Here is a 54,267-nt window from a genome sequence, read left to right as displayed (position 1 = left end):
CTGGTCGACCTGCGCCGCTATCAGGACCTGGGCCGGCCCGGCTTTCTCTCGGATGCCATGCCGGGCGTTGCTGGCGGCGGACTGATCGCGGCAAGCCGGAGCGCCGGGCTGCCCGTGCCCGCGCTGGACGAGACGGTGCATCCTGGAGTCTGCGATCTTCGGCCCCGCTGCGGCGAAAGCTTCGCGGCCTTCCGCGGCCTGTGGGGCGGCGGCATCGAGGCCTATGCAAGGGGAAAGGCAGGTGCCGCGCTCGACGCCGAGCAACGGCGGTTCATCGACTTCGTGAAGGACCAGGCGATCCACGCGAAGTCCGGCGTGTTTCTGGGCAACTGGGAAAACTACACCGACCTGGCCGGGCGCCAGCCGGTGGCGGGCCAAGCGTTGGCCAGCGTTCACGGCGTTGCCGCCGGATTCAAGGTGAACCGCATTCTGGAGACGCACGGCTTCGACGATCGCACGCGCGTGGTCTTCTTCGATTACAGCGATATCGCCCTCGACGTGCGGCGGATGATGGTGGAGACGTGGGACGGTCGCGACTTCCCGGCCTTTGCCGAGCGCATCGCCGAGCGGTTCCCCGACGCCTATTTCCAGATCAAGGGCGCGCGCCGGCCCGGCACCCTGGACCGCGACCTGATTCGCGAGGGCTGGACGCGGGAGCTGGACATCTGGGGCGGTGCCGAGGCGTTCCGCGACAACTGGCGGGCCTGCCGCGCGCTGCCTCATCAGTACGTGCAGTGCGACCTCTACGGACAGTCGCAGCCGCTGCTGTCCACACTAAGCCCCGAACCCAACTCGGTATTGTGGTGGAGCAACGCCTTCCACTCGCTGAACGCCGTCTGGCACTACGAGCGCGAAGCGCGGGAGCGCATCTACCATCGCTGGCTGGCCGATGTCGCCGCCATAAATCCGCACATCACGCTTTACGGCACGGACGTCGACAACCTGGGTATCGGCGGCACGCGCGTGCGCGACCACCTTGGCACGGCTGGCGGCGTCGAAAGCCTTGCCGCCGCCGGGACATAGCCGTCATGGCCGTGGCCCTGGAGGAGGCCCCGACGTCATCGCTGGACCGGGCGGCGGCGGAGGTATTGGCGCGGCAGGCGGACGGGCCGTATTACCTGCTGGATCTCGACCGGATCCGCGCCAACCACGCCGCGCTGATGGGGGCGTTGCAGGACTGCTATCCGGGAACGGAGTTCGCCTACTCCGTCAAGACCAACTACACGCCCCGTATCCTGGCGCTGGTTCTGGAACTGGGCGGCACCGCCGAAGTGGTCTCGGAGATGGAATACCGTATCGCCCGGCGGGTCGGCTTTCCGGCCGAGCGCATCATGGTGAACGGCCCGCTGCACGCGGAGGCTTTCCTGCGAGAGCTGCTGGCCGAGGGCGTGCGGATCAACCTGGACGGCTGGTACACGCTGGCCGCCGTCGAGCGGTTCCTGCAAGACCATCCGGCGCGGCGCGTGCGGGTGGGGCTACGTTTGAACACGCCCTTGCCGGGGGTGGCGTGGTCGCGCTTCGGCTTCGCGACCGACGAGGCAAGCATGCAGGCGCTCGCCGGCTGGTTCCGCGAGCACCCGGACTGCGAGCTTGCGGGACTGCACGGCCACTGCCCGCTGGCCCCGGCGACGGTGGAGGCTTACCGCGCCAGGATCGACGCGCTCATTGGCGCGGCGCGAAAATGGTTTCCTCACACACCGCTGTCCTACCTCGACGTCGGTGGGGGTTTCCGTAAGCCGCCGGAGGGGCCGCCCTTCCCGGAACTGGCGCAAACATTGGCCGACGCGGTCGAAGTTGCCTTTCCCGCCGGCGCCCCCCCGTCGCTGGTGGTCGAGCCGGGCACGGCCATCGTGGCTGACGCCATCGACTTCGTGTGCCGGGTCCACGACGTGAAGCAGGTGGGCGGGCGGACGCTGGCGCTCATCGACGGCAGCGTACATGACGTCAACACGATGATGTGGCGCAGCGAGTTCGATGTCCGCGTGCTGCGCGGCGACGAGGCGGAGGAGGCGAGCGGTCCCGCGCGCTTCGACGTGGCCGGCAACACCTGCATGGAGCGCAAGGACATCGTCTGCCAGGACGTGCCGGGGCCGGTGCGGCCGGGCGACATGCTGCTGTTCAAGGGCGTCGGCTCGTACTCCAACACGCTGAAGCCGCCGTTCATCCATCCGTGCCCGGCCGTCATCGCGCAAGAGGGCGGAGACTATGCCGTCGTCAAGCGGCGGGAGGCGGTGGACGACATCCTGGCCACTTACACGAGCGAGAGGGTGGAGCCGCCACGATGAGCGAAACCGGCGACGGCGCGATGACAACGGTGGTCCACGCGGGCGAGGAGGACAACGCCTCCGCCGTCGCGCTGTGGACGGCGAACGCGAAAGACGGCCTTTATACCCGCCACGCCAACCCCACCGTCGCGGCCTTCGAGGCGAAGATGCAGGCGCTGGAGGGCGGGGCGGCGGCGGTCGCGATGGCCAGCGGCATGGCGGCGGTCAGCCAGACGCTGCTGTCCCTGCTGCGCCAGGGTGACCGGCTGGTGGTGCCCGCGAAGGTGTTCGTCGGCGTGCGCACCCTGCTGTCCGATTTCCTGCCGCACTATGGCATCGACGTCGCGCCGGTGGACATGAACGACCGCGACGCGCTGCGGAGCGCGCTGGAGGCGCCGGGCGTGGCGGCGGTCTATTGCGAGACCATCTCCAACCCCTGGGCGGAGGCGGTGGACGTGCCGGGCATCGTCGCCGTCGCCCGCGAGGCCGGCGTGCCCGTCATCGTCGACAACACCCTGGCCACGCCCCACCTGTTCCGGCCTATCGAGGCGGGTGCCGACATCGTGCTGCACAGCGCCAGCAAGTACATCGGCGGCCACGGCGACGCCATCGGCGGCGTCGTGGTGACGCGCGAGGCCGGGGCGGCGGAGCCGATCCGCACCGCGCGGCGCATCCTGGGCGGGATTCTCAGCCCCGCCAACGCCTACCTGCTGCAACGCGGGCTGAAGACGCTGTCGATGCGCATGGAGCGCCACTGCGCCAACGCCGAGGCGGTCGCGGCCTTCCTGGCCGGGCATCCCAAGGTGCGGCGGGTCAACTATCCGGGCCTGGAAAGCGCACCGGACCACGCAACGGCCGCAAGCTTCCTGCCGCGTTTTGGCGGACTGTTGAGCTTTGAGCTGCACGAGCAGTTTGACCACCGGCGGCTGGTCGATGCGCTGACCATGTGCAAGTCGCGCTACAGCTTCGGCGAGCCGGGGACGGTGGCGCTGATCCAGGACTGGATCCGTCTCATCCGGCTTTCCGTCGGGCTGGAGGACGCGGCGGACATCGTCGCCGACCTGTCGCGGGCCCTGGACGACGCATAGGCCCGCCGCGTCCGTCCCTGCCGGCTACTCCTCGTCCCGGGCGATCCGCCGGACGTTGCCGAGCGCGAGGGCGGCAACGAACAACAGGCCGATGACGAGCCATACCGTCCCGAAGTAGACGATGAAGGCGTGGACTGTCTGGGTCATTTTGGTCTCCCCTGTTATTCGCCGGCCGTGGCCGGAGCTTCCTGGCCGCCGACGGCGCGATGGTGGGGCTTCCAGTTCAGAAGCCGGCCGAACTCGAACTGCTCCTTGCGCAGCAGCGGCAGGACCACCATCAGAATGATCGGCGCGCCCAGCGAGATCGCGTTGCCGACGAACCAATTGATGTCCTCGTCGGGAATCGAGAACCAGGCGATCAGCCCGCCGCCCAGGCCGGCGGCGATGGAAATCACGGCCGCCTCGGGCGACGCCCGCCGCCAGAACAGGCCGAACACCAGCGCGGCGACGGGCGCGGCGAAGAGGATGCCGCTGAAGATGTCGATCTGCAGCAGCGATTGCCCTTCCAGGCCCAGCGCGACTGCCATGCCGGCGAAGCCGTAGACGATGGTGACGACGCGCCCGAAGCGGAGCTGGAGGCGCTCGTTTGGCTTGCCCTTGTTCCAGTAGCGCTCATAGACGTCGACGGTGAACAGCGACTGCGCCCCGGCAAGCGAGGTGTCCGCCGTCGATGTCGCGGCCATGAACACCATCACCGAGAACAGGATTCCGGCGACCGGGCCCAGCACGTTGCTCATGACGTAAGGCGCCACGTCGCTGGTCGATTCAAGCTCCGCGCCCGCGCCGAAGCCCATGGCAAGGCCGGTGCCGCCGACGACCAGGCCGAACATCAGCGGGATCGGGAACCACGCGACGATGCCGCCGATGATGTAGGCCCAGCGCAGCCTTTTCTGGTCGATGGCGGCGACCGCCCGCTGGTAATAGCCCTGCTCCAGCAGCACCTGCCCGGTCGCGATCACCACCGCGGCAAGGCCGTATCGCAGCCCGCTGCTGGAGAACCAGTCCATCGCCTCGGCGTTGTGGTTCGGGTCCTTCGGGTCGCTGGCGACGCGCTCCAGGCCCTGGTACAGGAACTCCGCGCCGCCGACCTTCGCCAGCAGCCAGGGAATCAGGAAGACGCAGGCGATGGCGACGACGGCGAACTGGAACAGGTCGGTCACGATCGACCCGCGAAAGCCGCCCAGCGCGACGTAGGAGACCACCAGCGCCGTGGTCATCACGACCGCGACCTTGTAGTCCACGCCGAAGGTCGTCTTGAACAGGATGCCCGCGCCGACAAGCTGCTCGGTATAGACGTAGAAGCCGACGCCGATGCCGAACACCAGGAACAGCACGTGGACGCCGGTGCCGTAACGCTCGCGGATGAACTCGGCGAAGGTGCTGGCCTTCGGCATCAGACGGCGCAGGCGCAGCGCCACGGGGATGAACACCAGGAACGGCACGATGGCGCCCCAGGCATAGTGGAAGCCGCCGGACGCGCCGAACCACATGCCGGCCTCGGACGCGCCGATCAGCGTCGTCGTCCAGATCCACGACGCCATGATCGACGCCGAGATGATGCCAAGGCCCATGCGCCGGCCGCCGGTGACGAAGTCGTCGACGGACTTCACCGTATGGCGGCGGTAGGCCCAGTAGGCGGACCCGAAGATAAGAACGGCCATGACCAGAAAGAAGACATAGCCGGCGACAGGGTTATTCATAACCGCGCCCCTTGTTTAACGCGTGTCAGTGATGGGTTTTGGAATCGCGTTCCGAGGATCCTTGCCGAACCAGCAGGACCGTCACAGCTTAAAGTTGTAACTCTTCGATCAATTTCTAATAAGACTTGAGCCTTGTTGCAAGTACGAAGTATGATTCGAGTTTCGTCTCGCATCGGTTGAACGCACTACAACCGCTGCTTGGTACGTGCTAGCCTCGCCGCCGCGCCGCGGCTGTCGCGCGGCGGCGTTGGCGGGGGAGGTACCGGGGAGAGCGATGCGGATGTCCGAGCTTGAGAGAATCCGGGAGATTGCGGCGGAGGCCGGGACCGATTCGCAGCCCGGCGCGCTGCGCGAGGTGCTGAAGATCGCGGCGATGCGGCGCAAGCGCGAGATCGACTGCGAGATCCACGAACGCTTCGCCGGCGTGGTGCAGCACGGCCCCTTTGCCGGCCTGCGGCTGCCCTACCAGGTGGTCTGGGGCTGCGGCGATTTCTCCAGCGAGATTCTGGGCGTCTACGAGGAAGAGCTGCACGGCAAGGTCGAGGCCGTCGTCGCGCGCGGCTATGCGACCGTCATCGACGTCGGCTGCGCCGAGGGCTATTACGCCGTCGGCCTGGCGCGGCGGATGCCGGAAGCGCGGGTGATCGCCTTCGACGTCAATCCCGAGGCGCGGCGCGTGTGCGGCTGGACGGCGCGCGAGAACGGCGTCGAGGACCGGCTGGACATCCGCGGCGCCTGCGACCGGGCGGCGCTCACCGACGCCATCCGCGAGGGGCGGGAACGCGGCGAGGTGTTCCTGCTGGTGGACTGCGAGGGGGCGGAGAAGGACCTGCTCGACCCCGACGCGATGCCCGAGCTCAAGGATTGCGACCTTATCATCGAGTGTCACGACCTGCTGGACCGCGCCATCTCGCCGACGCTGCGCCAGCGCTTCGCGCCAAGCCACGAGGTCGCGACGGTGATCGAGGGGCCGCGCGACCCCAACCGCTTCGATTTCCTGCAGGCCTATAGCAGCCTGGACCGCGCCATCGCGCTCTGCGAGTTCCGGGGAGAGATGATGCAGTGGCTGGTGTGCAGGCGCCGTCATGCCTGAGGGCCAGGGGCACGTGGCCGCGCGGGAAAACGGCCCCGTTAGCATCGGGGAGGTGCCCTGGACGCGCGCGGAGATGGTCGCCGAGCTGGAGGACTTCGCCCGCCTCTACGAGCGCCGGCCGATCCGCGACAACCGGGGCGGCATGACCACGCCGCACCTGTTCATGACGTGGTTCGCGCTGCGCCGCCTGAAGCCGAAGGCCATCGTCGAGAGCGGCCTGTGGCAGGGGCAGGGCACCTGGCTGTTCGAGCAGGCGTGCCCGGACGCCGAGCTTTACTGCCTCGACCCGGACATGAGCCGCCTGAAGTACCGCTCGCCGCGCGCGACCTATTCCACGGCGGACTTCGCCACGCACGACTGGCGCCACCTGCCGCGCGAGGACACGGTCTTCTTCTTCGACGACCACCAGAACGCCTATGAACGCCTGAAAACCCTCAAGTGGATGGGCTTCCGCCAGCACATCTTCTTCGAGGACAACTACCCGCCCCTGCGCGGCGACTGCTATTCCCTCAAGAAAGCCTTCATGCACGCCGGCTTCGGCCACGCAGAACTCACCCTCGGCCGCCCGCCAAGCCTCGGCCAGCGGGTGCGACAGGCGGCGCTACGTGCGTTGGGCGTCCCAACCCTGGACCGCGTCACCCCCAACGCCACCGACGCCACCTACCTCCACCAAAACCTCGCCACCTATTACGAGTTCCCCCCGATCTACAAACACGCCCGCACACGCTGGGGCGACGCGTGGGAGGACACGAACTATCCGACGGCGGACCCGCTGCTGTCGGAGGTTGAGACGGCGGCGCAGAGGGTGTATTGGGAGGAGGCGGGGGCGTATACGTGGTTGTGTTATGTGAGGTTGGGGTGAGATGATAACTTGGGTTGCGGCCAGATGGCTATTAGGAATGATTAACGCATATAAAACCCAAGCATAGCGTTTTTGCTATTGCCAGGCTGAGGAAATCCACATGGCGGACGAAGAGTCTCCCAAGAAAGAGCGACGCGAGTTGAGGAGTGAAGATATTGAGTTCACTTCAACGCCTGTGGATGCGGAAACTATTTTTGTTGATGGAATCCAAGGGTTCATATCCAGTTCCGGGGTTGTAAAAATTACTTTTTATGAGGACCGGTTGGATACTAAAGAAAATACTGTTAAACGAAAACATGTAATAACACTTGCGATGTCGAATCCAAGATTTAAGGAAATTTCTAGTCATATGGGGGTTATTTCTGAAGGATTAGACGATGACGCCTCTTCCGAGTGATGATGGACCAGAATTCTACGTCGTCTCAGGTGGACAATCAGAGACGAAGGGCCTACGTTATCAAGCAGAGGCAAAAGCCAGTGGCGGGGGCGGCGGCGGAATGAGCGTAGATATGCGCGATTATGTAGATGCCAAAACTGACTCGGTGCGTTCAGAGTTAGAGGCTGATGTCACGCGTTTGGAATCAAAAATAGATAATCTTCCGTCAAAAACCTTATGGATGATTGCTGGAGGTGTTGTGGCGACCGTTACACTGGTCGTAGCAGTCTTTGCTTACGGCGGTGATAGGTTTGAAGGTGGCTTTGAATCCGGGAGTACATTCGCCACCCAGGTTGAGCAGAACCGAAGTGCACTGGAGAATATGAGGGAGAATATTTCTGGACTTCGGGGCGATGTAAAGAAGGTTCTCCAAGCTATAGAGAGGCAAGGGGACTCAGGGACGACTGTGCCTCAGAGCAGCGAGACGCAGTAACGGATTTTGGATGCGATAGAGAGATCTGTCGCAGGTAATGCTTGGTTCGTATTGAGCAGGCACTGACAGTTCCTATTTAGGAAGCTGCGAATTCGGTCTCCGTAGAAAGCCAAGACAGCATATGTGAGCTTGAAGGTGAGTAGCTGAAATCCGAGAACTACCTAAAAAAGTTCTGAGTACCTGTTCACCAAACCCGTCCCATCACCCCCGGCACGCCACTCACCCCCGCATCCCGGTCCGTCAACGCCAACTGCGCCAGTATCCTCTCCCCCACGCCGTTCGCACCCTCCGCCTTCCGCGCGTCCTCCAGCATCTGCCGCCAGACGTCGATGTACTTGAAGTACCGCGCGTCGTAGGCGGCGAGGTCGGCGGGGGCGTAGTCGTTCCAGGGTTTGATGGTGCCGGCGAAGTGGATCAGGCGGGCGTCGGGGTAGGGGACGTCCTCGGCGTAGCGGATGTAGTCCTCTAGCAGGACGCGGTAGTTGTAGGCGCCGCTGACGGTGGTGTAGCGGCCCCGGACGTGGGTGTTGAGGACGGCCTGGTCGGTGAACACGCGCTCGCCCGTGAAGTCGTGCGCGGCCATGGTCTCCAGGAGAGCCGTGTAGGTGGCCTCGCCCAGCCACGGCGGCGAGAGCGCCATCACGCCGGAGCTGAACGTCCGGCCGGGGCTGCTGCCGTCATGCTGGCGGCCATAGCGGGTCTCGCTGGCGATGGCGCCATAGCCGTTGGCGCGCAACAGCGGCGTCAGCCTGTCCTCGTAGGTATAGCCGTCGTCGCTGGCCAGGAACGGCTCGTCGCGGCTGAACAGCGCCGAGACGTCGCCCGCGCAGTAGATGTCGCTGTCGCAGAACAGCACGCGGTCGTAGTGGGAAAGGCGGAACGCCTCCAGCGACAGGAAGCGCAGGTGCTTGGCGCTGAGCGCCGGGTGCCGCGCCTGCAAGTCGGCCGAGACCTCCACAAGGCGCGGGTCCGGCGCCTCGAACCGCACCGGATGGAGGCGGGACAGCCGCGCCCGCGTCTGCTGCGAGAGGGCGTCCGCGAACACCACCACGTCGCCCGAGAACCACGGGTTGTAGCGCAGGAAACTGTGCAGCAGTACCTCGGTCCCGGTGGCGAAGGTCTCGTCGCTGACGGTGGCAAGGCACAGGCGCGGCGGCATGGCGGCTCCGTCGTGTCGATGGCTCAGGCGAGGGGCGGGGCGGCGCCCGCGTCCGTGTCCGCGTCAGGGCGGGCGTAGCCGGCGACATGGGCGCGCAGCCGCCGGTCGAAGCTCTCCGCCAGCGCGTCCAGCGCCCGGGCGCGCGCGTCCATGCGCCAGTTGAAGGGGTTCAGCATGCCGAATCCCGCCGGCGTCCGGTTGGCGTCGAGGACGTAGAGCCGTCCGTCCGCCCGCGCGCGCAGCACGTCCAGGTCGCCGACGTCCAGGCTCATCCGCGCCGCGAAGTCGAGCAGCCGCCGCCGCTCCTCCACGTCGAAGACCGTCTCCGGCTCGATGGGCTGCGGCGGCAGGCGCCGCCGGGCCTTCAGCGGGCCGTCGCCGGGCAGGTCGGTGCCGACGCGGTAGACGATGGGGATCTCGCCCAGGACGACGGGCACGCGGTACTCGATCTGCACGCCGTCCACCGTGGCGTCGATCAGCTTCTGGTAGACGAACGTGTCGTCCGGCTCCTCGATCGGGCACTTCACGACGGTGTCGAGGCGGCGCGCATTCTCGTTCGCCTTGCGGATGCAAAGGCCCTCATAGGTGCGCGGGTCCACCAGGCTGTCATAGCCGAAGATGGCGCGGAACTCCGCCTCCACGCGGGTCTTGCCGATGTCCAGGCAGTGCAGGTTCAACACCGGCGCCCGCGCGGCCACGGATTCCAGCATCGCCGGCGCCTGGATCACCGTCGCGTCGCGCCACAGCATCGCGGCGTCGAAGGCATCCTCCACCCGGCGCGTCGCGGTATAGCCAAGCCGGTGCATGATCGCCGACAGCGCGTACATCTCCCGGTCGGGGTAATCGGGGGCGAAGAGAATACGCACCGGCCTCGTGCTCCGACTCGTGGACGGGAGGGGTCGAAACGGGAATCTCGTCCACGCGCGCGCGAGAAGTCAACTCTGACGTGTGGGACGTTCAGGGACACCGCGTTTTCACAACAAACAGCAGGGTTCCCCGGATCGCGCATCGCGAGCCTGTGGATAACTTTGTGAGCAAATTCCCGGGCAAACCGTTTTGGCGAATTTCGCAACGACTTCACAATTCCAAGTAGTTTCATAAAATTCGTTGTAAATCATGGACTTACCGGATGCCGCCCTCCGGCTGGCGGCGAAAATCCGCGATTCCTCAGGTGCTTACATCGTTGTGGAATGTATTAACGACCGGGGCCGTGAGATTGCGCTTTCGCGGCCTCCGGCGTCTCCAGCAAGCGGTGGACCGCCTTCGCCACCGCATCCACCGGGATCGCGGCAACCTCGTCGTCACCGCCATGGTCCTGCGCCGTCAGCACGGTGAGCCGTGGCGTCATCGGCGCGAACTTCTCGGGCGCCGTGGGTCCAAAGAGGGAGACCATCGGCGTTCCCGCGGCGGCCAGCATGTGCCCGGCCCCGCAATCGCCCGCCACGGCCACGCCCAGGCGCCGGCCCAGCGCGATGGTCAGGGCCGGCGTCACCCGCCCCGCGCGCGCGTCCTGTAGCGGCAGCAGGGCATCGGGCAGGGCCTCGCGCACCTGCGGCACCCAATCCGCTTCGTCCGGGCCAAGCAGGACCACGGGCGTCAGCTCCTGTTCACGAAGACGGCGGGCCAGCGCGATGTGGTTCTCCAGCGGCCAGCACTTGGCCCGCCAGCCCGCGCCGGGCACGAGGCCGGCATAGCGTGGGGCCGCGCCGGGCAGCAGCGTGGCCGCCGCGGCCACGGCCTCGCCGGGGGGGTGCAGGGGCGCCTCTGGCCGCGCGGGCTTGCCGCTTGCCGCTTCGACAAGCTGCAACAGCCGCTTTGCCAGTGCCGGCAGACGCTTGTCGCCGCCGGGCGGCTTGCGGTCCGACAGGCGGAAGCCGGCGCAGGCGGAGACGAAGGTGCCGTGCGGGATGCGCCGCAGGACCAGCGTGGTCAGCAGCCGCGTCTGCGTGTCGATGACGAGGTCGAAGCGCCGTCCTTGCAGCGGCGAGCCGGCAAGCGGACGGTGCAAAAGCTCGGCTGCCTTGCGGCCTATGCCGGCGTCGTCCACCACCTCGTCGATCAGTCCCTCGGCCAGCGGCGCCAGCGGCCCGGCGAAGGCGCTTGGCCCCTTGCCGGCCAGCCAGGTGACGCGCGCCTCGGGAAAGGCGGCGCGCAGGGCCCGCAGGAACGGCAGCTTCATCAGGCCGTCGCCGACGAGGTCCAGGCCGACGTAGACCAGCACCTCGCGCGGCGCCGCCTCCGCACGCACGGGCGCGCTACTCCGCGGCCTTGCGCGCGCGGCCCATCGTCCGCAGGCGCTCCAGCAGGGCGGCGTGGGACTTCATGCCGTTCTCAAGGCACTTCAGCTCGAACTTCTCGTTCGGGCTGTGCATCCGGTCGTCGTCCAGGCCGAAGCCCATCAGCAGCGTATCCACGCCCAGGATGTCGTGGAACATGCCGACCACCGGGATCGACCCGCCGGAGCCGATCAGCACCGCCTTGCGCCCGTAGACGTCTTCCAGCGCGTCCATTGCCGCCTGCAGATAGGGCGAGTCCGTCGGCACGCAGAACGCGGGGGAGCCCTTGTCCACCGTCAGCTCCCAGGTGCAGCCGGCGGGCATCCGCTCGGCGATGAAGGCGCGGAAGGCTTCCGCCAGGCGGCGCGGGTCCTGTTCCGGCACCAGGCGGAACGAGATCTTGGCCGACGCCTTGGCCGGGATCACGGTCTTCGCGCCCGCGCCCGTGTAGCCGCCGATGGCGCCGTTGATGTCGCAGGTCGGCCGCGACCAGACCTTCTCAAGCAGCGAGCGGCCGGCCTCGCCGCTCGGGGTGTCGAGACCGACGCCGGCGAGGAACGCCTGCTCGTCCGCGCTCAGCGCGTCCCACTGCCGGCGCGTTTCGGCCTCCGGCTCCACGACGTCGTCGTAGAAGCCGGGAATCGCCACGCGTCCGTGTTCGTCGTGCAGGCCGCCCAGAACCTTCGTCAGCGCGTTCAGCGGGTTCGGCACCGCGCCGCCGTAGAGGCCGGAATGCAGGTCGTGGCTGGGGCCCCGCACCGTCAACTCGGTGTAGAGCAGGCCGCGCAGGCGCGTCGTGATCGCGGGTGTCTCCAGATCCCAGCTTCCGGTGTCGGAGACGACGCAGACGTCGGCGCCAAGCTCCTGGCTGTTCGCCTTCAGGAAGGGGATCAGGCTGGGGCTGCCGCACTCCTCCTCGCCCTCGAAAAAGGCGGTGATGCGGATCGGCAGCGACCCGTGCACCGCCTTCCAGGCGCGGAAGGCCTCCAGGAACGTCATCACCTGGCCTTTGTCGTCCACCGCGCCGCGCGCCACCATGCGCCGGCCGCGCGGCCCCTCGACGATGCTGGGCTCGAAGGGGCCGCTGTCCCACTCGTCCAGCGGGTCGGGCGGCTGCACGTCGTAGTGGCCGTAGTAGAGGACGTGCGGCACGTCGCCGCCCGGATCGGTCTCGCCGGGGCCGGGATAGTGGCCGACGACCATCGGGTGCCCGTCGGTGTCGCGCACGCTGGCGTCGAAACCAAGCTCGGCAAGCTGTCCCTTCACCCATTCCGCCGCCTCGCGCGTCTTGTCGTTGAAGGCGGGATCGGTGCTGACGCTGGGAATCCGCAGGAAATCGGACCAGCGCTTCACCGCCGAATCGAAGTCGGAATCGATGCGGGCAAGGATGGCGTCGAGGTCGGACATGGCGGATGGTTCCTTGTGGTCGGGTCGGGACTGAGCCGCTAGCCTGCCATAAGCTGCGCGCGGGGCAAGTACCGCAATCGGCATGGCAGCGTCGCGAAGGGCTGGCATCGGCGTGCACGTTTGACGCATGCTGTCGCGCTGTTGCGGCGTCGAAGTGCGCCGCCGGGACAAGAACGGGGAGGTACGAACCATGATGAAACGGATGTGCGGGGCGCTCGCGACGGCGGCGCTGGCCGTCGCGGCGCTGGCCGGCCCGGCCGAGGCGGCCGAGGAAGAGAGCGTGACCCTGCAGATGCAGTCGGTCTATCCGGGCTCGTTCCCGATCGTCGGCGAGACCGGCAAGTCGCTGGGCGAGCGGGTGAAGCTGCTCTCCGGCGGCACGCTGGACATCGAGTTCCACGAGCCGGGCGCCATCGTCCCGGCGGGCGAGGCGTGGGACGCCGTCTCCATCGGCGGCGTCGACGCGGCCTGGTATTCCCCCGGATTCGCGCAAGGCGTCATCCCCTCCGCGGCGATGTTCACCGCCGTTCCCTTCGGGCCCAGGGCGCCGGAGTACCTGGCCTGGTACTACTATGGCGGCGGCAAGGACCTGTGGCGCGAGATCGCCGGCAAGCACAACATCGTTTCGATCCTCTGCACCACGCTTCCGCCCGAGGCCTCGGGCTGGTTCCGCGAGGAGATCACCTCGGTCGATCAGCTCAAGGGCATGAAGATGCGCATCTTCGGCTTGGGCGCGCGGGTGATGGAGAAGCTGGGCGCGCAGGCGCAGACGCTGCCGGTGGGCGATACCGTGCCGGCGCTGGAGCTTGGCACCATCGACGCGGCCGAGGTGTCGATGCCCTCGCTCGACCTTGGCCTGGGGATGCAGCAGTACGCCGACCACTACTACTTCCCCGGCTGGCACCAGCAGACCAGCCTGTTCTCGCTGATCGTCAACAAGGACGTCTGGGACGGCCTGTCGGAGCGCCAGCAGGCCATCGTCAACGAGGTCTGCCGGGCCAGCGTGACCGACTCCATCGCGCGCGGCGAGGCGACGCAGTTCGACGCCATGCAGACCCTGAAGGAAAAGGGTGTGACGCTGCACCGGTGGCCTGACGAAATCCTCGACGCCTATCGCCAGGCCTGGAGCGAGGTCGCGGCGGAGATGGCGGAGAACGACGCGGATTTCGCGCGCGTGTGGGAATCGTACAAGACCTTCCGCAAGAACTACCAGATCTGGGAAAGCATGGGCTATCTCGACTGAGGCCCATCGACACCGCATGATGTAGTCTCGAAGCGGCGAGCCGGTTGTGCCGCCTCTCCTCTTCAAGGGGGAGGCGGCGCGCCGCAATGCTGCTGCATATCCCCCCGGTGAGACGTTAAGGACGAGAACATGCCAAGCCTGACCGTTCGCCGCGAATCCTGGCCGATTCGCGGCAAGTTCACCATTTCGCGCGGCAGCCGGACGGCGGCCGAGGTCGTCGTCGCGGAACTATCCGACGGCGAACTGCGCGGACGCGGGGAGTGCGTGCCCTATGCCCGTTATGGCGAGAGCGTGGACAGCGTGGTCGAGGCTATCGAGGGCGTTCGCGGCGACCTTGCGAACGGCCTGGACCGCGAGGCCCTGCAAGGGCGTCTGCCGGCCGGCGCGGCGCGCAACGCGCTGGACTGCGCCTTCTGGGACCTGGAGGCGAAGCGCGCCGGCAAGCGGGTGTGGGACCTGATCGGCCTCGACGCGCCGGAGCCGGTGGCGACCGCCTTCACCCTGTCGCTGGACGATCCGCCGCAGATGGCGCTACAAGCGAAGCAGAACGCCGAGCGGCCGCTGTTGAAGCTGAAGCTCGCCGGGCCGGAAGACCTGGACCGCGTAGCGGCGGTGCGCACAAACGCGCCGCGCGCCCGCATCATCGTCGATGCCAACGAGGGCTGGGACGCCGCGACCTACAAGGCCCTGGCCCCGCAGTTCAAGGACTTGGGCGTCGAGATGATCGAACAGCCGCTGCCCGCCGCCGACGACGAGGGGCTGGCCGGCATGGAGCGCCCGGTGCCGGTGTGCGCCGACGAATCCTGCCACGACACCGCGACGCTGACGGCGCTGGCGGGCAAGTACGACATGGTGAACATCAAGCTGGACAAGACCGGCGGCCTGAGCGAAGCGCTGCGTCTCAAGCAAGAGGCGGAGGCGCGGGGTTACGCCATCATGGTGGGCTGCATGCTGGGCACCTCGCTGGCGATGGCGCCGGCGATGGTGGTGGCGCAGGGCGTGGAGGTCGTCGACCTGGACGGCCCGCTCCTCCTGGCCGAGGATCGCCAGCCCGGCCTGCGCTTCGAAGGCAGCCTGATCCACCCACCACAGGCGGAGCTTTGGGGATGAGCCACACGCAGACCTTCGTCACCCATCTGGAATGTTCGGCCACCGGCAAGCGCTACGAGGCCGACCGCGTGCACGGCCTGTCGGAGGCCGGCAAGCCGCTTCTGGTTCGCTATGACCTCGACGCATTGGCGAAGGCCGTGTCGAAGGAGACGCTGGCCACGCGGCAGGAGGGCGGGTTCTGGCGCTATGCCGAATTCCTGCCGGTGCGCCGGGCGGAGAACCGGGTGGCGCTGGGCGAGGTGATGACGCCCCTGGTGCCGCTGCCGCGCTTCGGCGCAAAGCTCTCGGCCAAGGACGAGGGGCGGCTGCCCACGGGCTCGTTCAAGGCGCGGGGGCTGGCGCTCGCCGTGGCGATGGCGAAGGAGCTGGGCCTGCGGCACCTGGCGATGCCCACCAACGGCAACGCGGGGGCGGCACTGGCGGCCTATGCCTCGCGCGCGGGCATCCGCACGACCGTGTTCTGTCCGGCCGATACGCCCGAAATCAACGTGCGCGAGATCGCCCTGCAAGGGGCCGACGTCTATCGCGTCAACGGCCTCATCAACGACTGCGGCAAGATCGTCGGCCAGGGCAAGGACAAGGTCGGCTGGTTCGACACCTCGACTTTGAAAGAGCCGTACCGGATCGAGGGCAAGAAGACGATGGGCATCGAGTTGGCCGAGCAGCTTGGCTGGCGCCTGCCCAAGGCGATCTTCTATCCCACCGGCGGCGGGACCGGGCTGATTGGCATGTGGAAGGCGTTTCACGAGCTGCGCGCCATCGGCTGGCTGACCGGCGAGATGCCGAAGATGATCGCGGTGCAGGCAAGCGGCTGCGCCCCCATCGTCAAGGCTTGGCAGGATGGCGTCGACCACGCGGAGCTTTGGCAGGATGCGCATACCGTCGCGGCCGGCATCCGTGTGCCGGCGGCCATCGGTGACTTCCTGATCCTGGACGCCGTGCGCCAATCCGGGGGGTGGGCCACGGCGGTGCCGGACGAGGCCATCGTCGACGCGCGCGACCGTGTCGCCCGCGAGGAAGGGATGCTGCTGTGTCCCGAGGGTGCGGCCACCTTTGCCGCGTGGGAGAAGGCGGTGGCGGACGGCCTGCTGTCGGCGGACGACGAGGCGGTGCTGTTCAACTGCGCGACCGGCCTGAAATACCCGATGCCCGACAAGGCCGGCTCGGTGGACAAGGACGGCACCGTCGATTTCGCGGCGATGGCTTAGCAAGGTGCTTCGGAGCGTGCTCGTGATCGATCGGTACGATAAATAGTCCACCGATGGGTTGAACGCGCCTGTATCCTGGTGTCACACTTCGGCTGGGCGGCGTATCGGTATCGTGTTCCCGCCACGCGCTGGCGTGGGACGCGGGAGGATATGGGATGCGCTGGCTTGCTTCGCCGGCCTTGGTCTTTCTCCTGATCGTCGGCGCGACCTCCGCGGTGTTTGCGGCCGAATTGTCGGGCTGGGTGTTGCAGTCCAACGGGAACCCGATGGCGAATGCGTCGCTGCAGCTTGTCAGGCAGGACGGCGGCGAGACCTTCACCGGCACGACGGACAACCAGGGACGCTACAGCTTCGAGCACATCCCGCCGGGCCGCTACGTGCTGCGCGCGGGCGGGGCCGAGCGGCAGGTCTACGTCGAGCCCGGCTTCAACAGCGCGAACCTCCGCCAATGACCCGGTTGCCCGCCATGGGTGCCGGACGATGCCTGAAGGTACGGGCGCCGCGATGAGCGACGATTTCGACCGCGCGGGCGAGGTAGGCGGGTCGCGCGAGGGCGGGCGCGGGCCGAAGGACGTCTGGGATAAGATCCGCGCCACGGGCACGGCGCTGGTGGCCCTGGTGGTTGGCGTTACCGGCTACATGTTCAATTCCTGGCAGTCGGAGCTGAACCGCGATAGCGCCGAGATGCGCTTTTACACCGATCTCCTGGCGCAGCGCGAGCAGGCCGACAGCGATATCCGCGCCAAGATGTTCAACACGCTTTTCAACGCCTACTTCGGCGGCCAACTGGCGGCCGGTTCCGATGAAGAGGCCGCGGCGGCGGGCGAGGACGCGTCGGCGGCGCCGGCGCGAACGACACTGACGACGGTACGGGATATCCACAACCGGATCATGTTCCTCGACCTCTTGGCGCGGAACTTCGAGGGCATCGACATCCGGCCGCTGTTCGAGGACCTGAACCAGTATCTCACCGACATCTGGAAGGGCGCGCGCGCCGACGTCTCCATCGGCCGCGCCGAGGCCTTCCGGGAGCGGGAGATTCTGCGCCGAGCCGCGCGTGGCGTGGTCGACCGGCAGACCGCCTATCTACAGGGTCTGGAGGGCACACGGGTCGAGAGCGTGCGCATCGAGCAGCATCCTTGCGATGCCAAGCCGAAGGTGGTGGAGTGGGGCGATAACGCCGGCAAACTGGGGCTTTACGTCAAGCCCGATCACATGGCCGATGGCGTCGTCTCCGTCGTCCTTCGCCCGGATCGGCAGGCCTACGAAGCGGCCTTCGACGTAACCTTCTTCGACATGCCGATCATCGAGAATTTCCAGCTTCCCGACGGGCGGCGGATGGCGGTCACGCTGGAGAAATATTTCTCGCCAAGCGAATACGGCGATTACGGTCACCTGCTGCCCGACGCCCGCCTGCGCGAGGACTACGAATTCATCGACAGCAGTGAGCTTTGCCGCTCCGCCGTGCTGCGGTTCATCCGCTTCTCGGACATCTATATCGGGCCGCGCGACCGCCCGTTGATCGAGGAACTGATCACGTCCACGCTGGACAGCACGGCGGACACGGCGGACACGGCGGCCGAGTGATCGCCCCGCACCCCTTGCCCATGCGCCGGCAGGGGTTACTTACTAGGGCGCTTGCGTTTTGCCAGTCAGAACAGGATCCCGGTCATGGCCGATCAGCGAACCCACGCCCGTCACGGCGACAAGGTGGTCTACCAGACCGACTTTCCCGCCGACCACCCCGAGATCGGGCCGGAAAAGATCGGCGTGCTGCTGCTCAACCTCGGCACGCCGGAGGGGACCGACTACTGGTCGATGCGGCGTTACCTGAAGGAGTTTCTCTCCGACCGCCGGGTGATCGAGGCCAATCCCGTGTTCTGGCAGCTTCTCCTCAACACCGTGATCCTGACAAAGCGGCCTAAGTCGTCCGGACAGGCCTACGCGTCGATCTGGAACGAGGAGAAGAACGAGTCGCCGCTGAAGACCATCACGCGCGACCAGGCCGACGGCGTGCAGACCATCCTGCATCAGCGCTTCGGCGAGGGCATTATCGTCGACTGGGCGATGCGCTATGGCTACCCGCGCACCGAGGACGCGGTGAACGACCTGATGAGCAAGGGCTGCCGGCGCATCCTGCTGGTGGCGCTCTACCCGCAGTATGCCGCCGCTACGACGGCGACGGCCTACGACCATGCGTTCCGCGCGCTGATGAAGATGCGCTGGCAGCCCTCGATCCGCACCGTGCCGCCGTATCACGACGAGCCGCAATACATCGACGCGGTGGTGCGCTCCATCCATGACCACCTGGCGGATCTGAGCTGGGAGCCGGAGGTGCTGCTGACCTCGTTCCACGGCCTGCCCAAGCGCTACCTGATGGCGGGCGACCCCTATCACTGCCAGTGCGCGAAAAGCTCGCGTCTGATCCGCGACGCGCTCGGCTGGCCGAAAGAGCGGGTGAAGCTGTGCTTCCAGTCGCGCTTCGGCCGGGAGGAATGGCTGAAGCCCTACACCGACGAAACCATCGCCGAGCTGGCGCGCCAGGGCGTGAAGAACCTCGCCATCGTCTCGCCCGGATTTGCCGCCGACTGCGTGGAGACGCTGGAAGAGCTGAACATGCAGGGCCGCGAGACGTTCCTGGAGAACGGCGGCGAGAATTTCACCTTCATCCCCTGCCTGAACGCCCGCGAGGACAGCGTAGGACTGATCGCCGACCTGGTGACGCGGGAGCTTGGCGGCTGGGTGGAGCCGCGGGCGCTCGCCGCCGGCAACGCGCGGCGCGCGGCGGGGTGAGGACGCCCGCGGTCCTTCGCCGTCAGTGCAGCGTCTTCAGCGCTTCCGTAAAGCGCATGTCGGACGGGGTGATGATTTCCGTGCTGGCAACCTTGACCGAATGCAGCCGGCCGTCCAGGCTGCTCTCCCAGAAATCGAGGAATTGCTGCAGCACCGGAAAGCGCGGTGCCATGTCGTAGTCCTGCCAGACGTAGGTCTGCAAGAGTGCCGGGTGGTCCGGCATGTGGTAGAGGATTTCCGCCGTCGTCAGGCGGTAGTCGCGAAGCTGTTTTTCGAAGTCCGCCATCTTCGATTACCTCTGAATCGCGTTTCCCTGCCTCCTGCCTGGATCGGGCCTTGGGACAACCCGTCGAGGACCATGTTGCCCCGTTGCGTGCTGCCTGCCAAGAAAAATTCAACGAATTCAGAATGTTAGCAGCCACTTGTGGCGGCTGCTGCCAGGGCGGGCGGGGCGGCACGCAAAAATTGCATGTTGGGGTCTTGACGGCCGTGCAGTCGCTGCATAGCTGATTAGCACTCACCGGGGACGAGTGCTAACAGGTCGCTCCCAGGGGAACGCAAAGGACTAAACGCACCACGCAATTTGCATTCGGAGGATCCAAAATGAAGTTCCGTCCGTTGCACGACCGCGTTCTGATCCAGCGGGTCGAGCAGGAAGAGAAGTCGTCCGGTGGCATCATCATCCCGGACACCGCCAAGGACAAGCCGATGGAAGGCAAGGTGATTGCCGTCGGCGCCGGGACGAAGAGCGAGGACGGCACCGTCACGCCGCTCGACGTCAAAGAGGGGGACCGGGTGCTGATCGGCAAGTTCTCGGGCACCGAGATCAAGTTGGACGGCGAGGAGTACACCATCCTTCGCGAGTCCGACATCCTGGGCGTCATCGGCGACAGCGGCTCCGCCGCCAAGGCCGCGTAATTTCGCACAGCACCAACCGTGTTGGATTGGGAGTGAATAGAACATGGCTGCCAAGGACGTGAAATTTGGCGCCGACGCGCGCGAGCGGATGCTGCGCGGCGTCGATACGCTGGCGAATGCCGTCAAGGTGACCCTCGGCCCCAAGGGCCGCAACGTCGTGCTGGACAAGTCCTTCGGCGCGCCGCGCACCACGAAGGACGGCGTGACGGTCGCCAAGGAGATCGAGCTGGTCGACAAGTTCGAGAACATGGGCGCGCAGATGGTGCGCGAGGTGGCCTCGAAGACCAACGATCTGGCCGGCGACGGCACCACCACCGCCACCGTGCTGGCCCAGGCCATCGTCCGCGAGGGCGCGAAGGCCGTGGCCGCCGGCATGAACCCGATGGACCTCAAGCGCGGTATCGAGCACGCGGTCGAGAAGGTCGTCGCGGACCTGCAGGGCCAGGCCAAGACCATCTCCGGTTCCGAGGAGATCACCCAGGTCGGCACCATCTCCGCCAATGGCGATGCCGAGATCGGCGAGATGCTGGCCCAGGCCATGCAGAAGGTCGGCAACGAGGGCGTCATCACGGTCGAGGAGGCGAAGAGCCTGGAGACCGAGTTGGACGTGGTCGAGGGCATGCAGTTCGACCGCGGCTACCTCTCGCCGTACTTCGTGACCAACTCCGAGCGGATGGTCTGCGAGCTTGAGGATCCCTACATCCTCCTGCACGAGAAGAAGCTCTCCAACCTGCAGGCGATGCTGCCGGTGCTGGAAAGCGTCGTGCAGTCCAGCAAGCCGCTCGTCATCATCGCCGAGGACGTCGAGGGCGAGGCGCTGGCCACGCTCGTCGTCAACCGGCTGCGCGGCGGCCTGAAGGTCGCGGCCGTCAAGGCGCCGGGCTTCGGCGACCGCCGCAAGGCGATGCTGGAGGACATGGCGATCCTGACCGGCGGTCAGGTCGTCAGCGAGGACCTCGGCATCAAGCTGGAGAACGTCACCCTCGACATGCTTGGCCGCGCCAAGCGCATCTCGATCACCAAGGACGACACCACCATCGTTGACGGTGCCGGCAAGAAGAAGGAGATCGAGGACCGCGTCGCGCAGATCAAGGCGCAGATCGAGGAGACGAACTCCGACTACGACAAGGAGAAGCTGCAAGAGCGCATGGCCCGTCTGGCGGGCGGCGTTGCGGTGATCCGCGTCGGCGGCGCCACCGAGATCGAGGTGAAGGAGCGCAAGGACCGCGTCGACGACGCGATGCACGCGACCCGCGCGGCCGTCGAGGAGGGCATTGTCGCCGGCGGCGGCGTGGCCCTGCTGCTGGCCTCCAAGGCGCTCGAGAAGGTGACGCTGGCGAACCACGACCAGCAGGTTGGCGTGGACCTCGTCCGCCGCGCCCTGCAGGCGCCGGTGCGCCAGATCGCCGAGAACGCCGGCGTGGACGGCTCCATCGTGGTCGGCAAGCTGCTTGAGAGCAACGATCCGGCCTGGGGCTACGACGCCTACGAGAGCAAGTACTGCGACATGTTCAAGGCGGGCATCATCGACCCGACCAAGGTCGTTCGTACCGCACTGCAGGACGCGTCCTCGGTTGCCGGCCTGCTCATCACCACCGAGGCCATGGTCGCCGAGAAGCCGGAGAAGAAGTCCGGCGAAGGTGCCGCGGCCGGTGGCATGGGCGACTACGGCGGCTTTTAAGCCGAGACTTGGCCTACGACATCAGGGGCCGCGGGGTTTCCCGCGGCCCCTTTTGTTTGTGCTTGGCAATCCCATTGCGGCCTCTCACGTCCCACATCATGTATCGAATCCGGCCGCCGCGTGCCGCCGGGTCGGCTCAAAGGCGTCGGGCGGAGGAATGGCGGAACTGATCGAGGTGCGCCGCTGCGGTTCGCGGGATGAGGCCCGGCAGCACGGCCTGGTGCTGACGGCCGTGGGGATCGAGAGCTATCTCGTGCCCCAGGAAACCGGCGTCGCACTGTACGTTGCCGAGACGGATGCCGATCGGGCACAAGAGCAGCTTGCGCTGTATGAGCGGGAGAACGCGGCCGAGTCTCCGTCGTGGCGCCCGTCCGGGCTGGGTGGGCACGGCCTGGAAGCGGCGATGGCATACGCCGCCGTGCTGACGTTCTTTTTTGCCGCGCAGGGGCGGGGAGCCTTCGGCATTGACTGGGTTGCCGCCGGCGCGGCGCAGGCGGGGCAGATCCTGGACGGCGCGTGGTGGCGGACGCTGACCGCACTTAGTCTGCACGGCGATCTGGCGCACCTGGTGGCGAATCTGGCATTCGGCATGGTCTACGCGATGCTGCTGGCCGGACTCGTCGGCTCGGGCGTCACGTGGTTTTGCATCGTGCTGGCCGGCGGCCTCGGCAACGGTCTCAACGCCGCGCTGCAGACGGCCACCCACACCTCGATCGGCGCTTCGACATCGGTCTTTGCCGCGCTTGGCCTGCTCGCCGGGTTCGTCCAGTGCGCGCGCCCCGCTCCCTGGCGGCCCGGCCTGCGCCGATGGGCGCCGATTGCGGGGGGCGTGATGCTGTTGGCCTTTCTCGGCTTCGGCGGGGAGCGCACTGACATCGGCGCGCACATCGCCGGGTTCGTCGTTGGTGGCGGGATGGGCGTGGCGCTGGCGTTCGGCGGCCAGCGCCGGCTGCGAAGCTCAAGGGTGCAGTGGGTGTGCGGCGCGCTTGCGTGCGGGCTGTTTGCACTGGCATGGGGCGCGGCGGTGAGCGGTTAGGGGAGGGAAAGTTGGTTCTGTTAAAGCGGGAAGATTCTATAGATCATCTACAGCCTGCAGCGTCAGGCTGGATTGCGAATCAACCTTTGTATTCGGTCGAGGAGCCGTCGACTTCAAGCCGTCAATATGCTCGCCCAAGTCTGGATTTATGTTGTGCCACATCGGGTCCAAAATAAAATCAACACCTTCGCGGCGAGCCAGTTTCGCGGCGGGTACAAAGTCGCTATCCCCGGATACGAGTACGATTTGGTTTACTTGGCTCTTAAGTGACAGTGAGGCGATATCCAGGCCGATTTTCATGTCCACGACCTTTTGCCGGGCGTAGAAGGTCACATCGTGCTCACTCAGATCCGCGAGGCCAAGCTTGCCGGACAATAGGGGCTTCAATCTCTGCTTCTTGATTTGCCAGCCAGCATTCTCCTCGTCACGGCGACCCAGCCGAAGTGCTGTCTTTCGGAGTTGTCGAACATGGTCGTGGAGGTTCTGCCGAAACACAGCTTCTGGGGATTTCGATAAATCAATGCTCCGTTTCGAAATCGGATTGTGAACCTTTTTTGTAAGGGGCGGGCAATCATAAAAAAATATTCTATAAAGTTGAGCGACAGCGACACCGTTACCTTGCTTTAAATGTTGCGTTGCCATTGTGTGCGCTGTGCGGGCCACGATTGCCGGGTCGTTTGCATCCTTGTCAGGGTAGACTTTCGAAAATCGACGGAGAAAAAAGCCGCCATCGATCAAAATCGCCGTTGTCCGCATTAGAGCCCTCGGAAATAAGAAAAGCCTTCCGGGCTCGGCATCCCCGATAGCGAATAGGGCATGCGTACTGCCGGAAGGCTCGACTCAAAATATCTTGCGGTAGGCGATGATTCAAGGGGCTATCTTGTCATGTGCACCGGAATCGGCGAACCGTGTCCGGCCACGCCTTCACCAAATCGCCTTGCCCGATCCCGGCAGGCCATAGGCCGCCCACTTCCGGTCCACCTTGGCCACCGTCTCGTCGTCCATGTGGATCTTCTCGCCCCAGTCGCGCTTCGTTTCCGGCGGCCACTTGTTGGTCGCGTCCAGGCCGATCTTGCTGCCCAGGCCGCTTTCGGGGCTGGCGAAATCCAGATAGTCGATGGGCGTGCCTTCCACCATCGTCGTGTCGCGGGCCGGGTCCATGCGGGTGGAGATGGCCCAGACCACGTCCTTCCAGTCGCGCGCGTCGATGTCGTCGTCCACGACGATGACCCACTTCGTGTACATGAACTGCCGCAGATAACTCCACACCGCCATCATGATGCGTTTGGCATGGCCGGGGTAGGCCTTGCGGATCGACACGACGGCGACGCGGTAGCTGCATCCCTCCGGCGGCAGCCAGAAGTCGACGATTTCGGGGAATTGCTGCTGCAACAGCGGGATGAACACCTCGTTCAGCGCCTCGCCCAGGACGCTCGGCTCGTCGGGCGGGCGGCCGGTGAAGGTGGAGAGATAGATCGGATCGCGCCGGCGGGTGATCGCGGTGATGTTGAAGGTCGGGAACGACTCCACTGCATTATAGTACCCGGTATGGTCGCCGTACGGCCCCTCGTCGCCGTAGTCGTCCAGGCTGACATAGCCTTCCAGAACGATCTCCGCCTCGGCCGGCACCTTCAGCGGCACGGTCTTGCAATCCACCAGCTCTACCCGCTTGCCGCGCAGCAGTCCGGCGAACTGGTATTCCGACAGCGTGTCCGGCACCGGCGTCACGGCAGCCAGGATAGTGCCGGGGTCGGCACCGATGACGGCGGCGGCGGGCAGCGGCTCGTGCTTGCCGGCCTGCTTCCAGCGGGCATGGTGCTGCGCGCCGCCGCGGTGCTTCAGCCAGCGCATCAGCGTCCGGTCCTTTCCGGTCACCTGCATGCGGTAGATGCCGAGGTTGAAGTTGTCCTCGCGCCGGCCCTTGTCCGGCCCCTTCGTCACCACCAGCGGCCAGGTGATCAGCGGCGCCGGCTCGCCCGGCCAGCAGGTCTGCACCGGAAGCTGCGACAGGTCGACGTCCTCGCCCTGCAGCACGACCTCCTGGCACGGCGCGCGGGAAACGCCGCGTGGGCGCATGCTCATGACCGTGCGCAGCAGCGGCAGCTTGTCCCAGGCGTCGCGCAGTCCGCCCGGCGGCTCCGGCTGACGCAGGAAGGCCAGCGTCTCGCCCACCTCGCGAAGCTGGGCGGGGGTGCGGTCCATGCCCCAGGCGACGCGCTCCACCGTGCCGAAAAGGTTGGCAAGCACAGGCATATCCCAGCGCCGGCCGTCCTCCGCCCGCACGTTCTCGAACAGCACCGCCGGCCCGCCCTCGGCCAGAAGACGGGTCTGGATCTCCGTCATCTCCAATTCGGGCGAGACCGCCTCCCGCACGCGGGTCAAGGCGTTGCGGCTTTCCAGCATCTCGATGAAGTGGCGCAGGGAGGAAAAGGGCATGATCCGGATCGCATCGAAAGGGTGATTCGCGGCCGGGACGATGCGCCAGACGGCGACCACTGGCAAGCCTTCCGACGAAATCGGACGGGCAAGCGACGGTTATGGGATAGTCACGGCCATGCGTTGTTAAGAAAACTGCAATGCAGAAAGCGCAAGGTTCGTTGAAAGGTACGTGCACGACGCCTACCTTGCGGATTATAATCGCCTTTTTGAGGCGAACAGGGACGAGGCTTGGTCGTTATGCAACAATTCTGGGTCGTCGGTGGCGAATACAGGGACACCCGTTTTCGCAGTACCGTCCACGGCGACGAAGAGTGGTTCGGGCCGTACCCCACTTACGAAGAAGCGCGTGAGGAGTGGGCGCGGCACGCGTGGCAGACTGTGGACGACGCGCACACCCGCTACCGCATCGAACGAATCGACCCTGAGGAGCCGCCTCGCTGCACGGACTGAGTGCAGGGGCCGGCCCGATCTGGTGGTGTAGCGCAGAAAGCTGTCCGCAGGGCTTCAGGCGGCACGCATACCTTTATTACCCTCATGAGTGTTTCTCCGAGCATCCCCTGGGCCATGCCCGCCGAAAGATCGGCGCGGCTGCAAATCGCCAAGACCTATCCCTACGACGCGCCCGCGGCCTCGTATCTGTTTCGCGATGGAGGCGTGCATCCGATCGCCGACGCCGACTTCCGCGGCCGCGCGGCGGTGATCGGCCACGGCTCCAACCGCGCACCGCAGCAACTTGCCCGCAAGTTCTCGCACTTGAGCGGCCGCGACAGCGAGATCCCCGTCACCTACGTCTGGCTACACGACTACGACGTCGTCTATTCCGCCCACGTCACCGCCTATGGCGCGGTCGCCTCGACATTGCAGGCCACGCCAGGATGCCGTGTCCGCGTCGCGCTCACCTGGCTGGACCAGGTGCAGCTTCAGCGCATGCACGAAACGGAGGGGAACTACAGCTACGGCTCGCTGGCGGGCGCCCGGCTGGAGGCGGAGGCCGGACCCGACGTGCGCGGCGGCGAGGTGACCATGTACCTCTCCGACCACGGCTGCCTTTCGGATGGCGGCACACCCGTCGCCCTGGCGGCGGTGCCGGCGGAGGGCCGCCCGCACCGTGCGCTGTGGCAGACGGAGATGCATGCGGAGATCCACCGTCGGACGGCGTCCGACCTCCACCTCGACGACTTCATCCTGGCGGCGGTCGAGAATCCTGCGGCTCGCCGGACACGCATCGGCCAACTACGCGCCGATGCCATCGCCGCAAACGTTCCCCATTTCCAGCCGCTGTAGATTGCGGCCATGTAAAGCTTATCGGACCTGACCGCGGATTTCTCCGGCCGGGTTCGCGGCGGTGTGCACGTTGACATAGGCTCCGCCATTGCGCAGAGCAGCGACCAGCTTGTCGAATTCCCCTGGGTTCAGGTTCTGGCCGATGGGGCCGATGATGTCACCCGGCAGGATTGTGCCGCTGACCGTTCCCGAGGTCGGGCCCGGACAGGCGGGTGCGGGGTCGCTGACCATCGGTTCGTTTTCACGGTTGGTGCACAGGAAGGTAATGATACCCCCGATGGTGCCGGCCGTTCCAAGGTGGATGTGCGCCTGCTGCACCACGTCGGTCAGGTCCTGGTAGCTGAGTTCGTAGTCGATGCGATCCGCGTTGGGCCGGATCATCGCCCGGAAGCTGCCAGAGGCAAGCGTGGCAATAGTCGGTACCTCGGCGAAGCTGGTCAGGTCGGTACGAACCTGTTCCGCCCAGGCACCGGACGCGACAAACAGCCATCCGGCCGCGGCGGCCAGAGCGAGTTTACGTCGCACCATCGCAAGTCTCCCATGATTTGGATTTCTCGATTACTGGGTACGAGGCGCGATAATATAATAGTTTTGTCCGATATAGGGGAGTTTTATGAATAAATGTCCCCTTCAGGGTAATGCTTAACCCTTTCGATCCTGATTTCTGACAGACTCGAACTGACCCCAGGCAAAAATACGCCCGCGGTAATTGAGCCGGGTTACTCGGATCCGGACGACGATTGTCCGAACTCCTCGATGGCAAGCTCGCGCAGCGCCTTCACCGTATCCTTATCCACGGCTTTACGCTGGTTCCTGAGCTTGCGCTTCTCCTTCATCGTGGTGTTCATTTCCGGCGCGTCGATGTTGGTAAGGCCGGGCAGGTCCACCTGACGGTTGGCGCCACCGTTGGTCGGGTCGGCCCCTGCCGGCGGGCGTACGTCCCCGGCCTCGGCGGCGATGGGCGCGGCGATCAGCAGTGCGGCGAGCGTGGCGAGAGGTGTCCGCATCTCGGGCCTCCGTGTCGGGCGCTTAACGACGTCGGGGGATTATAGCGCCTCAAACACGGGCCAGGAATACGTCCACTACCCGCAGACCCGCCAGACCGTGGCGTTGCGAAGGTCACTGTCCTCCAGCTCGCGGGTCGTCGGCACGGTGTAACGGTCCAGTTTTTCCAGCCCGCTCGAAGGCAGGTGGTTGCGTTTCGGGTCGCCTAGCAGCACGACCGTTCCAGAACGCGCGAGCGACTTCAGCCAAGCCTCCACCAGGCTGGCCATCGGCTGCTCATAGCAGACGTCGCCGGCCAGCACGACGTCCCAGCCGACGTCAGTCACACCGATGACATCCTCGCGCTTCAGTTCCACAGTGACATCGTTCGCCGCGGCATTGAGGCCGACGGCAGCGCAGGCGATGGCGTCGATCTCGCTGGCTTCCACATGGCACGCGCCGGCCAGCGCGGCGGCGACCCCGGCCACGCCGCTACCGGCGGCGAAATCCAGGATGCGCTTGCCGCGCACCGTTTCCGGCCGGTCCAGCAGGTAGCGGGCCAGGGCCTGCCCGCCAGCCCAGGCGAAGGCCCAATAGGGCGGCGGCACACCCTTCGCCGCCAGCTCTTCCTCGGTTGCCTGCCACAGCGGCATCATCTCGCTGGCGAGATACAGACGCAGCTCCGGCAGCAGGCGCGGGACCTGGAGCAGGGTGTTGGCGCGGATGAAGGCGGCCGGGTCGTCGGGGGCGCGCGCCGGAACCGCGTCACCGGCGCTCACCCGGTTGCCCCGGCGATCAGGATGCCCAGGAACAGCAGCGCGCCGATGAAGCGGTTCGACTTGAACTTGGCCAGACAGTCCCGGTGGTCGTTGATGTCGAGCGTCAGGGCCTGCCAGGCGAAGTGCACGGCGACCGCGCCGACGCCCAGCAGATAGGTCCAGTGCACGGGCGTGATCGCGCCCGCCGCCGTCCAGCAGCCGACCGCCACGATGTAGAACGCGACCAGGGCCGGCTGCGTCTTGTCGCCCAGCTTCAGGGCCGAGGACTTCACGCCGATCAGCGCGTCGTCCTCCTTGTCCTGGTGCGCATAGATCGTGTCGTAACCCAGTGTCCAGGCGATGCCGCCGATATACAGCCAAAGGGCCGGCCAGCCCAGTTCCCCGGTCGCCGCCGCCCAGCCGACGAGCGCACCCCAGTTGAAGGTCAGCCCGAGCCACGCCTGTGGCCAGTAGGTGATCCGCTTCATGAAGGGGTAGGCCGCCACCAGCAGCAGTGCCGCAAGGCCGACGATGATGGCCGTGGTGCCAAGCTGCACCAGCACCGCCAGCCCGATCAGGCACAGCCCGACCAGCAGCATCCAGGCCTGGCGCACGCTCACGGCCCCGCTGGCAATTGGGCGGGTCGCGGTGCGCGCCACCTTCGTGTCTATGTTCCGGTCGACGATGTCGTTGTAGGTGCAGCCGGCGCCGCGCATGGCCACCGCGCCGATCAGGAACAACACAAGCAGGTAAGGTGACGGCAACTCGCTCGCCGCTGCCGCGGCCAGCCCGGCACCGAACCAGCACGGCCACATCAAGAGCCACCAGCCGATGGGCCGGTCCAGGCGGGCGAGGCGCAGGAACGGTCGCGTGCCGGGCGCGGCATAGCGGTCGATCCAGCTTCCGGTGGGGATGTCGCTGCGCCCGGGGCGCGCGGTTTCGGGATTCGCGTTCATGGACGCGATCCTGCCGCTCCGCGGCCGCGATCTCAAGATGCCGCCGGCCTGCTACCTCTGATGAATGTAGGCGCCGGGCGCATCGGCCAGCGGCGGATAGCCGGCCTTGGCGTTGCCCATCCCAGGCGGCTGCACCTTGCGCCCGGAATGCTTCGAGAGCCAGCGCTGCCACTCCGGCCACCAGCTTCCCTCGTGGTTGCTCGCCACCGCCAGCCAGGTGTCCGGATCACGGTACGGGTCGGTCGCCCGTGTCGTCTGCACCCGGTAGTGGCGGCGCGGATGGCCGGGCTCGCTGACGATGCCGGCATTGTGGCCGCCGCTGGTAAGTGCGAAGGTCACGTCGGTATCGCTTAGCAGGTGGATCTTGTAGACCGACCGCCACGGCGCGATGTGGTCCTTCTCGGTGCCGACGGAGAAGATCGGCACGCGAATGTCGGTCAGCGCCACCGGCCGGCTCTGCACTTCGTAACGTCCGTGCGCAAGGTCGTTGTTCAGGAAGAGGTGCCGCAGATATTCCGAGTGCATGCGGTAGGGCATGCGGGTCGCGTCGGCGTTCCACGCCATCAAGTCGAACATCTTGCTGCGTTCGCCCAGCATGTACTCGCCGATCACGCGCGACCAGATCAGGTCGTTGGAGCGCAGCATCTGGAAGGCGCCGGCCATCTGCTTCGTATCCAGATAGCCCTGCGACCACATGATGTCTTCGAGGTAGGTGACTTCGCTTTCGTCGATGAAAAGCTGTAGTTCGCCCGGTTCCTCGAAATCCACCTGCGTCGCAAGGAACGTCAGGCTGGCGAAGGCGTCGTCTTCGTCGCGCGCCATGCGTGCCGCCTCGATCGCCAGCAGCGTCCCGCCAATGCAATAGCCGACGGCGTGGATATTGCGCTCCGGCACGATCTCCTGCACGACGCCGCGCACGTACTCGATCCCATTGCGGCGGTAATCCTCCATCGACAGATCGCGGTCCTCTGCGCCGGGGTTGCGCCAGGAGACGCAGAACACCGTGTGCCCCTGGTCGCGAAGCCAGCGGATCAGCGAGTTCTCCGGCGAGAGATCGAGGATATAGTACTTCATGATCCATGCCGGGATAATCAGCACTGGCTCGGGATGCACCGTCTCCGTCGTCGGCTCGTACTGGATCAACTCCACCAGCTTGTTTCGGTAGACGACCTTACCCTTTGTGACGGCGACGTCGCGGCCCGGCTGGAAGTTCTCCGCGCCGACGGGCGGCTGGCCGGTGGTTTGGCGTTCGACGTCCTCCAGGAAGTGCTGCCAGCCGCGGACGAAGTTGTTGCCGCCCTCGCGCAGCGTCGTCTCGATGACCTGCGGGTTCGTCCAGGGGAAGTTCGCGGGCGCCAGCGTATCCAGCATCTGGCGGGTGGCGAACTGCACCCGGTGCTCATGCGCGTCGGAGACGCCGCGCACGTCCGTGGTGGCATTCCACCACCACTGCTGGTTCAGCAGAAAGCCCTGGTAGAACAGGTTGAAAGGCCATTGGCACCAGCACGCCTCGTCGAAGCGGTGGTCGTTGGGCAGCGGCTCGATGCAGGGCGCGGTGCGGGGATTGGCGGCGTACTCGACCGTATACATGCCAAGGCGTGTCGCCTTGCGCAGCGCCTTGACGCCGAGTTCCACCTGCTTGCCCGGCGAGCTGGCCAGGTGCATGGCCCAATCCGCGAAGGCCTGCCCGATGGAGGCGGGCGAAAGGTTCGCGGTGATCCGCCCCATGTTGGCATGAGCCAGCCGGTCGATCGTTTCCGTGCCCAGCGGCATGGGGATGATCGAGCGCGGGCCCGCTTCCTCGTCCCGATGGTCGGGCTGCGGCGCCGGTGCCCGCGCGGAGGGCGGCGGCCGGTGATGCCGGCGGTGCGTGGCGGGCCGCGTCTTGTGGCGGTGCGTCTCGTCCTTGCGCGCGCTCTTTTTCGCCGCGGCGTCGGACGGTGGAGTCTGCGAACCTTCGGCCATGCCTGACCTCCTCGTTGCCGGTGCTCCGACAGGTGAGGCTCTATTTATGTGCAACGCAGCATGACAGCATTGATCCTGCGCAAACGCGCTGGACGCACGGTCGATTGTCACGGCAACTTCATGGACGGCCCGCCGGCTTGACCCCGCTTTGGGCCGCCGGGATCATGACGCGGCTGGAAGAGGGGGAAGCGTACTGTGAACGTCTATCACATCTGGTGCGAGTTGAAGGAAGGGGCGCGCGACAGCGAATTCGCGGACGCCGTGCATGCCTATCTGGGCGGCCTGAAGGCGGAGGGCGCCATCACCGGCTATCGCCTGACGCGGCGCAAGCTGGGCCTTGGCCACCCAAGCCTGCCGGAATGGCATATCACCATCGATTTCGAGGACATGGCCCAGATGGACCGCGCGTTCGCGCAGGTCAGCACCCGCGCCGACCCGGTCGAGGGGTTGCACCACGCGGTCAACTCCCGCGTGGGACACGTCTTTTTCGCGCTCTACCGCGATTTCCCGGACCCCGGGCGGGTATACGGAGAGGAGAGGTTCTGAAAGGCACGGTCAGGACGCACGAGTCCAACAGGGCATCCGCCATGCCCGCGGATGCCCTGGTATGCGAACCCGACCTCCCGTACGGATGTCGCCCTTAGGACTGGCCGCCGAGGTTGCCGAGACTGCCGAAGCGCTTGTTGAACTTCGCCATCTGGCCGCCGGAGCTGCTGACCCGGTGCACGCCGGTCCAGGCCGAATGCGTCTTCGGGTCGATCTCCAGACGCAGGGAGGCGCCCGCCTGGCCATAGGTCGAGCGGGTCTTGAACTCCGTGCCGTCGGTCATCACGACGTTGATTTCGTGGTAGTCGGGGTGGATATCCTTTTTCATGGCCTATTCTGCTCCTTCCGCTTGGCGCGGTTTATAGGCAACGCGCGCTTCTGACGCAAGGCCGGCGGTTGTTTGCGCCGCACGCTTGGGCTAGGTGTGTGGCCAGCATGAAACGGGTGAACCTGAAGCGCGCCGCGCCGGGAGCGACTGGGCGATGATGCGGGAAAAATCGACGGCCGAGGGATCGGCGCCGATCGACCGGCCGGCAAGCCGCGAAATCAAGGGACTGCGCCACCTGTGGAGCTACGTGAAGCCGTACAAGCTTCAGGTGGCGGGCGCGCTGTTGGCGCTGACGGTCGCAGCGGGAACCGTGCTGGCGCTGGGCTTCGGCTTGCGCACGCTGGTCGACCAGGGTTTCGCCAAGGGCAACGCCGCGCTTCTCGATCAGGCGGTCTTCGCGCTTTTCGCAGTGGTGGCGATCATGGCGGCGGCCAGCTTCGGGCGCTACTACCTGGTGTCGTGGCTTGGCGAGCGGGTGGTGGCCGACGTCCGTCGCGACGTGTTCGAGCACGTGGTCTCGCTATCACCCGGCTTCTTTGAGACGACGCGCACGGGCGAAGTGCTGTCGCGGCTGACGACCGACACCACGCTGTTGCAAGTGGTGGTCGGCACCTCGGTCCCCATTGCGCTGCGCAACGCGTTGATGGTGGCGGGCGGTACGGTGCTGCTGGTGGTGACGTCGCCGAAGCTGACCGGCCTTGTTTTCCTGGTCGTGCCGTTGGTGCTGCTGCCGATCATCGTCTTCGGCCGGCGGGTGCGGCGGCTGAGCCGGGCCAGCCAGGACCGCGTCGCCGACGTCGGCGTCTATATCGACGAATCGCTGTCCAACATCCGAACCGTTCAGGCGTTCAACCATCAGCCGATCGACCGGGCGCGTTTCCGCGAGCGGGTGGAGGGCGCCTTCGACGTCGCGATCGACCGCACGCGGGCGCGGGCCTCGCTGACGGCGATGGTGATCGTGCTGGTTTTCGGCGCCATCTCCATCGTGCTGTGGACGGGCGGGCACGATGTCCTGGCCGGGCGCATCACGGCGGGCGAGCTTTCCGCCTTCGTCTTCTATGCTGTCGTGGTGGCGGGCTCCGTCGGCTCGCTGTCGGAAGTGGTGGGCGACCTGCAGCGCGCGGCCGGTGCGACGGAAAGGCTGATCGACCTGCTGTCCACCAGGCCGGAGATCGCGGCACCCGCGAAGCCCGAGCCGCTGCCGGAACCGCCACGCGGCGATGTGGCGTTCGAGAACGTGGTCTTCCATTATCCCTCGCGGCGGGAGCAGGCGGCCCTGAATGGCTTCGACCTGAACGTGGCCTCGGGCGAGAAGGTGGCGCTGGTCGGGCCTTCGGGTGCGGGCAAGACGACGGTGTTCCAGCTTCTGCTGCGCTTCTACGACCCGGCGGAGGGGCGGCTCCGCCTCGACGGCGTCGACCTGCGCGCGGCCGACCCGCACGAGCTTCGCGCCCGTATCGGCCTGGTCCCGCAGGAGCCGGTCATCTTCTCCGCCGACGCCTGGGAGAACATTCGCTATGGCCGGCCCGAGGCGAGCGACGAGGAGGTGATCGCCGCGGCGGAGGCGGCCCACGCCAGGGCGTTCCTTGAGGAACTGCCCGAGGGCATGGCCACCTTCCTGGGCGAGCGCGGCGTGCGGCTGTCGGGTGGGCAGCGCCAGCGGATCGCGATTGCGCGGGCGATCCTGAAGGATCCGGCGGTGCTGTTGCTGGACGAGGCGACCTCCTCGCTGGACGCCGAAAGCGAAAAAATGGTCCAGCAGGCGCTTGATGAGTTGATGCGCGGGCGCACGACGATCATTATCGCGCACCGTCTGGCCACGGTCCTGAAGGCGGATCGGATCGTCACGATGGACCGCGGCCGAATCGTCGAAACCGGAACGCATCAAGAGCTATTGGAGCAACGCGGTCTCTATGCACGACTTGCCGCCCTGCAGTTCGACGAGGCACAGGCGCTGGGCGACGCCAATGGGCGGGCATCCCGAATGGCGGCACAATGACGTATGAATTCCGGCCATCCGGCCGCGATCCGCACTATAGTGGCGATTGTGCGCGGCCTGTGTCATTGTCGCGCCGGTAGGAATGGACATGCAGAACGCGTGCGAACAGACGCTCGCCGCGCCCCGCGCCCAGGGCGCCAGCGACCGCAGGGACGATCTCAACGCCCTGCTGAAGCGCGCCGGCGGCGGCGACAAGGAAGCGTTTCGCGAGTTGTATCGCGAGACGGCGCCGCGCCTGTATTCGTTGTGTCTGGGCATGCTGCGCGATCATGCGCTGGCCGAGGAGGCGCTGCAGGAGGGCTTCCTGGATGCCTGGCGCGGCGCCCGGACCTTCCGGCCCGAGCGCGGCCATGCGCTTGGCTGGCTGAGCACCGTCACGCGCAACCGCGCCATCCAGATCCTCAAGCGCCGCGCCCGGGCGGGAGAGGCCGCGGCGCAGGGCGACCCGCTGCTGGACGAGCAGGGCGAGACCATCGACCCGCTGGCCCGGCTGTCGGAGCTGGAAAGCGGCCGTGCGCTGGAGTTGTGTCTTGGAAGGTTGAGTGAACACGAACGCAATGTAATCTTAATGGCGTTCTATGAAGGTTTGTCGCACGCTGGAATTGCGCAGCGCGTCGAGCGGCCCGTAGGAACGGTGAAGAGCTGGATCCGCCGAGGCCTAGGAAGAATGCGGAGATGCCTCGATGAAGCGTCCTAGTCCGGAACAGCGCGAGATCCTGGCGGGCGAATATGCCATCGGTACGCTGGGCGGGCCGGCGCGGCAGCGTTACGAGCGGCTGCGTGTCGAGGATGCCACGTACTGCTACCCGGTCGACGACTGGGAAAATCGTCTGGCCCCGCTCGTGGAGGTGCTGCCGGCACGCCAGCCCCCGGCCTCCGTCTGGGCCGGCATCGAGGGCCGGCTTGACGAGTCCGGGGCCGGCGCCGCGAAAGGCGATCGTACATGGCGGCTGCTGGCCGCGGTCGCCGTCGGCCTTCTCGTTTTGCTGGCGCTTGCCAGTATTCTTTTCTAGCTGCGCTGCATCCAAACCGCTTCCCCCGTCCTAATGGTTGTTGAAGGCCGTGTGGGCACGGCCGTATCCGATACAATCGAGGGAGGAAGTGATGGCCGCGAAAACCAAATTGAGTGCGATGCTGGCGACCGGCGCCCTGATGCTGGCGGGCTGCAGCGGCGTGCAGGCGGGCGGCGACGGCGCCGAGGTGTCGATGGCGCCTCCGGGCGGCGATTACCAGGCGGTGAGCGAACTGACCCCGCTGCCGGACTTCATTCCGGGCATGGGCACGCTCTACGTCGATCCGGCCACCCTGCCGGCGGGCCCGTTCCTGGCCTACGACCGCGAGGGCGGGCTGGTCAGCACGACCTACATGGTTCCGCTCGACTCGCTGAACAATCAGGAAGCGCTCAGCGGTCTCGACGCGGCGCCGCAGTCGGTCGACCACGTCGACATGGTCTACAACGCCGGGCATCCGGGCGTGGACGAGCCGCACTACCACATCGTTCTGTGGCACGTCTCCGCTGACGAGGCGGCCGGCCTGAAATGATCGTCACGCGACGATTCGCGTTGGTGGCCGGGGCATCCGCCCTGGCCACCGCCGCGATGACCCCTTACTTGCGGGCAACGGCGTCCGGCGTCGTCGCCGACATCAGGATGCGCAGCGACGAGTTGGGCTCGCGGGTGTTCTTCGATCCCATTGGCCTGCACATTCCGGTGGGCTCCAAGGTCCGCTGGATCTGCGAGGCCAGCCTGCATACGGCGACGGCCTATCATCCCTCCAACGGGAATCGCGCGCGGCGCATTCCGAAGGGGGCGAAGCCGTGGGATTCAGGCTACCTGTCGCCGGGCGACGAGTTCGCCGTGACGCTGACCCAGCCGGGTGTCTACGACTTCTTCTGCCAGCCGCATGAGCGCGCCGGCATGGTCGGACGCATCGTGGTGGGCAACGTCGATGTCGACGCGGCGACGGATGGTTATGGCGAACGGGCGGTTTCGGCCGCGGCCTTGCAGGCTTTCCCGAGCGTTGGCGATATCGTCGCGCAGGGCGCCGTCAGTCCCGTCGCCGGGAACGGTTAAGCGGTCACTGGCGAGACGGGCACGATCCGCCTTAGAAACCGCATAATACCGTTAAACTGGAAACGCTTTCCGATGTCCCCTGCTTCGGAAAGCGTTTTTGTATCCGCAACACCGAATGGCCAGCGGGCGTTGCGCCGGGCTACTGCGTCGTCAACTTGAACTCGATACGGCGGTTGCGGCGATAGGCGATCTCGTCCTCGCCCCCGTCGAGGGGCTGGTACTCGCCGAAGCCGGTTGCCGCCAGACGCCGTGCCGGGACGTTCTCGTCGATCAGGAACTTCACCACCTCGACGGCGCGGGCCGTGGAAAGCTCCCAGTTTGATGGAAAGCGCGCGGTGTCGATGGGCCGCCGGTCGGTGTGCCCATCGACGCGGAGGATCCAGTCGATGTCGTTCGGGATATCCGCCATGATATCTTTAAGCGTGCCGGCAAGCTGGCGGATCGTGCGCTCGCCCTGCGGCCCCAGGTTGGCTGAACCGCTGGCGAAGAGCACCTCCGACTGGAAGACGAAGCGGTCGCCGACGACGCGGATGTCCCGGCGGTCGCCCAGAAGCTGTCGCAGTCGGCCGAAGAACTCCGAGCGGTAGCGCGCCAGCTCCTGCACCTTGTTGGCCAGCGCGACGTTCAGCCGCTCACCCAGGTTGGCGATCTTGACCTGCTGCGCCTCGTTGGTTGCCTCGGCGGCTTCCAGCGCGGCGTTCAACTTCGCCACCTGTCGGCGCAGCGAGGCAAGCTGGCGGTTCAGCAGGTCGATTTTCGCTTCCTGCTCGTCGGTGAGCTTCTGCTGCGCGCGGAGTTTCGACGACGTCTGGGAGAGTTCGCTTTCGAGGTCCTGCGCGCGATCCTCCTGCGAGGAAAGCTGGTTACGCAGGCTGATGATGGTTTCCTGTCGGCTTTCCGCCGTCGTTTCCAGGTCGTAGAGCTGGTCCTGCAACGTGGCGACCTGCTGCTGGCGTTCCTGGGCGGTCTGGCGGGCCTGCTGAAGTCGCTCGTCAAGCTGCGCCAGTTCGTCTTTGCGTTCCTCCGCCAGCTTCCGCGCCGCGGCGAGACGGGTTTCCAGGCGGGCAACCTCGCTGCGCAACTCTTCCCGCAGGCTTTTCAGGATCGATAGCTGGTCGAGCTGCGAGCGGATGGTCTCCTTGTCCGCGTCGATTGTCTCGTAGGCTTGCCTCAGTTCCGCCGCCTCGTCGCTCGCGTTCTCGCGCGCCGCCTGCAGCTTCTGGCGCAGGCTGTCACGCTCGTCAGCCAGGGCGGCAAGGCGGGACTGAAGGTTGTCGCGCTCCTCGATGGAGGACTGCAGTTCGCTGGAAAGCTGCGCCACGTTCAGGCGAAGATCCGCGTTGGCGTCCCGCTCCAGGCTCAACAAGTCGGACAGCTCGCCCACGCGCTGTTCAAGCTGTGCCAGCGCTTCGTCGCGGCCGGTGAGGGCGGCGGACAGGAAGAACTGCGCGATCACGAAGACCATAAGGACGAAGACGACCACCAGCAGCAGGCTGGCAAGCCCGTCGACGAATCCCGGCCAGATGTTGACGGAACGCTGGTTACGCTGGCGGCCAAGAGTAAACATGGCCTAGTGGCGCTCCTGCTCGCCTTCCTCCGCGATCGCGGCGATAGTGCGAGCAAGCAGGCGGATCTCGCTGCGTAGCTCGCGCACCACCTGATCGCGGCCGCTGGCGGCGTCGTTGACCAGCCGCTCCAGATGAATGTCCAGGTTGCGGATGTGGTCTCGGGTGCTGTCGTCCATGCCGCCGTTCGGTTGCGCCTCTCCGGCGTCTGCGATGCGTGCCAGGATCGGCTTGAGTTGCGACTGGGTCTCGGCCAGCTTCATCAGCACCGACTGCTCGGTGCGCATCTGGTCGGTCAGGGTCGAGACACGCTCGGTCAACTGCGTCAGGTTGCGGTTGATTTGATGTCGGTCTTCCTCGCCACCGGTGATGGTCCGCTGCAGCGTGTCCAGACTGTCCGCGGTCTGCTCCAGCAGGGCCTGGATGTAGGCCGGCACGGATTCGCCGCCCTCCACGGAGGTCCCGCCGCTGGACAGCTTGGTGATCCCCGACAGCCACTCTTCCAGCTCGTTGACGAAGCGGTTGTGCGCCTGTCCGGCCTGAAGTTCCAGGAAGCCCAGCACAAGCGATCCTGCAAGGCCGAACAGCGAGGACGAAAAGGCCGTGCCCATGCCCTGCAACGGCTTCTGCAGGCTGTTCTTCAACTCGCCGAACAGGGCCGCCGGGTCGCCGCCCGATGCGCTGAGTTCCGAGATCGCGCCGGCGACGGAGTTCACGGTTTCCAGGAGGCCCCAGAAGGTGCCCAACAGGCCCAGGAAGATCAGCAAGCCGATGAGGTAGCGCGAGATATCGTGCGATTCGCTGATCCGGCTCTGGATACCGTCCAGCAGCGAGCGCATCGACAGCGCGGAGAGCGTGAGCCGCCCCTTGCGCTCACCCACCATCGTCGCCAGGGGGCCCAGCAGGCGCGGCGGATGACCCTCCTTCAGCGCGCCGGGAAACACCAGGCCGCCGCTGCTTTCCTGGCGCAGGCGGTCCAGCCACGCCACTTCGGGGCGCAGCATCACTACCTGACGGAAGATGTAGAGGATACCCAGCAGAAGGACGCCGAGAATCAGTCCGTTGAACACTGGGTTGGCGACGAAGGCGTCTTGAAGCTGTGGCAGCAAAACGCCGCACGCTGCCGCGACGATCACCAGGAAGACGATCATCCGGATCAGATAACGGCTCGGCCGGCTCATATCGGGTGGTTCAACCCCGTCTCAAGCGTGGAATTGGCGGCACCATTGCCGCAGACTGCGGCGAAACTGTGACAGCGCCCCGGACATATTCTCGTGTGTGCCGCCGGTTGCCGCAACATATCAGCGCCGCGCCGGCTTGATGTCCAGCCGGTTCAGCGGCCCACTCTCCGCCGTGCTGCCCAACGCGCGCACGTCCATGCGCGTCGAGCGCACTCCCTGGTCGATCAGGTACGAGCGTACGGCAAGCGCGCGGGAAAGCGAAAGGCGCCGTGCGCGGCTCTCCCTGTCCTCGCTGGCTTCGGCGTAGGCGACGAGCTGGATGCGTTGCTGAGGCTCGGCCTTAAGCCGCTTCGCCAGGGCCGCCAGCGTGTCCTTCGTGGTATCCGACAAGTCCGCCGCCTTGTTCGGGAACATCAGTCGTATCCGGTCGGGCAGCCCTTCCGACGTGGGCGGCAGCGAGGCGACCTGCGTGCGCGTCGGCTCGGTTGCGCTTTCGGAGGCGGGCTCGGGCGCTGGGTCTTTGGCGGTGGCCCCGGTCTTCCCAGGCTGAGCCGGTTTTGACGACGGGGCAGGGGCCGGTTGCGGGTCGGCCACGGCCTGCAAGGCTTTATCGCTTTCCGCCGGTGCATCGCTGCTCTGCTCGGGTGCCGAGGGTTCCTCGGGCGGCTGCGTGGTCGCTGCCGCCATTTGATTCTCGTCCGCCTTGTCGGCCGTCTTATCAGGTGCCGGGGAGGTCGCCTCGACCTCGGGCTTACGCGCCGGCCTGGCCGGCTCGGCACCGGATTCGGTTTGCGTCGTGGCTCCGCTCTTCGGGGGCGTCGTCGGTTTTGGCGGTGTCGTGGGTTCCGCAGCGGCAGGCTGGGCATCGGCCATTTTCGTCGGCGCGGCCGGCTTTTGCGGGCTTGGCGCGAGCGTTGCAGGTGGCTCGCCCGGCTGGGAATCGGCTATGGCCGGCTCTTCCTTCGGCGGCGTCAGCTTCGGCTTCGCGACGGATTGGGGTGCATCGACCAGTAGATGGCTGTGCGGCGGCGATTTCGGCGGATAGAGAAGAACAGCGCCGCCGGGCCCCTCGATCGGCTGGCCGAAGCCGACGGCCTTGCCCGATGCCGCGCCGTTGCCGCCGTTTCGCACACGGGCCGGGCGCGTGCCGCCGATCGCATCCAGGTTCACGGTTACGGCCTCGCCAGCCCCGATGATGCTCGTCTCGCTTGGTCCCGACCCGCCAATGTATGTCGTTTGCGCAACAGCCGGCGCCGCCGTCAGCGCCAGTGCGCCGAACAGAAACACCAAGCCGCGCGCGCGGCAATGAAAGTCTTTTCCACCTAGCCACATAATCCCTTGCGCCCGTGCAATATTCCCCGCTTCCCCCAGGCAATACACTACGTGGCAGCGTCCGGGCTTACAACCGATTAACGGTTCGATCCGAATGTGTCAGGCCGACCGGGCCTGTTTCCCGGCGCTGTTGAGCAGCCGCTGCAATGGCACTTCAAGCTCGGTATTGGTGGCCAGGATGCTGGGGCTGTCGGGGTGGATGGGCTTGCCCTCGATCTCGCCGACGAATCCTCCGGCCTCGCGCACCAACAGGATGCCGGCGGCGATGTCCCACGGCTGCAGGTCGCGCTCCCAGTAACCGTCGAACCGGCCGGCCGCGACGTAGGCCAAGTCGAGCGACGCCGCCCCCATGCGGCGGATGCCCGAGGTGCGCGCCATCACCGCGTCGACCTCGGCCAGGAAGGGGGCGCGATGGCCATGGCCCAGGAAAGGCGCGCCGGTGGCGATCAGCGCCGATTCCAGGCGGTCGCGCGACGACACGCGGATGCGGCGGTCGTTAAGATAGGCGCCGACGCCCTTCTCGGCGAAGAACATCTCCTCCTTCACCGGATCGTAGATCACCGCCGCGATCACCTGGCCGCGCTGCTCCAGCGCGATGGAGATCGCGAAGTGCGGGATGCCGTGCAGGAAGTTGGTGGTGCCGTCCAGCGGATCGACGATGAAGCGCCGCTCCTCCGGGTCGGTCCCGGCCTCGCCGCCCGACTCCTCCATCAGCAGGCCGAACTCGGGACGCGCGCGGGTCAGTTCGTCGCGCACGACCTTCTCTGCCCGGCGGTCCGCGGTGGAGACGAAGTCCGCCGGTCCCTTGCGCGACACCTGGAGATTCTCGACTTCGCCGAAGTCGCGCTTGAGCGCCCTGGCAGCCTTGTCGGCGGCGCGGACCATGACGTTGATGATGGCTGAGCGGGTTGCCATGCGCTTACCCAGGCCTCCTGGCGCGAAATGCTGACAAATGTTGACGCATGTTGACACATGCGGACGCAACAAGCCTCCGCGCCGGCATGCGCGAAGGCGATTATCCGGTGCGGCCTGCCGAATGCTCCTCAGCGCGGAGCGGTCAGGCGTTCACCTTTTCGACGTAGCTGCCGTCCTCGGTCTTCACGACGACGCGCTGGCCGCTTTCCACATGCGGCGGCACCATGATGCGCACGCCGTTCTCCAGCACCGCCGGCTTGTACGAGGACGAGGCCGTCTGTCCCTTCACCACCGGGTCCGCATGCTCGATATCCAACGTCACGGTCTCGGGAAGGGTGACGCCCAGCGGCGTCTCTTCGTAGAACTCGATCTCGACTTGCATGCCCTCGGTCAGGAAACGTGCCGGCTCGCCGATCAACTCGCCGTCGACGGTGATCTGCTCGAAGGTTTCCGTATCCATGAAGGCGTAATGCTCGCCGTCCTGGTACAGGAACTGATAGGGCCGCTGCTCCAGGCGCACCCGCTCCAGCGATTCCGAGGCGCGGAAACGCTCGTTCGTCTTGGAGCCGTCGAAGAGGTCGCGCAGCTCAGCCTGCATGAAGGCGCCGCCCTTGCCGGGCTTGACGTGCTCGGTCTTCATCACGCGCCACACGCGGCCCTTGTGTTCGATCACATAGCCGGGGCGCAGTTCGTTTCCGTCGATCTTCGGCATTGTCGTGCTGTTCGGATTTTCCGGTGTCGGATCTCGGCGATTGTCGCCATGAAAACGGCCGGCGGAAACCGCCGGCATCGGTTGGCGGGGAAGCTAACAGCTTCCCCGCGTCCTGGCAACTGCGGCGCGCTCAGTCCCGCTGTACCGCCTGTAGCTGGCGCGTCGCCTTGGCCACCGCGACTGCCGGGCCTTCCGAGTGGTCCCACACGGCCGACCCAAGCGCGACGAAGTCGGCCCCCGCCTCGGCCAGCGGCCCGACGTCGGCCAGCGCCACGTCGCCCATGGCCACGCAGGGCAGCTCCATCATGACCTGCCACCAGCCAAGGATCTCGGGATTGGCGGCGGCGCCGGGCTCATCCTCGCGCCCGGCAAAGGCGACATAGTCGGCACCCGCCTCGCCAGCCAGCATCGCGGCATGGCGCGAGTTGCCGCAGCACGCACCCACAATGCCCTCATCGCCCAGCCGCTTGCGGGTAGCTTTCACGTTGCCGCCGGGGCCCAGGTGAACGCCATCGGCCTGGAGTGTTTCGGCCAGGGCGGCGTCATCCTGCACCAGCACCGCAACACCCGTTTCCTGCGCCGCGCGGACGAGCGGGGCGGAAGCGCCGGTCGCGCCGCGCAGCAGGAGGCAGGCAACGTCACCGGCTTGCAGGGCCTCGCGCAGCGTACGCTCCGCAATGTCCGCCCAGGCGACCAGATAGAGGCGAGGCGAGTCGACTTGTTCGCTCATGCCGGGGGCATAGCCCAGGCGCGGACACGGATCAACGCCGAGACAACCAGCGGCGGCAGGATTCCAGCGGGTCTGCCGCGTCCAGCAGATCGTGCGCTGCCGGCCTATCGCGCCGGAAGATGGTGCCGTGCGCCTGTGCCAGCGCCGCCAGCTTGTCGGCAACGTCCGCGCGGCCGGTGAAGATGACACCCGGCACACCGGCGCGAAAGGCTGCCAGCGCGTCGCCCGGCCGCTCCCCACAGTCGAGCAGCATCGTCGCGCGAACATCCGGGTGCGCCGCCCGTGCCGCCGCGACGGCCTCGCGGAACCAGCCGGCACCCAGGTAGGCGGCCGCAGCCGGGGCGGTCAGGAGCGTTAGCTCGATGCTGGTTTCCTGCGCCGCCGTCAGGGCGGCGTTCAGATGCTCTATGGAATGGAAGACGACGGCGGCATTTGGCATGCGCAAGTCTTAGCGCGAACCGCCCCGACAAGAAAGGCGGAGCACGCCGGCTCCGCCTTCCCCCTGTCGTCGCGTCGCGAAATGGCGTCGCCTAGATGGTCTTCCCGACCGCGACGGCGGCGTCGCACATGCGATTCGAGAAGCCCCACTCGTTGTCGTACCAACTCATCACCCGGACCAGCTTGTCGTCGATGACCTGGGTCTCGCTGATGTCGATGGTGGAAGAGTTGCTGTTGTGGTTGAAGTCGCTGGACACGAGCGGCTCGTTGGAGATGCCGAGGATGCCGTTCATCCGGTTGGACTTCGCCGCCGCCAGCAGCGCTTCGTTCACCTTCTCGACGGTGGTGGCGTTGCGGGCGTCGAACTTGAAGTCGATGAGCGAGACGTTCAGCGTCGGCACGCGGATCGCCGTCCCGTCCAGCTTGCCGGCCAGCTCGGGCAGCACCAGGCCGACAGCGCGCGCCGCGCCGGTCGAGGTCGGGATGATGTTGTGCGCCGCCGCGCGCGCCCGGCGCGGATCCTTGTGCATGGTGTCGACCAGCCGCTGGTCGCCGGTGAAGGCATGCACCGTGGTCATGAACCCGCGCTCGATGCCGATCGCCTCGTGCAACACCTTGGCCATCGGAGCCAGGCAGTTGGTGGTGCAGGACGCATTCGAGACCACCTCGTGGCCAGCCTCCAGCTTGTCCTCGTTGACGCCCATCACGATAGTGATATCCGCGCCCTTCGCCGGGGCGGAAACCAGCACCTTCTTGGCCCCCGCCTGCAGATGCTTCGCGGCCGCGTCGCGGCTGGCGAAGTGGCCGGAGCACTCCAGTGCCACGTCTACATCGAGGTCCTTCCACGGCAGCTTCGCCGGGTCGGGCTCGCTGAAGCACTTGATCGGGCCGTTGCCGAGGTCGAGTGCGCCGTTGGTGGCGTTTACCGTGCCCGGAAAGGCCCCGTGCGCCGAGTCGTGCTTGAGAAGGAAGGCGTTGGTCTCGATATCCGCCAGGTCGTTGATGGCAACGAATTCGATATCCTTGCGGCCCTGCTCGTAAGCGGCACGCAGCACCATACGGCCAATACGGCCGAAGCCGTTGATCGCGACGCGAATCGTCATTTGCTCCTATCCCGTTCTAGTGGTCGCGCCCTGGGTCAGGCGGCGTAACGGCCCAGCGCCGCGGCACTCGTCGCCTTGGCGCGCTCATAGAATGCCTTGCGGGCACTCTCTGCATTGTCGTCGTTGCCGCTCCAAGCCTTGAGCGCCGCCTGCTGCAGCGCGCGGCCGTAGGAGAAGCTGAGTGCCCAGGGCGCTCCCTCGGCATCCTTGATCTTGTTCATCGCGTCGAGATTGACGGTCGCCTGCTCGTCGCTCTGCCCACCGGAGAGAAATACCACGCCCGGCACCGCCGCCGGCACGACTCGCTTGAAGCAGCGGATGGTCTCGCGCGCGACTTCGTTCGCGTCCGCCTGACGCGGGCAGTCCTTGCCGGAGAGCACCATATTCGGCTTCAGCAGGATGCCTTCCAGTACGATCTGCTGCTCGGCCAGCTCGGCGAAGACCTCGCGCAGCACCGCCTCGGTCGCCTCGCGGCAGGCGTCGATGTCGTGGCTGCCGTCCATCAGGACCTCGGGCTCGACCACCGGGGTGATGTTCGCTTCCTGCGCCAGCGCGGCATAGCGGGCCAGCGCATGGGCGTTGGCGCGGATGCACTGCCGGCTGGGTAGGCCCCCGCCGATGGAATAAACGCCGCGCCACTTGGCGAAGCGCGCGCCCAGCTCGTAATACGCCTTGAAGCGCTCGCGCAGGCCGTCGAGGCCTTCGGTCACCTTCTCGCCGCCGCCCGGCGCCAGCGGCTTGGCGCCATTGTCCACCTTGATGCCGGGGATCATGCCGGCCTTCTCGATCGTCTCCACCAGCGGCGAACCGTCCGGGCCGTCCTGCCGGATGGTCTCGTCGTACAGGATCACCCCGCTGATGAACTGGGAGACGTCCGGTGTGGTGAACAGGATATGGCGATAGTCGCGGCGCGTACGCTCGGTCGACTCCACATTGATCTGGTCGAAGCGCTTCTTGATCGTGCCCGTGCTTTCGTCCGCGGCCAGCAGACCCTTGCCGTCGGCTACGATGCTCTGCGCAGTTTCGGCAAGCTGTTCGACGTTCATCGCCGTTGCCCCTTCAATCCTAAACGAACCCCGCCCGGTCGAGGGCATTACCCCGACCGGCGCCGATTTACAACAGGATCAGAGCCAGTTCTTCACCTTTGTGACCACCGCCTCGGGAGTGATCTGGAAGTGCTCGTAAAGATCCTCGTATGGCGCGGACGCGCCGAAGCCCTGCATGCCGACGAAGACGCCGTCCAGCGTGGTCCACCGCTCCCAGCCGAAGCCGGAGGCGGCCTCGATGGCCACGCGCAGCGCGCTGGGGCCCAGCACCTCGTCGCGGTAGTGCGCGGGCTGGTCCAGGAACAGGTCCCAGCAGGGCACCGACACCACCGCCGCGGAGATACCGTCCTCCGCCAGCAGTTCGCGCGCGCGGACCGCGATCTCGACCTCCGAGCCGGAGGCAAGCAGCGTCACCTGCCGGTGCCGCTCGGCCGGCACCAGGATATAGGCGCCGAACGCGCAATAGTTCTCGGCCACGCCTTCGGCGCGCAGCGTCGGCAGCTTTTGCCGCGTCAGCGCCAGCACCGACGGACGGTCGCCGGAGCGCAGGGCAAGCTCCCAGCACTCCGCCGTTTCGATGGTATCGCACGGCCGATAGACGCGAAGCCGTGGCATCGCCCGAAGCGAGGCCAGATGCTCCACCGGCTGGTGCGTGGGGCCGTCCTCGCCCAGGCCAATGGAATCGTGCGTCATGACATAGACGACTCGCAAGCCCATCAGGGCGGACAGGCGCATCGCCGGACGGCAATAGTCGCTGAACACCAGGAAGGTGCCGCCATAGGGCACCACGCCCTTGTGCAGCGCCATGCCGTTCATCGCCGCCGCCATGGCGTGCTCGCGGACGCCATAGTGGATGTAGCTGCCCGAGAAGTCGTCGCGGCTGACGACGCCCTGGCCCTCCACCTTGGTATTGTTCGAGCCGGTCAGGTCGGCCGAGCCGCCGACCATCTCTGGAATCGCGCGGGTCAGCGCACCCAGCACCATCTCCGAGGATTTGCGGGTGGCGTCCTTCGGCTTTTCGGCCAGCACCCGCTCCTTCAATTCGGCGATGGCGCCGCCCAGGCTGGTCGGCATCTCGCCGTCGAGGCGGCGCTGGAACTCGCGGCGCGTCTGCTCATCCAGTTCGGCGAAGCGCTTGTCCCAGGCGCCCGAGGATTCCGCCCCGGCGGCGCCCACATTGCGCCAAGCCTGCAGGATATGGTCGGGAATCTCGAATGGCTCGTACGGCCAGCCGAGTTGCTTGCGCGTGGCAGCGATCTCTTCCTCGCCCAGCGGGCTGCCGTGGCTCTTCGCCGTGCCCGCCAGCTTCGGCGCACCGAAGCCGATCGTCGTGCGGCAGGCGATGAGGGAAGGCCGGTCGCTTTCCACCGCTGCCTGTAGCGCCTGCTCGATCGCCTCGGGGGCATGGCCGTCGACACGCTGGACGAACCAGCCGTAGGACTCGAACCGCTTGAGCTGGTCGACCGAGTCCGCAAGCGACAGCGCGCCGTCGATCGAGATCTCGTTGTCGTCGAACAGGACAGTCAGCTTGTTCAGCCGCAGATGGCCCGCCAGCGCCGCGGCCTCGTGGCTGATCCCCTCCATCAGGTCGCCGTCGCTCGCGAGCACGAAGGTGCGGTGGTCCACCAGGTCGTCGAAGCGCGCGTTCAACAGCCGTTCGGCCAGCGCCATGCCCACGGCATTGCCGAAGCCCTGTCCCAGCGGGCCGGTCGTCGTCTCGATGCCGCCGGCGGCGCCGTATTCCGGATGGCCGGCCGTGCGGCTGCCGAGTTGCCGGAAGTTCTTGATCTCCTCCAGCGTCATGTCCTCGTACCCGGTCAGGTGGAGGAGCGCGTAGAGCAGCATCGACCCGTGGCCGGCCGACAACACGAAACGGTCGCGATCGGGCCAGTCGGGGCGCTTGGGATCGAACTTCAGGAACCGTGTGAAGAGCACGGTGGCGACATCGGCCATGCCCATCGGCATTCCGGGATGGCCGGACTTGGCCTTCTGGACCGCGTCCATCGCCAGCGCGCGGATCGCGTTCGCCATCTCGGCATGCGTGGCCGTCGACGACGCACCTGGCTGGGAGGCGGAAGAGCGCAAAGCGTCCATGTGTTAAAGCGCACCTAAGCTATCTGCGGAGATAAATAAGGGAGGAGCGCATGCGCCGGCAGCGGGCAGCCCTCCCCGCGCGTGGGCGCACCATGCCGCCGGGCCGTCACAGCGTCAACCGGCATATAGTCCGCCCGTTCAAGCGCGGCTCGATCGGCGGCTTGTCCGGCGTGCATGGCGCATGGGTACGGTGAGTGCTTGTCAAGTTCAAATTGGCAAAAATTTTCAACCGAAACAGGTACTTATTGCACACCTGTTGAGCCGAATGCGGCATTGTCCATAACGTGTGTTATGCAATTTGACAAAAAATTTCCTGAGACATCGGCATGCCTGTTTTACCGTACCTGCATAGACATCTTTGGAGTGCTCCGATGGGCAGGGGGCGTCGGAGCAAGCGTGTGAGGAGTGTCGTGAAGCGGCTGCCAATAAGGTATTTGTCGAAAACCTCACGCTGAAGCCGGGGGAGTGCTGGTGGAAGCGGGCGAATCACCAGTGATAAGAAGATTCTCACGCATCTTCACGCTGACGGATGACGAGCGGCGCTGGCTCGAGGCGGTCGCCGGACCGCACCGGACATCCTCTCCCCGTCGCGACATCATCCAACAAGGGCGGCCGATCCCGTTCGTCGCGGTCGTGCAGGATGGCTGGCTGTTCCGCTACAAGCGGCGGGAGGACGGGCGCCGCCAGATCCTCAGTTTCGTGCTGCCCGGCGACCTTGTCGGCCTGCACCGCCGGGTCGTGCCGGTTGGCGGCCACGCCCTGCAAAGCATTACGCCGACGCGGCTGGCGACGATGTCCGACACGCAGATTTCCGCGCTGGCCGCCGAGCAGCCGAGGCTCGCGGACGCCATGTTCCGCCTTTCCGCGCTGGAACTGGCGATGATGCACGAGCATGCCCTGCGCCTCGGACGCATGTCGGCGCGCGAGCGGGTGGCGCATCTTCTGCTGGAGTTATGGACGCGCCTGCGGTGCACGGGGGAGTGCACGAGCACGCGTTTCTTCTTTCCGTTGACCCAGGAGATGCTGGCCGACGCGCTGGGGCTCAGCGTCATGCACATCCATCGCATGTTGCGCGATCTGCAGAACGAGGAACTGATCTCGTTCGAAGACCGTCGTTTGACGCTCCGCGACACCGAGGCACTGGCGGAACTGGCCGAGTTCGATCCGACCTATCTGGGTCTGAGGCGCAATTTCGCGCTTGAATAGACGCGGATGTACAGTCGATGAATTGACCCCCGCAAGCGGCCGTCGATATCCTGCGCGAGGCCGCTTGCCGCCAAGACAGCCATTCGGGAGCCCGTGACGGACCGTCCATGCCCAGATTGCAGGAAGCGACACAGCGTTTACAGGAGCTGACCGCGCGCCTTGAGGCCGCGGCCGCCAGGTCCGTCGACAGCCAGGCGGACGCCGAGGCCCTGCGGCACGAGCTTGCCGAAGTGCGGGCGGAGAACGCCAGGCTGCGCGAGGAGCGGGAGCGGATGGCCGAAAGGCTGGACCGTGCCATTGCTCGCCTGCAAGGCGTGCTGGAGGTGTAGCGTGGCCCGTGTTGCTCTCGACATCAACGGCCGGCGCTACGAGATGGCCTGCGACGATGGCCAGGAAGCGCACCTGCAGAAGCTGGCCGAGTATGTGGACCGGCGCGTGCGTGAGCTGGCGGCATCCGTCGGGCAGGTGGGCGAAAGCCGCCTGCTGTTGATGGCGAATCTCCTGATCGCCGACGAGCTGCACGAGGCGAGGCGCCATCAGGCACCGGCGCAGGGCAGGGAGGGCGACGCCGAAGCGGCCGAAAGCCTGGAAGAGGTGGCTGGCCGCCTGGAGCGTATTGCCGCGCGGCTCGAAGCTACCTAGATTGGTGATTGGGACGTGCTGCGCGGTACGTCAGGTCGTACCACTCCCGGGGGCGTTAATTGAGAAAGACGGGAGCTGTCCCTGCCAGGGCCGTGGTCCTGGTAAAACGGCACCCACTTGGTTCGTCGGCCCACGGAGGAGCTGACCGGCCAACGGCCGACGCGGCACGTCCCTCCCGCTATCCATTTGGACCGTCCCATCCGCCGACCGGAGCCGTGCATGGCGCAGACCTCATCACGACAACAAGAACAAGATCCCGCCGCCGACAAGAAGGACCTGCGCCGAAAAGCCAAGAGCCAGCGTGCCGCCGCCGCGGCGGCCAGCCCGGATGCCGCCGCGCGGCTGCGCGACCGGGTTCTCGCCGACGTTGCCTTTCCCGACGGTTGCACCGTCTCGGCGTACTGGCCGATGCGCGACGAGATCGATCCGTTGCCCACGCTTGAGGCGTTGCACGGGCAGGGGCACACGATCGGCCTGCCGGTGATGCCGGCGAAGGGCAGCCCGTTGGTCTTCCGTGCGTGGCATCCCGGACAGGCGCTGGACGACGGCGGTTACGGCACCCGTATCCCGCCCGAGGACGCGCCGGAGGTACAGCCGAAAGTCCTGCTCGTCCCGCTGCTGGCGTTCGACCGCGCGGGGTATCGCCTGGGTTACGGTGGCGGTTTCTACGACCGGACGCTGGAGAGGTTGCGCCGGATCGATCCGGACGTGCGCGCCATCGGCATCGCCTACGCCGGTCAGGAAGTGCCGGCGGTTCCGCGCGGGCCATACGACCAGCCGCTCGACGGGATCGTCACCGAAAAAGGGGCAATCAAGCTGTCAGGCACGGGCCAACTGTCGGGCACGGGCGCGGAGGCGAGCTCATGCGGCTGATGTTCGTGGGGGATATCGTCGGCCGCGCCGGCCGCGACGTGTTGACGCGCGAGCTGCCGGGCCTGCGCCGCGACCTCAAGGCCGACTTCGTCGTCGTCAACGGCGAGAACTCGGCGCGCGGTGCCGGCATTACCGAGAAGATCCTGGACGAGATCCTGGCCGCCGGCGCCGACGTAGTTACAGGCGGCAACCATTCCTGGGATCAGCGCGAGGCCATGGGATTCATCGACAAGCGCCCGCGCCTGATGCGCCCGCACAACTATCCGGCCGGCACCCCGGGGCGCGGCGCGGCCGTGTTCGACGCGCCCGGCGGCCGCAAGGTTCTCGTCCTGAACCTGATGGGCCGGCTGTTCATGGACCCGCTCGACGATCCCTTCGCGGTGCTGGAGCGGGAACTCGCCAAGCACCGGCTCGGCACCACGGTGCACGCCGCCGTCCTCGACTTTCACGCCGAGGCGACCAGCGAGAAGATGGCGATGGGCCATTTCGCCGACGGGCGCGTTTCGCTGTGCGTGGGCACGCACACGCACGTCCCCACGGCGGACCTGATGATTCTCGACGGCGGCACGGCCTACCAGTCGGATGCGGGCATGACCGGCGACTACAACTCCGTCATCGGCATGAACAAGGAGGTGCCTGTCCTGCGCTTCACCCGCAAGCTGCCGACGGAGCGTCTCAGCCCCGCCGAGGGGGAGGCGACCCTGTGCGGCCTGTTCCTGGAAACCGACGACCGCACGGGCCTGGCGAAACGGGTCGAACCGATCCGTGTCGGCGGCCGGCTGTCGGAAACGGTGCCAGCTCTGTAGATCGGATTCGGATGGGGGATTGCGGTGGACGCCGCGGATCGGAATACCGGCCAACTGACCGAGGCGGCGTTCCAGGCATGGCTGGAAGGCTACAAGGCGGCCTGGGAAAACGGCGATCCCGATGCCGTCACCGCGCTCTTCGCCGGGGATGCCGCTTATCGCGAAACGCCCTTCCGCCCGGCGATGCAGGGGCGGGACGAGATTCGCGACTACTGGCGCGCCGGGGCGCAGGATGCCCAGCGCGAGGTCAGCTTCGGCTACGAGATCTGGGCGGTGTCGGGCGCGGTGGGCATCTGCCGCTGGTGGGCCCGCTTCCAGCGCGTGAAGGACGGCGAGCGCGTGGAGCTGGACGGTGTGTTCCGCTGTGTTTTCGGTGAGTCAGGCGAGGGCGTGCCGCTGTGCCGCTCGCTGGAGGAGTGGTGGCACCGCCGCACGCTGTAAGCGGCCGTGGCCCTTTTAGCTGGCGGAGCTAGCCGGCCGAACTGTTCGCGGCGAGGCGGCGGAAGCGGGTCACTTCCTCGTCCAGGATGGCGGCCGTGCCGGACGTCTCGTCCGCCAGGGTGGCGTCCGGTGCCTTTTGCTGCTCCGCGGCCTCCAAAATCGCATCCAGTGCCGACAGGGCCTGCTGTTGCACGTAGGTATCGACCAGACCCGCAGCCTTGGCACGGCTGACCTCCGCCTGCGCCGGATCGCTCGGCAGCTCTTCGGCTAGAGCAAGATTGAGCACCCTGGACTGCGACATCGCCACGGACTCCCTATATCGAATTCACGGAGAATGTCGCGAGGCGAATTAAGGTTTGGTTAACCCGCTACTGTCACAGGCGGCGGGCGGGGCTTTAGGCGGCGGCGATTTCCTGCTAGAAGGCGGGCCAAGCTGATCGCTTAGGCGATTTCTTACAAAATATGGTAACCTAACAACTAATTACCGCAGGATGTAGGAGTGCGAACGCGATGGCAGGCCATTCGCAGTTCAAGAACATTATGTACCGCAAGGGCGCGCAGGACGCGAAGCGCGCCAAGCTGTTCACCAAGCTGAACCGCGAAATCACGGTGGCGGTCCGGGAAAGCGGCACGGACCCGGAATCGAACCCGCGCCTGCGCGCCGCCATCGCCACGGCGCGCGCCAACAACATGCCGAACACGAACATCGACCGTGCGGTCAAGAAGGCGGCTGGCGGCGAGGGCGGCGACAACTTCGAGGAAGTGCGCTACGAGGGCTATGGTCCAGGCGGCGTGGCGATCATCGTCGAGGCGCTGACCGACAACCGCAACCGCACCGCCTCGGAGGTCCGCTCCTCTTTCTCCAAGCTGGGCGGCAGCCTGGGCGAGACGAACTCGGCCTCGGTGATGTTCGAGCGGGTCGGCCGGATCGTCTTCAACGACAGCGTCGCCGACTACGAGGCGATGTTCGAGACGGCGGCCGAGGCCGGCGCCACGGACGTGGAGCAGGCCGCCGGGCAGGAGGACGAGCCGGGCACCTACGAGGTGATCTGCGCGGCCGACGACTTCTCCAGCGTCCGCGACAGCTTGGTGGGGCAGTTCGGCGACCCGCGCGAGGCGCGGCTCGGCTGGCGGCCGCTGTCGACGCAGCCGGTGACGGAGGATCAGGCGCAGACGCTGCTCAAACTGCTCGACGTGCTGGAGGACAGCGACGACGTCCAGCAGGTCTCGTCGAACTTCGAGATCTCCGAGGACATCATGCAGCGCCTGACGGCCTAGGCCAGCGGAAGGGGGACCGCATGCGCGTCCTTGGCCTCGATCCCGGTTTGCGCCGCACCGGCTGGGGCGTGATCGAGGCCGAGGGATCACGGCTGGTGCATCTGGCGAACGGCGCCATCGAGTCCGACGACAAGCTCTCGACGGCCGAGCGGCTGGTGCAGCTTCACGACGGGTTAAGCAACGTCATCGCAGAGTACGCGCCGGCCGAGGCGGCGGTCGAGGAGACGCTGGTCAACAAGAACGCCAAGTCGACGTTGAAGCTGGGCGTGGCGCGCGGCGTGGTGCTGCTGGTGCCGGCCCGCGCGGGTCTGCCGGTGGCGCAGTACCTGCCGATGATCGTGAAGAAGGCCGTTGTCGGTACGGGCCACGCGGCGAAGGATCAGGTGAACATGATGGTGGGCCGGCTGCTGCCCGGCTGCGGCATCGAGTCGCCCGACGCCGCCGACGCCCTGGCCGTGGCCATCTGCCATGCCCACCATGCCGCGACGGGCCGGCAGTGGACTGCCGCCGCCGGAACCGGGGGAGGGAGACGGCGAACATGATCGGCAAGCTGCGCGGTCTCGTCGATTCGACCGATGCCGACGGACTCGTTCTCGATGTCCACGGTGTCGGCTACGTTGTGTTCGCCTCGGCCCGCACGCTGAACCGCCTTCCCGTGATCGGCGGCGAGGCGAGCCTGCTGATCGAGACACACGTCCGCGAGGATCATATCCACCTCTATGGCTTCGGCGAGCGGGCGGAGCGCGACTGGTTCCGGTTGCTTTGCAGTGTCCAGGGTGTGGGAGCCCGCCATGCTCTTGCCATCCTTTCCGTGCTTTCTCCCCAGGAATTGGCGCAAGCGGTCGCGGCCCAGGATAAGCAGGCGATTTCCCGCGCCAACGGCGTGGGGCCGAAACTGGCCGGTCGCATCGCCTCGGAGTTGAAGGACAAGGCCGGCCAGATCGGGGGCGCGTCCATGGAGCAGCCGGTGGGGACCGGCGCCACGGTGGGAGCCGGAGCCGCGGAGCCGGATGGCGCGGGGCAGGTCAGCGAGGACGCGGTTTCGGCGCTGACCAACCTGGGCTATCGCCGGACCGAGGCGTTCGGCGCCGTCGCCACGGCGGCGCGCCGGCTTGGGCGGGAGGCTCCGCTGCAGGCGCTGATTACCGAGGGGCTTAAGGAGCTGTCGCAATGAGCGACGACGCGCGGGTGGTGCAGCCGGAGTACAGCGGCGACGATGCCGCCGAGCCGTCGCTGCGCCCGCACGGCTTGGACGAGTTCGTCGGCCAGCAGCAGCTTCGCGCCAACCTGCGCGTCTTTATCGAGGCCGCGCGCACTCGCGGCGACGCCCTCGACCATGTGCTGTTCTTCGGCCCGCCGGGCCTCGGGAAGACGACGCTGGCACAGATCGTCTCGCGCGAACTTGGCGTGGGCTTCCGCCACACCTCGGGGCCGGTGATCGCGCGGCCCGGAGACCTGGCTGCTATCCTGACGAACCTGCAGCCGCGCGACGTCCTCTTCATTGACGAGATCCATCGCCTGTCGCCGCAGGTCGAAGAGATTCTCTATCCGGCCATGGAGGACTTCCAGCTCGACCTCATCATCGGCGAGGGGCCGGCGGCGCGCTCGGTGCGAATCGATCTGCCGCAGTTCACGCTGGTGGGGGCGACGACCCGCTCGGGCCTGATCACGACGCCGCTGCGCGAGCGCTTCGGCATTCCGCTGCGCCTGGAGTTCTACCGGCCCGAGGAACTGGAGCGGATCGTACGGCGCGGCGCCGGGGTGCTGGGCGTGGAGATGACGTCCGACGGCGCCGCCGAGGTAGCGCGCCGGGCCCGCGGCACGCCCCGCGTCGCCGGCCGGCTGCTGCGCCGGGTGCGCGACTTCG

General features: G+C 66.6%; 60 protein-coding genes and 1 other RNA gene (1 of these 61 only partly in view). 35 read left to right on the top strand and 26 right to left on the bottom strand.

What is annotated here, in order from left to right; all coding sequences use genetic code 11:
• The 3 genes in view from DRB17_RS10360 to DRB17_RS10350 are tightly spaced (at most 5 nt apart) and all read left to right on the top strand, a layout consistent with a single transcriptional unit that may run on beyond the window.
• Positions 1-1,023 carry the 3' portion of a hypothetical protein gene (locus DRB17_RS10360; protein WP_114582132.1) on the top strand. The gene continues 357 nt to the left of window position 1, outside the view, so the window shows 1,023 of its 1,380 coding nt (coding positions 358-1,380); the start codon falls outside the window, past its left edge; its stop codon occupies positions 1,021-1,023.
• 5 nt (positions 1,024-1,028) lie between these two features.
• Positions 1,029-2,285, top strand: coding sequence for a type III PLP-dependent enzyme domain-containing protein (locus DRB17_RS10355; protein WP_114582131.1), 1,257 nt, complete (start codon positions 1,029-1,031; stop codon positions 2,283-2,285).
• Positions 2,282-3,352: a trans-sulfuration enzyme family protein gene (locus DRB17_RS10350; protein ID WP_114582130.1), complete on the top strand. Its 1,071-nt coding sequence runs from the start codon at positions 2,282-2,284 to the stop codon at positions 3,350-3,352. Before DRB17_RS10355 ends, DRB17_RS10350 begins: the two co-directional genes overlap by 4 nt.
• A gap of 24 nt (positions 3,353-3,376) precedes the next feature.
• Here the strand turns inward: DRB17_RS10350 and DRB17_RS20845 are convergent, their stop codons facing one another.
• A complete protein-coding gene (locus tag DRB17_RS20845) occupies positions 3,377-3,499 on the bottom strand; it encodes a hypothetical protein (protein WP_277738573.1) in 123 nt (40 codons plus the stop codon).
• Between the two features lie 14 nt (positions 3,500-3,513).
• On the bottom strand, positions 3,514-5,052 hold the full coding sequence (locus DRB17_RS10345) for a sodium:solute symporter family transporter (protein WP_114582129.1): 1,539 nt from the start codon (positions 5,050-5,052) through the stop codon (positions 3,514-3,516).
• A 280-nt stretch (positions 5,053-5,332) separates the two neighbouring features.
• On the opposite strand from DRB17_RS10345, the gene DRB17_RS10340 reads away from it, so the two are divergent.
• The 4 genes from DRB17_RS10340 to DRB17_RS19935 all read left to right on the top strand — a co-directional run bounded on the left by DRB17_RS10340 (position 5,333) and on the right by DRB17_RS19935 (position 7,876).
• Positions 5,333-6,145: a class I SAM-dependent methyltransferase gene (locus DRB17_RS10340; protein ID WP_161958778.1), complete on the top strand. Its 813-nt coding sequence runs from the start codon at positions 5,333-5,335 to the stop codon at positions 6,143-6,145.
• Positions 6,138-7,007 (top strand): hypothetical protein, encoded by an 870-nt coding sequence (locus DRB17_RS10335; RefSeq protein ID WP_114582127.1) that lies wholly within the window; start codon positions 6,138-6,140, stop codon positions 7,005-7,007. The genes DRB17_RS10340 and DRB17_RS10335 overlap by 8 nt, the downstream gene beginning before the upstream one ends.
• A gap of 100 nt (positions 7,008-7,107) precedes the next feature.
• On the top strand, positions 7,108-7,404 hold the full coding sequence (locus DRB17_RS19940) for a hypothetical protein (RefSeq protein WP_147274876.1): 297 nt from the start codon (positions 7,108-7,110) through the stop codon (positions 7,402-7,404).
• Positions 7,385-7,876, top strand: coding sequence for a hypothetical protein (locus tag DRB17_RS19935; RefSeq protein ID WP_147274875.1), 492 nt, complete (start codon positions 7,385-7,387; stop codon positions 7,874-7,876). Before DRB17_RS19940 ends, DRB17_RS19935 begins: the two co-directional genes overlap by 20 nt.
• Positions 7,877-8,060: 184 nt before the next feature.
• On the opposite strand, the gene DRB17_RS10330 is transcribed toward DRB17_RS19935, so the two are convergent.
• The 4 genes from DRB17_RS10330 to DRB17_RS10315 form a co-directional block, all read right to left on the bottom strand.
• Positions 8,061-9,035 carry a glycosyltransferase family 8 protein gene (locus DRB17_RS10330; protein WP_114582126.1) on the bottom strand — a complete coding sequence of 325 codons (975 nt, stop codon included), beginning with the start codon at positions 9,033-9,035 and terminating at the stop codon, positions 8,061-8,063.
• A gap of 23 nt (positions 9,036-9,058) precedes the next feature.
• Positions 9,059-9,901 (bottom strand): hypothetical protein, encoded by an 843-nt coding sequence (locus tag DRB17_RS10325; RefSeq protein WP_147274874.1) that lies wholly within the window; start codon positions 9,899-9,901, stop codon positions 9,059-9,061.
• A gap of 329 nt (positions 9,902-10,230) precedes the next feature.
• Positions 10,231-11,283: a glycosyltransferase family 9 protein gene (locus DRB17_RS10320; protein ID WP_241503803.1), complete on the bottom strand. Its 1,053-nt coding sequence runs from the start codon at positions 11,281-11,283 to the stop codon at positions 10,231-10,233.
• Positions 11,284-11,290: 7 nt separating this feature from the next.
• The gene (locus tag DRB17_RS10315) at positions 11,291-12,718 is read right to left on the bottom strand and encodes a dipeptidase (protein ID WP_114582124.1); all 1,428 of its coding nucleotides are present in this window, start codon (positions 12,716-12,718) and stop codon (positions 11,291-11,293) included.
• Between the two features lie 190 nt (positions 12,719-12,908).
• Here DRB17_RS10315 and DRB17_RS10310 point away from each other — a divergent pair, with 190 nt between their 5' ends.
• From DRB17_RS10310 to hemH, 6 genes are all read left to right on the top strand, one after another.
• The gene (locus tag DRB17_RS10310) at positions 12,909-13,961 is read left to right on the top strand and encodes a TRAP transporter substrate-binding protein (RefSeq protein WP_206607852.1); all 1,053 of its coding nucleotides are present in this window, start codon (positions 12,909-12,911) and stop codon (positions 13,959-13,961) included.
• A 129-nt stretch (positions 13,962-14,090) separates the two neighbouring features.
• On the top strand, positions 14,091-15,071 hold the full coding sequence (gene dgcA / locus DRB17_RS10305; RefSeq protein WP_114582123.1) for an N-acetyl-D-Glu racemase DgcA: 981 nt from the start codon (positions 14,091-14,093) through the stop codon (positions 15,069-15,071).
• Positions 15,068-16,279 carry a threonine synthase gene (locus DRB17_RS10300; RefSeq protein WP_114582122.1) on the top strand — a complete coding sequence of 404 codons (1,212 nt, stop codon included), beginning with the start codon at positions 15,068-15,070 and terminating at the stop codon, positions 16,277-16,279. The genes dgcA and DRB17_RS10300 overlap by 4 nt, the downstream gene beginning before the upstream one ends.
• Before the next feature lie 155 nt (positions 16,280-16,434).
• A complete protein-coding gene (locus DRB17_RS10295; protein WP_114582121.1) occupies positions 16,435-16,731 on the top strand; it encodes a carboxypeptidase-like regulatory domain-containing protein in 297 nt (98 codons plus the stop codon).
• A gap of 28 nt (positions 16,732-16,759) precedes the next feature.
• Positions 16,760-17,866 carry a hypothetical protein gene (locus DRB17_RS10290; protein WP_147274873.1) on the top strand — a complete coding sequence of 369 codons (1,107 nt, stop codon included), beginning with the start codon at positions 16,760-16,762 and terminating at the stop codon, positions 17,864-17,866.
• Between the two features lie 84 nt (positions 17,867-17,950).
• Entirely contained in the window at positions 17,951-19,072 is a 1,122-nt protein-coding gene (hemH, locus tag DRB17_RS10285; protein WP_114582119.1) for a ferrochelatase, read from the top strand.
• Positions 19,073-19,094: 22 nt separating this feature from the next.
• Here hemH and DRB17_RS10280 read toward each other — a convergent pair whose 3' ends face one another.
• On the bottom strand, positions 19,095-19,358 hold the full coding sequence (locus tag DRB17_RS10280) for an usg protein (protein WP_114582118.1): 264 nt from the start codon (positions 19,356-19,358) through the stop codon (positions 19,095-19,097).
• 317 nt (positions 19,359-19,675) lie between these two features.
• Here DRB17_RS10280 and groES point away from each other — a divergent pair, with 317 nt between their 5' ends.
• The 3 genes from groES (at position 19,676) to DRB17_RS10265 (ending at position 22,707) form a co-directional block, all read left to right on the top strand.
• Positions 19,676-19,990 (top strand): co-chaperone GroES, encoded by a 315-nt coding sequence (gene groES, locus DRB17_RS10275; RefSeq protein ID WP_114582117.1) that lies wholly within the window; start codon positions 19,676-19,678, stop codon positions 19,988-19,990.
• Between the two features lie 43 nt (positions 19,991-20,033).
• Positions 20,034-21,671 carry a chaperonin GroEL gene (gene groL, locus DRB17_RS10270; RefSeq protein ID WP_114582116.1) on the top strand — a complete coding sequence of 546 codons (1,638 nt, stop codon included), beginning with the start codon at positions 20,034-20,036 and terminating at the stop codon, positions 21,669-21,671.
• A 157-nt stretch (positions 21,672-21,828) separates the two neighbouring features.
• Positions 21,829-22,707, top strand: a complete 879-nt coding sequence (locus DRB17_RS10265; protein WP_114582115.1) for a rhomboid family intramembrane serine protease — start codon at positions 21,829-21,831, stop codon at positions 22,705-22,707.
• A 36-nt stretch (positions 22,708-22,743) separates the two neighbouring features.
• Here the strand turns inward: DRB17_RS10265 and DRB17_RS10260 are convergent, their stop codons facing one another.
• A complete protein-coding gene (locus tag DRB17_RS10260) occupies positions 22,744-23,463 on the bottom strand; it encodes an NYN domain-containing protein (protein ID WP_114582114.1) in 720 nt (239 codons plus the stop codon).
• Positions 23,464-23,631: 168 nt separating this feature from the next.
• Complete coding sequence (locus DRB17_RS10255) at positions 23,632-25,143, bottom strand: UbiD family decarboxylase (RefSeq protein ID WP_114582234.1); 1,512 nt, start codon at positions 25,141-25,143, stop codon at positions 23,632-23,634.
• 240 nt (positions 25,144-25,383) lie between these two features.
• Between DRB17_RS10255 and DRB17_RS10250 the strand changes: the two genes are divergently transcribed.
• Complete coding sequence (locus DRB17_RS10250; protein WP_114582113.1) at positions 25,384-25,596, top strand: DUF4170 domain-containing protein; 213 nt, start codon at positions 25,384-25,386, stop codon at positions 25,594-25,596.
• A gap of 114 nt (positions 25,597-25,710) precedes the next feature.
• Positions 25,711-26,430, top strand: a complete 720-nt coding sequence (locus DRB17_RS10245) for a hypothetical protein (protein ID WP_114582112.1) — start codon at positions 25,711-25,713, stop codon at positions 26,428-26,430.
• Positions 26,431-26,448: 18 nt separating this feature from the next.
• On the opposite strand, the gene DRB17_RS10240 is transcribed toward DRB17_RS10245, so the two are convergent.
• From DRB17_RS10240 to DRB17_RS10220, 5 genes are all read right to left on the bottom strand, one after another.
• Positions 26,449-26,958, bottom strand: coding sequence for a CHRD domain-containing protein (locus DRB17_RS10240; protein WP_114582111.1), 510 nt, complete (start codon positions 26,956-26,958; stop codon positions 26,449-26,451).
• 191 nt (positions 26,959-27,149) lie between these two features.
• Positions 27,150-27,437 (bottom strand): hypothetical protein, encoded by a 288-nt coding sequence (locus tag DRB17_RS10235; RefSeq protein WP_114582110.1) that lies wholly within the window; start codon positions 27,435-27,437, stop codon positions 27,150-27,152.
• A 75-nt stretch (positions 27,438-27,512) separates the two neighbouring features.
• Positions 27,513-28,193 carry a class I SAM-dependent methyltransferase gene (locus DRB17_RS10230; RefSeq protein ID WP_241503802.1) on the bottom strand — a complete coding sequence of 227 codons (681 nt, stop codon included), beginning with the start codon at positions 28,191-28,193 and terminating at the stop codon, positions 27,513-27,515.
• Complete coding sequence (gene ubiA, locus DRB17_RS10225; protein WP_114582109.1) at positions 28,190-29,128, bottom strand: 4-hydroxybenzoate octaprenyltransferase; 939 nt, start codon at positions 29,126-29,128, stop codon at positions 28,190-28,192. Before ubiA ends, DRB17_RS10230 begins: the two co-directional genes overlap by 4 nt.
• Positions 29,129-29,179: 51 nt before the next feature.
• A complete protein-coding gene (locus DRB17_RS10220) occupies positions 29,180-31,093 on the bottom strand; it encodes a PHA/PHB synthase family protein (RefSeq protein ID WP_114582108.1) in 1,914 nt (637 codons plus the stop codon).
• A 195-nt stretch (positions 31,094-31,288) separates the two neighbouring features.
• On the opposite strand from DRB17_RS10220, the gene DRB17_RS10215 reads away from it, so the two are divergent.
• Positions 31,289-31,639 carry a DUF6614 family protein gene (locus DRB17_RS10215; protein WP_114582107.1) on the top strand — a complete coding sequence of 117 codons (351 nt, stop codon included), beginning with the start codon at positions 31,289-31,291 and terminating at the stop codon, positions 31,637-31,639.
• Between the two features lie 94 nt (positions 31,640-31,733).
• On the opposite strand, the gene rpmE is transcribed toward DRB17_RS10215, so the two are convergent.
• Positions 31,734-31,967 carry a 50S ribosomal protein L31 gene (rpmE, locus tag DRB17_RS10210; RefSeq protein WP_114582106.1) on the bottom strand — a complete coding sequence of 78 codons (234 nt, stop codon included), beginning with the start codon at positions 31,965-31,967 and terminating at the stop codon, positions 31,734-31,736.
• A gap of 154 nt (positions 31,968-32,121) precedes the next feature.
• On the opposite strand from rpmE, the gene DRB17_RS10205 reads away from it, so the two are divergent.
• The 5 genes from DRB17_RS10205 (at position 32,122) to DRB17_RS10185 (ending at position 36,038) form a co-directional block, all read left to right on the top strand.
• Entirely contained in the window at positions 32,122-33,966 is a 1,845-nt protein-coding gene (locus DRB17_RS10205) for an ABC transporter transmembrane domain-containing protein (RefSeq protein ID WP_206607851.1), read from the top strand.
• A gap of 88 nt (positions 33,967-34,054) precedes the next feature.
• Complete coding sequence (locus tag DRB17_RS10200) at positions 34,055-34,663, top strand: sigma-70 family RNA polymerase sigma factor (RefSeq protein WP_161958777.1); 609 nt, start codon at positions 34,055-34,057, stop codon at positions 34,661-34,663.
• Positions 34,650-34,979 (top strand): hypothetical protein, encoded by a 330-nt coding sequence (locus tag DRB17_RS10195; RefSeq protein ID WP_114582104.1) that lies wholly within the window; start codon positions 34,650-34,652, stop codon positions 34,977-34,979. The genes DRB17_RS10200 and DRB17_RS10195 overlap by 14 nt, the downstream gene beginning before the upstream one ends.
• A 91-nt stretch (positions 34,980-35,070) precedes the next feature.
• Positions 35,071-35,508, top strand: coding sequence for a hypothetical protein (locus tag DRB17_RS10190; protein WP_206607850.1), 438 nt, complete (start codon positions 35,071-35,073; stop codon positions 35,506-35,508).
• The gene (locus tag DRB17_RS10185) at positions 35,505-36,038 is read left to right on the top strand and encodes a plastocyanin/azurin family copper-binding protein (RefSeq protein WP_114582103.1); all 534 of its coding nucleotides are present in this window, start codon (positions 35,505-35,507) and stop codon (positions 36,036-36,038) included. Before DRB17_RS10190 ends, DRB17_RS10185 begins: the two co-directional genes overlap by 4 nt.
• 139 nt (positions 36,039-36,177) lie before the next feature.
• On the opposite strand, the gene DRB17_RS10180 is transcribed toward DRB17_RS10185, so the two are convergent.
• From DRB17_RS10180 to tkt, 10 genes are all read right to left on the bottom strand, one after another.
• Positions 36,178-37,605, bottom strand: a complete 1,428-nt coding sequence (locus DRB17_RS10180; RefSeq protein WP_114582102.1) for a peptidoglycan -binding protein — start codon at positions 37,603-37,605, stop codon at positions 36,178-36,180.
• A gap of 3 nt (positions 37,606-37,608) precedes the next feature.
• A complete protein-coding gene (locus DRB17_RS10175; RefSeq protein WP_114582101.1) occupies positions 37,609-38,784 on the bottom strand; it encodes a flagellar motor protein MotA in 1,176 nt (391 codons plus the stop codon).
• 120 nt (positions 38,785-38,904) lie between these two features.
• Positions 38,905-40,071 carry an OmpA family protein gene (locus DRB17_RS10170; protein WP_161958776.1) on the bottom strand — a complete coding sequence of 389 codons (1,167 nt, stop codon included), beginning with the start codon at positions 40,069-40,071 and terminating at the stop codon, positions 38,905-38,907.
• Between the two features lie 144 nt (positions 40,072-40,215).
• Complete coding sequence (locus DRB17_RS10165; RefSeq protein WP_114582099.1) at positions 40,216-41,031, bottom strand: inositol monophosphatase family protein; 816 nt, start codon at positions 41,029-41,031, stop codon at positions 40,216-40,218.
• 142 nt (positions 41,032-41,173) lie between these two features.
• Entirely contained in the window at positions 41,174-41,743 is a 570-nt protein-coding gene (efp, locus tag DRB17_RS10160) for an elongation factor P (protein WP_114582230.1), read from the bottom strand.
• 130 nt (positions 41,744-41,873) lie between these two features.
• Positions 41,874-42,473, bottom strand: coding sequence for a thiamine phosphate synthase (locus DRB17_RS10155; protein WP_114582098.1), 600 nt, complete (start codon positions 42,471-42,473; stop codon positions 41,874-41,876).
• A gap of 31 nt (positions 42,474-42,504) precedes the next feature.
• Positions 42,505-42,912: a hypothetical protein gene (locus tag DRB17_RS10150; RefSeq protein ID WP_114582097.1), complete on the bottom strand. Its 408-nt coding sequence runs from the start codon at positions 42,910-42,912 to the stop codon at positions 42,505-42,507.
• A gap of 91 nt (positions 42,913-43,003) precedes the next feature.
• Positions 43,004-44,014: a type I glyceraldehyde-3-phosphate dehydrogenase gene (gene gap, locus DRB17_RS10145; RefSeq protein ID WP_114582096.1), complete on the bottom strand. Its 1,011-nt coding sequence runs from the start codon at positions 44,012-44,014 to the stop codon at positions 43,004-43,006.
• A 35-nt stretch (positions 44,015-44,049) separates the two neighbouring features.
• Positions 44,050-45,060, bottom strand: a complete 1,011-nt coding sequence (locus DRB17_RS10140) for a class I fructose-bisphosphate aldolase (RefSeq protein WP_114582095.1) — start codon at positions 45,058-45,060, stop codon at positions 44,050-44,052.
• Positions 45,061-45,138: 78 nt separating this feature from the next.
• Positions 45,139-47,091, bottom strand: coding sequence for a transketolase (gene tkt / locus DRB17_RS10135; RefSeq protein ID WP_241503801.1), 1,953 nt, complete (start codon positions 47,089-47,091; stop codon positions 45,139-45,141).
• Positions 47,092-47,646: 555 nt separating this feature from the next.
• Here tkt and DRB17_RS10130 point away from each other — a divergent pair.
• From DRB17_RS10130 to DRB17_RS10100, 7 genes are all read left to right on the top strand, one after another.
• A complete protein-coding gene (locus DRB17_RS10130) occupies positions 47,647-48,360 on the top strand; it encodes a Crp/Fnr family transcriptional regulator (RefSeq protein WP_147274872.1) in 714 nt (237 codons plus the stop codon).
• Positions 48,361-48,467: 107 nt separating this feature from the next.
• Positions 48,468-48,689, top strand: coding sequence for a hypothetical protein (locus tag DRB17_RS10125; RefSeq protein WP_147274871.1), 222 nt, complete (start codon positions 48,468-48,470; stop codon positions 48,687-48,689).
• A 1-nt stretch (position 48,690) separates the two neighbouring features.
• Positions 48,691-49,002 (top strand): cell division protein ZapA, encoded by a 312-nt coding sequence (locus DRB17_RS10120; RefSeq protein ID WP_114582091.1) that lies wholly within the window; start codon positions 48,691-48,693, stop codon positions 49,000-49,002.
• Between the two features lie 12 nt (positions 49,003-49,014).
• A non-coding RNA gene (gene ssrS, locus DRB17_RS10115) (6S RNA) lies at positions 49,015-49,174 on the top strand.
• 47 nt (positions 49,175-49,221) lie between these two features.
• Positions 49,222-49,875: a 5-formyltetrahydrofolate cyclo-ligase gene (locus DRB17_RS10110; RefSeq protein WP_114582090.1), complete on the top strand. Its 654-nt coding sequence runs from the start codon at positions 49,222-49,224 to the stop codon at positions 49,873-49,875.
• Positions 49,866-50,681, top strand: coding sequence for a TIGR00282 family metallophosphoesterase (locus tag DRB17_RS10105; RefSeq protein WP_114582089.1), 816 nt, complete (start codon positions 49,866-49,868; stop codon positions 50,679-50,681). The genes DRB17_RS10110 and DRB17_RS10105 overlap by 10 nt, the downstream gene beginning before the upstream one ends.
• 24 nt (positions 50,682-50,705) lie before the next feature.
• A complete protein-coding gene (locus DRB17_RS10100; protein WP_161958775.1) occupies positions 50,706-51,122 on the top strand; it encodes a nuclear transport factor 2 family protein in 417 nt (138 codons plus the stop codon).
• Positions 51,123-51,150: 28 nt separating this feature from the next.
• On the opposite strand, the gene DRB17_RS10095 is transcribed toward DRB17_RS10100, so the two are convergent.
• Positions 51,151-51,423, bottom strand: coding sequence for a hypothetical protein (locus tag DRB17_RS10095; protein ID WP_114582087.1), 273 nt, complete (start codon positions 51,421-51,423; stop codon positions 51,151-51,153).
• Positions 51,424-51,632: 209 nt separating this feature from the next.
• Here DRB17_RS10095 and DRB17_RS10090 point away from each other — a divergent pair, with 209 nt between their 5' ends.
• The 4 genes from DRB17_RS10090 to ruvB form a co-directional block, all read left to right on the top strand.
• A complete protein-coding gene (locus tag DRB17_RS10090; protein WP_114582086.1) occupies positions 51,633-52,400 on the top strand; it encodes a YebC/PmpR family DNA-binding transcriptional regulator in 768 nt (255 codons plus the stop codon).
• A 20-nt stretch (positions 52,401-52,420) separates the two neighbouring features.
• On the top strand, positions 52,421-52,942 hold the full coding sequence (gene ruvC, locus DRB17_RS10085) for a crossover junction endodeoxyribonuclease RuvC (protein WP_114582085.1): 522 nt from the start codon (positions 52,421-52,423) through the stop codon (positions 52,940-52,942).
• Entirely contained in the window at positions 52,939-53,574 is a 636-nt protein-coding gene (ruvA, locus tag DRB17_RS10080; protein ID WP_114582084.1) for a Holliday junction branch migration protein RuvA, read from the top strand. The genes ruvC and ruvA overlap by 4 nt, the downstream gene beginning before the upstream one ends.
• Positions 53,571-54,267 (top strand): Holliday junction branch migration DNA helicase RuvB (gene ruvB / locus DRB17_RS10075; RefSeq protein ID WP_114582083.1); only part of this gene is annotated, 697 nt, incomplete at its 3' end. The genes ruvA and ruvB, both read left to right, overlap by 4 nt.

The sequence above is a fragment of the Ferruginivarius sediminum genome (assembly GCF_003344765.1).
Taxonomy (GTDB): Bacteria; Pseudomonadota; Alphaproteobacteria; order Kiloniellales; family Rhodovibrionaceae; genus Ferruginivarius; species Ferruginivarius sediminum.
Note: the sequence above shows the minus strand (reverse complement) of the source record. Positions and strands in the feature narration are given on the sequence as shown.

Bases quoted from the DNA above. Each gene is read 5' to 3' on its own strand.
- DRB17_RS10355 (WP_114582131.1), top strand. From the start codon at position 1,029: ATGGCCGTGGCCCTGGAGGAGGCCCCGACGTCATCGCTGGACCGGGCG.
- DRB17_RS10350 (WP_114582130.1), top strand. From the start codon at position 2,282: ATGAGCGAAACCGGCGACGGCGCGATGACAACGGTGGTCCACGCGGGC.
- DRB17_RS20845 (WP_277738573.1), bottom strand. From the start codon at position 3,499: ATGACCCAGACAGTCCACGCCTTCATCGTCTACTTCGGGACGGTATGG.
- DRB17_RS10345 (WP_114582129.1), bottom strand. From the start codon at position 5,052: ATGAATAACCCTGTCGCCGGCTATGTCTTCTTTCTGGTCATGGCCGTT.
- DRB17_RS10340 (WP_161958778.1), top strand. From the start codon at position 5,333: ATGTCCGAGCTTGAGAGAATCCGGGAGATTGCGGCGGAGGCCGGGACC.
- DRB17_RS10335 (WP_114582127.1), top strand. From the start codon at position 6,138: ATGCCTGAGGGCCAGGGGCACGTGGCCGCGCGGGAAAACGGCCCCGTT.
- DRB17_RS19940 (WP_147274876.1), top strand. From the start codon at position 7,108: ATGGCGGACGAAGAGTCTCCCAAGAAAGAGCGACGCGAGTTGAGGAGT.
- DRB17_RS19935 (WP_147274875.1), top strand. From the start codon at position 7,385: ATGACGCCTCTTCCGAGTGATGATGGACCAGAATTCTACGTCGTCTCA.
- DRB17_RS10330 (WP_114582126.1), bottom strand. From the start codon at position 9,035: ATGCCGCCGCGCCTGTGCCTTGCCACCGTCAGCGACGAGACCTTCGCC.
- DRB17_RS10315 (WP_114582124.1), bottom strand. From the start codon at position 12,718: ATGTCCGACCTCGACGCCATCCTTGCCCGCATCGATTCCGACTTCGAT.
- DRB17_RS10310 (WP_206607852.1), top strand. From the start codon at position 12,909: ATGATGAAACGGATGTGCGGGGCGCTCGCGACGGCGGCGCTGGCCGTC.
- dgcA (WP_114582123.1), top strand. From the start codon at position 14,091: ATGCCAAGCCTGACCGTTCGCCGCGAATCCTGGCCGATTCGCGGCAAG.
- DRB17_RS10300 (WP_114582122.1), top strand. From the start codon at position 15,068: ATGAGCCACACGCAGACCTTCGTCACCCATCTGGAATGTTCGGCCACC.
- DRB17_RS10295 (WP_114582121.1), top strand. From the start codon at position 16,435: ATGCGCTGGCTTGCTTCGCCGGCCTTGGTCTTTCTCCTGATCGTCGGC.
- DRB17_RS10290 (WP_147274873.1), top strand. From the start codon at position 16,760: ATGCCTGAAGGTACGGGCGCCGCGATGAGCGACGATTTCGACCGCGCG.
- hemH (WP_114582119.1), top strand. From the start codon at position 17,951: ATGGCCGATCAGCGAACCCACGCCCGTCACGGCGACAAGGTGGTCTAC.
- DRB17_RS10280 (WP_114582118.1), bottom strand. From the start codon at position 19,358: ATGGCGGACTTCGAAAAACAGCTTCGCGACTACCGCCTGACGACGGCG.
- groES (WP_114582117.1), top strand. From the start codon at position 19,676: ATGAAGTTCCGTCCGTTGCACGACCGCGTTCTGATCCAGCGGGTCGAG.
- groL (WP_114582116.1), top strand. From the start codon at position 20,034: ATGGCTGCCAAGGACGTGAAATTTGGCGCCGACGCGCGCGAGCGGATG.
- DRB17_RS10265 (WP_114582115.1), top strand. From the start codon at position 21,829: ATGGCGGAACTGATCGAGGTGCGCCGCTGCGGTTCGCGGGATGAGGCC.
- DRB17_RS10260 (WP_114582114.1), bottom strand. From the start codon at position 23,463: ATGCGGACAACGGCGATTTTGATCGATGGCGGCTTTTTTCTCCGTCGA.
- DRB17_RS10255 (WP_114582234.1), bottom strand. From the start codon at position 25,143: ATGCCCTTTTCCTCCCTGCGCCACTTCATCGAGATGCTGGAAAGCCGC.
- DRB17_RS10250 (WP_114582113.1), top strand. From the start codon at position 25,384: ATGCAACAATTCTGGGTCGTCGGTGGCGAATACAGGGACACCCGTTTT.
- DRB17_RS10245 (WP_114582112.1), top strand. From the start codon at position 25,711: ATGCCCGCCGAAAGATCGGCGCGGCTGCAAATCGCCAAGACCTATCCC.
- DRB17_RS10240 (WP_114582111.1), bottom strand. From the start codon at position 26,958: ATGGTGCGACGTAAACTCGCTCTGGCCGCCGCGGCCGGATGGCTGTTT.
- DRB17_RS10235 (WP_114582110.1), bottom strand. From the start codon at position 27,437: ATGCGGACACCTCTCGCCACGCTCGCCGCACTGCTGATCGCCGCGCCC.
- ubiA (WP_114582109.1), bottom strand. From the start codon at position 29,128: ATGAACGCGAATCCCGAAACCGCGCGCCCCGGGCGCAGCGACATCCCC.
- DRB17_RS10220 (WP_114582108.1), bottom strand. From the start codon at position 31,093: ATGGCCGAAGGTTCGCAGACTCCACCGTCCGACGCCGCGGCGAAAAAG.
- rpmE (WP_114582106.1), bottom strand. From the start codon at position 31,967: ATGAAAAAGGATATCCACCCCGACTACCACGAAATCAACGTCGTGATG.
- DRB17_RS10205 (WP_206607851.1), top strand. From the start codon at position 32,122: ATGATGCGGGAAAAATCGACGGCCGAGGGATCGGCGCCGATCGACCGG.
- DRB17_RS10200 (WP_161958777.1), top strand. From the start codon at position 34,055: ATGCAGAACGCGTGCGAACAGACGCTCGCCGCGCCCCGCGCCCAGGGC.
- DRB17_RS10195 (WP_114582104.1), top strand. From the start codon at position 34,650: ATGAAGCGTCCTAGTCCGGAACAGCGCGAGATCCTGGCGGGCGAATAT.
- DRB17_RS10190 (WP_206607850.1), top strand. From the start codon at position 35,071: ATGGCCGCGAAAACCAAATTGAGTGCGATGCTGGCGACCGGCGCCCTG.
- DRB17_RS10185 (WP_114582103.1), top strand. From the start codon at position 35,505: ATGATCGTCACGCGACGATTCGCGTTGGTGGCCGGGGCATCCGCCCTG.
- DRB17_RS10180 (WP_114582102.1), bottom strand. From the start codon at position 37,605: ATGTTTACTCTTGGCCGCCAGCGTAACCAGCGTTCCGTCAACATCTGG.
- DRB17_RS10175 (WP_114582101.1), bottom strand. From the start codon at position 38,784: ATGAGCCGGCCGAGCCGTTATCTGATCCGGATGATCGTCTTCCTGGTG.
- DRB17_RS10165 (WP_114582099.1), bottom strand. From the start codon at position 41,031: ATGGCAACCCGCTCAGCCATCATCAACGTCATGGTCCGCGCCGCCGAC.
- efp (WP_114582230.1), bottom strand. From the start codon at position 41,743: ATGCCGAAGATCGACGGAAACGAACTGCGCCCCGGCTATGTGATCGAA.
- DRB17_RS10155 (WP_114582098.1), bottom strand. From the start codon at position 42,473: ATGAGCGAACAAGTCGACTCGCCTCGCCTCTATCTGGTCGCCTGGGCG.
- DRB17_RS10150 (WP_114582097.1), bottom strand. From the start codon at position 42,912: ATGCCAAATGCCGCCGTCGTCTTCCATTCCATAGAGCATCTGAACGCC.
- gap (WP_114582096.1), bottom strand. From the start codon at position 44,014: ATGACGATTCGCGTCGCGATCAACGGCTTCGGCCGTATTGGCCGTATG.
- DRB17_RS10140 (WP_114582095.1), bottom strand. From the start codon at position 45,060: ATGAACGTCGAACAGCTTGCCGAAACTGCGCAGAGCATCGTAGCCGAC.
- tkt (WP_241503801.1), bottom strand. From the start codon at position 47,091: ATGGCGAACGCGATCCGCGCGCTGGCGATGGACGCGGTCCAGAAGGCC.
- DRB17_RS10125 (WP_147274871.1), top strand. From the start codon at position 48,468: ATGCCCAGATTGCAGGAAGCGACACAGCGTTTACAGGAGCTGACCGCG.
- DRB17_RS10110 (WP_114582090.1), top strand. From the start codon at position 49,222: ATGGCGCAGACCTCATCACGACAACAAGAACAAGATCCCGCCGCCGAC.
- DRB17_RS10105 (WP_114582089.1), top strand. From the start codon at position 49,866: ATGCGGCTGATGTTCGTGGGGGATATCGTCGGCCGCGCCGGCCGCGAC.
- DRB17_RS10095 (WP_114582087.1), bottom strand. From the start codon at position 51,423: ATGTCGCAGTCCAGGGTGCTCAATCTTGCTCTAGCCGAAGAGCTGCCG.
- DRB17_RS10090 (WP_114582086.1), top strand. From the start codon at position 51,633: ATGGCAGGCCATTCGCAGTTCAAGAACATTATGTACCGCAAGGGCGCG.
- ruvC (WP_114582085.1), top strand. From the start codon at position 52,421: ATGCGCGTCCTTGGCCTCGATCCCGGTTTGCGCCGCACCGGCTGGGGC.
- ruvA (WP_114582084.1), top strand. From the start codon at position 52,939: ATGATCGGCAAGCTGCGCGGTCTCGTCGATTCGACCGATGCCGACGGA.